The sequence below is a fragment of the Prolixibacter bellariivorans ATCC BAA-1284 genome (assembly GCF_000621705.1).
Classification (GTDB): domain Bacteria; phylum Bacteroidota; class Bacteroidia; order Bacteroidales; family Prolixibacteraceae; genus Prolixibacter; species Prolixibacter bellariivorans.
This window is the reverse complement of sequence record NZ_JHXO01000009.1, coordinates 1-57,671: the sequence shown is the minus strand read 5'-3', so window position 1 is coordinate 57,671 and position 57,671 is coordinate 1. Positions and strand designations below refer to the sequence as shown.

50 protein-coding genes (1 of these 50 running past the window's edge) are annotated in these 57,671 nt (G+C 42.7%); 10 read left to right on the top strand and 40 right to left on the bottom strand.

Annotated elements, in window-relative coordinates; translation table 11 throughout:
- Both T426_RS0112110 and T426_RS0112105 read left to right on the top strand, forming a co-directional pair.
- Positions 1-369: the 3' portion of an RNA polymerase sigma factor gene (locus T426_RS0112110; RefSeq protein ID WP_027585764.1), read on the top strand. The gene continues 144 nt to the left of window position 1, outside the view; only the last 369 of its 513 coding nucleotides appear in the window; its start codon lies beyond the left edge, outside the window; the stop codon is at positions 367-369.
- 62 nt (positions 370-431) lie between these two features.
- The gene (locus T426_RS0112105; protein WP_148303713.1) at positions 432-998 is read left to right on the top strand and encodes a hypothetical protein; all 567 of its coding nucleotides are present in this window, start codon (positions 432-434) and stop codon (positions 996-998) included.
- Between the two features lie 60 nt (positions 999-1,058).
- Here the strand turns inward: T426_RS0112105 and T426_RS0112100 are convergent, their stop codons facing one another.
- The 22 genes from T426_RS0112100 to T426_RS0111975 all read right to left on the bottom strand — a co-directional run bounded on the left by T426_RS0112100 (position 1,059) and on the right by T426_RS0111975 (position 18,605).
- Positions 1,059-1,262 (bottom strand): hypothetical protein, encoded by a 204-nt coding sequence (locus T426_RS0112100; RefSeq protein WP_025864042.1) that lies wholly within the window; start codon positions 1,260-1,262, stop codon positions 1,059-1,061.
- A gap of 101 nt (positions 1,263-1,363) precedes the next feature.
- A complete protein-coding gene (locus T426_RS0112095) occupies positions 1,364-2,521 on the bottom strand; it encodes a sensor histidine kinase (RefSeq protein WP_025864043.1) in 1,158 nt (385 codons plus the stop codon).
- Positions 2,521-2,850 carry a hypothetical protein gene (locus tag T426_RS0112090; protein ID WP_234406599.1) on the bottom strand — a complete coding sequence of 110 codons (330 nt, stop codon included), beginning with the start codon at positions 2,848-2,850 and terminating at the stop codon, positions 2,521-2,523. The genes T426_RS0112095 and T426_RS0112090 overlap by 1 nt, the downstream gene beginning before the upstream one ends.
- 461 nt (positions 2,851-3,311) lie before the next feature.
- On the bottom strand, positions 3,312-4,196 hold the full coding sequence (locus T426_RS0112085; protein WP_025864045.1) for a patatin-like phospholipase family protein: 885 nt from the start codon (positions 4,194-4,196) through the stop codon (positions 3,312-3,314).
- Between the two features lie 31 nt (positions 4,197-4,227).
- Positions 4,228-4,470: a hypothetical protein gene (locus T426_RS0112080; protein WP_025864046.1), complete on the bottom strand. Its 243-nt coding sequence runs from the start codon at positions 4,468-4,470 to the stop codon at positions 4,228-4,230.
- Positions 4,471-4,518: 48 nt separating this feature from the next.
- Positions 4,519-4,701, bottom strand: coding sequence for a hypothetical protein (locus tag T426_RS0112075; RefSeq protein WP_027585763.1), 183 nt, complete (start codon positions 4,699-4,701; stop codon positions 4,519-4,521).
- A gap of 140 nt (positions 4,702-4,841) precedes the next feature.
- Entirely contained in the window at positions 4,842-5,957 is a 1,116-nt protein-coding gene (locus T426_RS25155; protein ID WP_159103308.1) for a M23/M56 family metallopeptidase, read from the bottom strand.
- A gap of 204 nt (positions 5,958-6,161) precedes the next feature.
- Positions 6,162-6,545, bottom strand: a complete 384-nt coding sequence (locus tag T426_RS0112065) for a BlaI/MecI/CopY family transcriptional regulator (RefSeq protein WP_025864048.1) — start codon at positions 6,543-6,545, stop codon at positions 6,162-6,164.
- Between the two features lie 124 nt (positions 6,546-6,669).
- A complete protein-coding gene (locus tag T426_RS0112060; protein WP_027585762.1) occupies positions 6,670-7,212 on the bottom strand; it encodes a hypothetical protein in 543 nt (180 codons plus the stop codon).
- A gap of 137 nt (positions 7,213-7,349) precedes the next feature.
- The gene (locus T426_RS0112055) at positions 7,350-8,603 is read right to left on the bottom strand and encodes a metallophosphoesterase (protein ID WP_036985436.1); all 1,254 of its coding nucleotides are present in this window, start codon (positions 8,601-8,603) and stop codon (positions 7,350-7,352) included.
- A gap of 357 nt (positions 8,604-8,960) precedes the next feature.
- On the bottom strand, positions 8,961-9,965 hold the full coding sequence (gene yiaK / locus T426_RS0112040) for a 3-dehydro-L-gulonate 2-dehydrogenase (protein ID WP_027585760.1): 1,005 nt from the start codon (positions 9,963-9,965) through the stop codon (positions 8,961-8,963).
- 130 nt (positions 9,966-10,095) lie between these two features.
- A complete protein-coding gene (locus T426_RS0112035) occupies positions 10,096-11,421 on the bottom strand; it encodes a Fic family protein (protein WP_027585759.1) in 1,326 nt (441 codons plus the stop codon).
- A gap of 181 nt (positions 11,422-11,602) precedes the next feature.
- Complete coding sequence (locus T426_RS25775; RefSeq protein ID WP_153637598.1) at positions 11,603-11,752, bottom strand: hypothetical protein; 150 nt, start codon at positions 11,750-11,752, stop codon at positions 11,603-11,605.
- 559 nt (positions 11,753-12,311) lie between these two features.
- Complete coding sequence (locus tag T426_RS25150; protein ID WP_025864050.1) at positions 12,312-13,196, bottom strand: class I SAM-dependent methyltransferase; 885 nt, start codon at positions 13,194-13,196, stop codon at positions 12,312-12,314.
- Positions 13,197-13,290: 94 nt separating this feature from the next.
- A complete protein-coding gene (locus T426_RS0112010; RefSeq protein WP_153637599.1) occupies positions 13,291-14,082 on the bottom strand; it encodes an alpha/beta fold hydrolase in 792 nt (263 codons plus the stop codon).
- Between the two features lie 97 nt (positions 14,083-14,179).
- Positions 14,180-15,247 carry a PAS domain-containing sensor histidine kinase gene (locus T426_RS0112005; protein WP_025864051.1) on the bottom strand — a complete coding sequence of 356 codons (1,068 nt, stop codon included), beginning with the start codon at positions 15,245-15,247 and terminating at the stop codon, positions 14,180-14,182.
- Positions 15,248-15,404: 157 nt separating this feature from the next.
- A complete protein-coding gene (locus tag T426_RS25145) occupies positions 15,405-15,854 on the bottom strand; it encodes a YybH family protein (protein WP_025864052.1) in 450 nt (149 codons plus the stop codon).
- Positions 15,855-15,910: 56 nt separating this feature from the next.
- A complete protein-coding gene (locus T426_RS0111995) occupies positions 15,911-16,291 on the bottom strand; it encodes a PH domain-containing protein (RefSeq protein WP_025864053.1) in 381 nt (126 codons plus the stop codon).
- A 97-nt stretch (positions 16,292-16,388) separates the two neighbouring features.
- Complete coding sequence (locus tag T426_RS0111990; protein WP_025864054.1) at positions 16,389-16,904, bottom strand: GNAT family N-acetyltransferase; 516 nt, start codon at positions 16,902-16,904, stop codon at positions 16,389-16,391.
- 14 nt (positions 16,905-16,918) lie between these two features.
- Entirely contained in the window at positions 16,919-17,401 is a 483-nt protein-coding gene (locus tag T426_RS0111985; protein WP_036984387.1) for a hypothetical protein, read from the bottom strand.
- Between the two features lie 25 nt (positions 17,402-17,426).
- Positions 17,427-17,786, bottom strand: coding sequence for a nuclear transport factor 2 family protein (locus T426_RS0111980; protein WP_025864056.1), 360 nt, complete (start codon positions 17,784-17,786; stop codon positions 17,427-17,429).
- Positions 17,787-17,840: 54 nt separating this feature from the next.
- A complete protein-coding gene (locus tag T426_RS0111975) occupies positions 17,841-18,605 on the bottom strand; it encodes a cyclase family protein (RefSeq protein WP_027585756.1) in 765 nt (254 codons plus the stop codon).
- Positions 18,606-18,739: 134 nt separating this feature from the next.
- Here T426_RS0111975 and T426_RS0111970 point away from each other — a divergent pair, with 134 nt between their 5' ends.
- A complete protein-coding gene (locus T426_RS0111970; protein WP_025864057.1) occupies positions 18,740-19,564 on the top strand; it encodes a zinc metalloprotease in 825 nt (274 codons plus the stop codon).
- Between the two features lie 118 nt (positions 19,565-19,682).
- Positions 19,683-20,789 carry a Gfo/Idh/MocA family protein gene (locus tag T426_RS0111965; protein ID WP_036984388.1) on the top strand — a complete coding sequence of 369 codons (1,107 nt, stop codon included), beginning with the start codon at positions 19,683-19,685 and terminating at the stop codon, positions 20,787-20,789.
- Between the two features lie 25 nt (positions 20,790-20,814).
- Here T426_RS0111965 and T426_RS0111960 read toward each other — a convergent pair whose 3' ends face one another.
- Positions 20,815-21,141 (bottom strand): hypothetical protein, encoded by a 327-nt coding sequence (locus tag T426_RS0111960; RefSeq protein ID WP_025864059.1) that lies wholly within the window; start codon positions 21,139-21,141, stop codon positions 20,815-20,817.
- Positions 21,142-21,422: 281 nt separating this feature from the next.
- On the opposite strand from T426_RS0111960, the gene T426_RS0111955 reads away from it, so the two are divergent.
- Complete coding sequence (locus T426_RS0111955; protein WP_051538735.1) at positions 21,423-24,053, top strand: glycosyl hydrolase 2 galactose-binding domain-containing protein; 2,631 nt, start codon at positions 21,423-21,425, stop codon at positions 24,051-24,053.
- 122 nt (positions 24,054-24,175) lie between these two features.
- Here the strand turns inward: T426_RS0111955 and T426_RS23565 are convergent, their stop codons facing one another.
- From T426_RS23565 to T426_RS0111880, 15 genes are all read right to left on the bottom strand, one after another.
- Complete coding sequence (locus T426_RS23565) at positions 24,176-26,146, bottom strand: polysaccharide biosynthesis protein (protein WP_051568984.1); 1,971 nt, start codon at positions 26,144-26,146, stop codon at positions 24,176-24,178.
- A 126-nt stretch (positions 26,147-26,272) separates the two neighbouring features.
- Positions 26,273-27,466, bottom strand: coding sequence for an aminotransferase class I/II-fold pyridoxal phosphate-dependent enzyme (locus tag T426_RS23560; protein WP_025864062.1), 1,194 nt, complete (start codon positions 27,464-27,466; stop codon positions 26,273-26,275).
- A gap of 18 nt (positions 27,467-27,484) precedes the next feature.
- Positions 27,485-28,102, bottom strand: a complete 618-nt coding sequence (locus T426_RS0111940) for a hypothetical protein (RefSeq protein WP_025864063.1) — start codon at positions 28,100-28,102, stop codon at positions 27,485-27,487.
- Between the two features lie 13 nt (positions 28,103-28,115).
- Positions 28,116-29,231 (bottom strand): lipid II:glycine glycyltransferase FemX, encoded by a 1,116-nt coding sequence (locus tag T426_RS0111935; protein ID WP_025864064.1) that lies wholly within the window; start codon positions 29,229-29,231, stop codon positions 28,116-28,118.
- A complete protein-coding gene (locus tag T426_RS0111930; RefSeq protein ID WP_025864065.1) occupies positions 29,228-29,836 on the bottom strand; it encodes a sugar transferase in 609 nt (202 codons plus the stop codon). The genes T426_RS0111935 and T426_RS0111930 overlap by 4 nt, the downstream gene beginning before the upstream one ends.
- Positions 29,805-30,962 carry a glycosyltransferase family 4 protein gene (locus tag T426_RS23555; protein ID WP_025864066.1) on the bottom strand — a complete coding sequence of 386 codons (1,158 nt, stop codon included), beginning with the start codon at positions 30,960-30,962 and terminating at the stop codon, positions 29,805-29,807. The genes T426_RS0111930 and T426_RS23555 overlap by 32 nt, the downstream gene beginning before the upstream one ends.
- Before the next feature lie 158 nt (positions 30,963-31,120).
- Entirely contained in the window at positions 31,121-32,308 is a 1,188-nt protein-coding gene (locus tag T426_RS0111920) for a glycosyltransferase family 4 protein (protein ID WP_025864067.1), read from the bottom strand.
- 34 nt (positions 32,309-32,342) lie between these two features.
- Complete coding sequence (locus tag T426_RS0111915; RefSeq protein ID WP_025864068.1) at positions 32,343-33,743, bottom strand: hypothetical protein; 1,401 nt, start codon at positions 33,741-33,743, stop codon at positions 32,343-32,345.
- 103 nt (positions 33,744-33,846) lie between these two features.
- Positions 33,847-35,091 (bottom strand): lipopolysaccharide biosynthesis protein, encoded by a 1,245-nt coding sequence (locus T426_RS0111910; RefSeq protein ID WP_025864069.1) that lies wholly within the window; start codon positions 35,089-35,091, stop codon positions 33,847-33,849.
- A gap of 45 nt (positions 35,092-35,136) precedes the next feature.
- Positions 35,137-36,525 (bottom strand): phenylacetate--CoA ligase family protein, encoded by a 1,389-nt coding sequence (locus T426_RS0111905; RefSeq protein WP_025864070.1) that lies wholly within the window; start codon positions 36,523-36,525, stop codon positions 35,137-35,139.
- 97 nt (positions 36,526-36,622) lie between these two features.
- Positions 36,623-38,011, bottom strand: a complete 1,389-nt coding sequence (locus T426_RS0111900) for a phenylacetate--CoA ligase family protein (RefSeq protein WP_036984389.1) — start codon at positions 38,009-38,011, stop codon at positions 36,623-36,625.
- Between the two features lie 67 nt (positions 38,012-38,078).
- Complete coding sequence (locus T426_RS0111895; protein ID WP_174820393.1) at positions 38,079-39,356, bottom strand: nucleotide sugar dehydrogenase; 1,278 nt, start codon at positions 39,354-39,356, stop codon at positions 38,079-38,081.
- Complete coding sequence (locus T426_RS23550; protein ID WP_082229543.1) at positions 39,349-40,494, bottom strand: NAD-dependent epimerase; 1,146 nt, start codon at positions 40,492-40,494, stop codon at positions 39,349-39,351. Before T426_RS23550 ends, T426_RS0111895 begins: the two co-directional genes overlap by 8 nt.
- Before the next feature lie 60 nt (positions 40,495-40,554).
- Entirely contained in the window at positions 40,555-43,029 is a 2,475-nt protein-coding gene (locus T426_RS0111885; protein ID WP_025864072.1) for a GumC family protein, read from the bottom strand.
- Between the two features lie 343 nt (positions 43,030-43,372).
- Positions 43,373-44,143 (bottom strand): polysaccharide biosynthesis/export family protein, encoded by a 771-nt coding sequence (locus T426_RS0111880; protein ID WP_025866278.1) that lies wholly within the window; start codon positions 44,141-44,143, stop codon positions 43,373-43,375.
- 829 nt (positions 44,144-44,972) lie between these two features.
- Between T426_RS0111880 and T426_RS0111875 the strand changes: the two genes are divergently transcribed.
- Both T426_RS0111875 and T426_RS0111870 read left to right on the top strand, forming a co-directional pair.
- Positions 44,973-46,190 (top strand): DUF763 domain-containing protein, encoded by a 1,218-nt coding sequence (locus T426_RS0111875; protein WP_025866277.1) that lies wholly within the window; start codon positions 44,973-44,975, stop codon positions 46,188-46,190.
- Positions 46,191-46,493: 303 nt separating this feature from the next.
- Positions 46,494-48,899 (top strand): glycoside hydrolase family 31 protein, encoded by a 2,406-nt coding sequence (locus T426_RS0111870; RefSeq protein ID WP_159103395.1) that lies wholly within the window; start codon positions 46,494-46,496, stop codon positions 48,897-48,899.
- A gap of 108 nt (positions 48,900-49,007) precedes the next feature.
- Here the strand turns inward: T426_RS0111870 and T426_RS0111865 are convergent, their stop codons facing one another.
- Positions 49,008-49,550 carry a heme-binding beta-barrel domain-containing protein gene (locus T426_RS0111865; RefSeq protein ID WP_159103394.1) on the bottom strand — a complete coding sequence of 181 codons (543 nt, stop codon included), beginning with the start codon at positions 49,548-49,550 and terminating at the stop codon, positions 49,008-49,010.
- A gap of 195 nt (positions 49,551-49,745) precedes the next feature.
- Positions 49,746-50,588, bottom strand: a complete 843-nt coding sequence (pheA, locus tag T426_RS0111860; RefSeq protein WP_025866274.1) for a prephenate dehydratase — start codon at positions 50,586-50,588, stop codon at positions 49,746-49,748.
- Positions 50,589-51,595: 1,007 nt separating this feature from the next.
- Between pheA and T426_RS0111855 the strand changes: the two genes are divergently transcribed.
- From T426_RS0111855 to T426_RS23545, 3 genes are all read left to right on the top strand, one after another.
- Positions 51,596-52,306: a DNA-binding domain-containing protein gene (locus T426_RS0111855; protein WP_036985443.1), complete on the top strand. Its 711-nt coding sequence runs from the start codon at positions 51,596-51,598 to the stop codon at positions 52,304-52,306.
- A 165-nt stretch (positions 52,307-52,471) separates the two neighbouring features.
- Positions 52,472-55,744, top strand: coding sequence for an RHS repeat domain-containing protein (locus T426_RS0111850; RefSeq protein ID WP_027585750.1), 3,273 nt, complete (start codon positions 52,472-52,474; stop codon positions 55,742-55,744).
- A 26-nt stretch (positions 55,745-55,770) separates the two neighbouring features.
- Positions 55,771-57,671: hypothetical protein (locus T426_RS23545; protein WP_157604987.1), on the top strand; the 1,901-nt coding region annotated here is incomplete at its 3' end.

Genomic DNA, 57,671 nt, shown 5'->3' with positions numbered 1-57,671 from the left:
GACAAATTTCGGGGTGAATCATCGATCAATACGTGGATTTACCGTATTGCCGTTAATACCGCCATCAGTTTTAGCGGAAAATCGTACCGGCACTCCAAACTGATGATCAATACCGATAGCTCGGCTATGAATATCCTGTACGATCACAGTGAACTGGAAAGTAAGCTGAAGCAGGAAGCTTTGTTTGAACAGCTGCAGGTCGAACTCAACCAGTTGTCGATCATCGATAAAGCGCTGATTTCTCTTTTACTGGAAGGTTTGACGATGAAGGAGATTGCCAATGTAATTGGTATTACCGAGCCAAACGTCAAAGTGAAAATTCATCGTATCAAAAGTCAATTGAAAGAGAAGCTCGTTCGCGATGAATGATGTTGGAAGACCTGTCGGTGACGATGGGGAGAAAGTGTTACATGTTTAAAACGAAAACCATCATGAATATAAAAAATAAAGATAAAAATAAGCACTTGCTTGATATTAACGGATTGATTCCGGGCTTAGAAAAGGAAGATCGGCGTAATGTGCGTGTAATGCGAAATTTTCAGTGGCTGATGTGGATTATGATACCTGTCTATTTCGGTCTTCTGGTGGTGAATCCGGATAAAGACCTGACCTGGAGTTACCGGGTTGGAGGAGCGTGTTATGTGTTGGCATTTCTTGCTTTTGCCTTAATATTCAGAGTGTATATTAAAGAATACAAGACGGTTGATTATGGATTGCCCACTACCGTAATGCTGAAAAAGGCGATTGAACGTTATCGGCTGTTCCATCCCAAAAAGTTATTTGTACTTATTCCGGTTGCCTTAGTCGACGCAGGACTGATATTTTTTTCATTGAATCAGGATAACGCAGACGATTCTATTTCGATATTGACTTCTCAGATTCTTTATTGGGGCGGCATGCTATTGGGAGCCGGTGTTGGTGTGTGGATTTGGCGCAGAAAACAGAAACCACTGCGCGATGCCGCCCGTGACTTGCTCAGGGAAATTGAATCGGAATAAGGAAAAAGCTAAATAAATTTAGAGAGCCGGAAGCCGTCACAACATCGCATGACTTCCGGTTTATTTTTTCTGGTTCATACGTTGTTTGATTTCTTTCCTTTTAACGAAAGTGGCTGCAATAATGGCAACTGAAATTCCCAGCCAGCCATAGTGGCGCAACACATTTGGTTTCATGAAAATGGTGTAGAGGTTCCAGATGGCAAAAAGAGCCAGAACGATAATGAGAACAATTTGCCACCGGAGTTTATTTTGGTCATTTTTCATGGTTTGTATATTAAGGAAGTGTTGATTTTCATTATTCCGATTTCAGCAGTTTTATTAACGCCCTGACCTCGTTAAAGGCTCACAAAATTACAATAAAAATATCAAATAGACAGGTTAACCGGAAGAATGGCTGTGCTGTTATCCTTGTTAATTGTTGGTAACGAAACAACCAGGGGCGAGTCTGTTTCCGGAATGTAGGGAATTGAAACAGAAAATGTAGTTTGTGATTCATTTGTCTCAAAACTGATGTTGCCTTCCAGCAGTTCGATTAATTTTTTAACCAGCGATAATCCAACACCTAAGCCACTACTCATGTAATCGTTGTTTTTAATATCCTGCTTTTCGAATATTTCAAATAATCTGCTTTGCTCTTCCTCCGGGATAGGTAGTCCTTGGTTTGAAACTCGAATCAAAATATTTTTCGGAAACATGCGATAGTCAATTTCCACGATCTGAGTTTGAGAGTGTTTGATGGCATTATCGATTAAGTGGTATAGAATATGTTTTATTTTGTTGCCATCGGAGTAAGCAGTGGTTGGAGTTTCTTTGCGTTTAAATTGTATCTGAACTTCTCGGTTCAGTAGAATTGGAGTAGATTTTTCGAAGTATATTTTAAGTTCATCGAATATGTCCTCAATAGTGACCAGTTCATACTCCATTCGGATATTATCTCCGGAGTTGATGATAGATATATTAATCAGGTCGCTTATAATTAACAGGAATTTGTCCGCACTTTTCTGTACAATCTCAAAATGATTTTTTCCGTCTTTCTGTAATTCTTCTTCATTCATGTCCGAAATAATTTCCAGAAAACCAAGTATCCAGTTCAGCGGCGTTCGTATTTCATGGGAAAGACTTTGCAGAAAGGATGTTTTTACATTTTGCGAAATCACCGAGCGTTTATACAATTCGGTGATTTTGTTCCGAAGCGCATTGACCAGCTCATTTTTATAGACAATTCCAACAAAACGCCCCGCTTTAAATACTGGAAGAATAGAGCATTTGTGCTTCTGGAATTTCTCCAGTGCCTCTGTAATGGTTTCGTTTGCCTGAAGATTTTCCTTTTCTGTTAAACAGTCGATGACGATTTTATGCGGGCGTTTAATCAGATCGGAGGGAGTTAATATTCCCAAGTATTCCATTCTGTCATCCATCACTACCAGAAAGTTTTCATTGATAAGTCTGGTTTCAATAGCATTGATTCCTTCATAGGGATGAACCATTGGGAAGCGCTGATTGATAAATTTTTTGATCTCCATCAAAACTCTCCTTCAATTGCGTCGTAAAATATCTTCAATTTAAAATTGACTTTTAAGATTTCATTGTCGGAAATGAATGGGAATACCTTTTTTTGAAGCACTTTTATAATTCTGTCTCTATTCATCTTTTTCAATATCTTCTTGTTGATAAAGACTGCTTCCACATTCATATCTTCTACTTCGAAAACTTCAAATTCATTGGGTATTAAGAATTCAAACGATTTAAATACGCCTATTTTTCCCTGTGAACTTTTTTTCCCCAGTATCAGGATGTCTTCAAAAGGAGGTAGCCCTATTTCTTCAAAACTCAATTGAACCGAATATTTCATTAGTGACATTTCTTGCATAATAATCTTTGCGGAACTTAGTAATTACTTCATCTGTATATTATCATTGAATGCCATCTCTTTTATGCATTCATATAATAACGTATTTTACACTGGTCTATTGTATCTATTTTTCATTATGTATTAATAAAACGAAATAAAAGCTCCTAAGTGAATGAATATATGTTTATTTGTGCATGTGTGGTTCAATAATTTATATTGTTTTTAATTGGAACCTTATCTGAAAAGGAGTGTGTTGTATAACTTTTTCTTCGGACTTTTACGTATCAGCTTTATTTGACTCATTTCCTGTTCGTCAAAAGGGTATTCTATACTAGCTTTTCTAATTTGGATGTAAGTGCGATTTTAACTGTATCTGCGTGATCACGAAAATATTGTGTTCTATTGTTTTTTATTCCCGTTGAAATGATGAGAGGGGTAACTGGTTTTGTAGTAATGTCATATTATTGTGTGAGGTTATTGGCCTTCATAATACTTTTCACGGTCGCATGTCTTCCTATCTCCACCAGCTCTTTCGCCTTGTAGAAATCGTAGGTGGTACAGGCATCGTGCGATATTTCGATCAGGATATCAGGCGGATGATTTTTCAGGTTGGTTTGCCCGATGTGGTAAGTCATCATTCCGATGGTTTTGTTGATGAGATCGAAATAACCCAGTTTCTCTTCTTTGTTAGATGGCAGAATATCTTGCAGGTGTTGATAAAACTCTTTGATTTTTTGCTGATATACAGATTGATCCGCTTTTTCTTCCTTTTTCGAAACGGCCGGCTTTTCCAAAGGAATATCTGCATTGACATTTACGGCAATCAGCAAATCACCCGATTCCCGTTTGACATGATTCAATGGAATGTTATTGATGACCCCGCCATCGACCAGCAGTCCATTTTTCGTTTTCACGGGAGTAAAAACCGTCGGAATGGCCATGGAAGCGCGAATGGCTTTGAAGACACTCCCTTTGGTAAATACGACTTCCTTTTTATTGACGATATCGGCGGCAATAGCGGCATAGTGGATATTCAGTTCTTCAATTTTGGCATCAGGAATGAATTCCTTCATTTTATTCAGCACCTTGTCGCCTTTCACCAGCCCTTGCGAACTGAGCGTGAAATCAATCAGTGCAAACACTTTCATTCGATCGAGCGAGTAGAGCCACTTCTTGTATTCTTCCATTTTGCCAAGTGCAAAAACACCGCCGACTAATGCTCCCATCGAAGTTCCGGCAATAGATTTGATTTCAAACCCTTGTTTTTCCAATTCTTCAATTACACCAATATGTGCTATTCCACGAGCTCCACCGCCCGACAACACCAGGGATACTTGTTGGTTCATACGTTTTCTGAATAGTAAAATGAAAGGTCTTTTAATGCAGAAATGGTTTTCTCAACAGCTTTTTTTGCCATTTCAGAATCTGACTTAAGAAAATCATCACCACGCCAGCCATAACGAAAGGCAACCAGATGTGAACAAATTCATCGGCTCTCTGCAGATTAATCAACGTGTAAATCAGGGCCGTTATGGAAATAAATGCACCGGTATAAAGCAAGATTGTCGCTGCAATTGAGCCGGGCCTTTTGCGGTATTTCAAGAATCCTTTCCTTAACATGTCTGAAGATTTATGTTCAAATAAAGATAAGGAATTTTCGTTATCATCTCAGTTTTTGGGAACCTTACGACTTTTTTTCGGAGCGATCATTTTCTTGCAGATGGAGCCCGGCATAGCATTGCCGACAAATGTTTGGTTGAACGGAACGCGAATGTTGACGTGAAGCAAAATGACGGATAGAATGGCCAATCTTCTGAGCACATCAATGCCACTGTTCCGGTTGCTGGCCATGAGTTTCCCGTGTTCGTGGTTGTGTTTTCTGCCTGTATTATTCGCGCAGGAACTATTTCGCGGTTCCAGATTTGAACCGACAAGCGGGGTATTAAAATATCAGAAGAAAAGGTGGCCCGCAGGCTCACCTTTTTTGCTCTTTATTTCGGGAGATAATCCTCGGGATCGACCCTTTTACCATTTTTGTACACTTCGTAGTGGAGGTGTGATCCGGTCGAAATGCCGGTACTACCTACCTGACCGATGACCTGTCCTTTTTTCAGGACATCTCCCGGTTTCACGGAAATACTCTTGAGATGGGCATAATACGTCGAGTACATGTCATTGTGTTTAATCAGTATGTAATTTCCCATTCCTTTTTCGTTCAATCGGGCTTCAACTACCACTCCTGCAGCGGGCGCAACAATGTTCGTTCCTTCAGGTGCTGCGATGTCAATGGCATGATGGAATTGTTTCTTCTTTGTATAGGGATTCTTACGCTCGCCCCACCCGCTGAAGTGCGTTATTTTTTCCCGGGCCACCGGATAAATGGAAGGCCGGGAAGTTTTGCTATCAACCACCGTGTTTTTTCCGATGGTGAGTGAACCGTTTGAACCGTCGGGTGCAAATGCGAATAGTAATATGGAAATCATTGGGATTACGAGCAGGTAAAGCCCCAGATATTTTCGAGAAGTTTTATTTTTTGTCATCATAATAATGCGCTTTTTTATTGTTTTTTGATAAAAATGACTGACGAGTCCGCCGGTGCTAACCATTTCAACATGTCGCAGCATCGATTTCAGATAGCCTTCTGTTTTGTGGCTTTCCGTTAGAACAGATGCATCGGCCAGGTATTCATGCTGCAGTTTCAGCGAACTTCGGTACAGAAAAACAATTGGATTGAACCATAGAAGTACAGTTGCCAGTTCGGTCAGAATCAAATCGAGCCAGTGTAATTGCCTGATATGGGCAAGCTCATGCTCAATTATCATCGGATTCTGCTCATTCTTTGGTAAGAAAATCATGTGAAAAAATGAGAAAGGTACCGATGTATCTGTCCTGACAATTTTGACTTTGTCAAGCTTGTGAATGTCAGACTGATTCTTCATCCGGACAATCCTGATAATGGAAAAGAAAAGCTTAAAGAACAGGGTAATAATGCCGGCCAGATAGATAGCCTGCAAAATCACAGTGTAATTAAGTGTTGTTAAGCCATGCGCGAGATTTTGATTGGTGAATAAGATGTTATCCGGTTCAATCGGATGTAACTTTATCATATTGGTCACTATAGTTGGTGATTGAACCTGAAAAAATGGAATTTTCAGAATTGGTATAATAAACGAAAGCAGTAAGCCGATCAGCAGATAAATCCTGTTAAGGTTGAAAAATGTATGGTTTCTCATTACCGCTGCATAGAGCAGATAGAATGCCGAAAGGCTGAGACTGACCTCGAGAAGGTACCACAAAAATGCAATCATAAGTTATCTGTCTGACTTGATCTGATTTATTTTTTCATCAATCAGTTTCCTGATTTCTTCCAACTCTGAAAGTTTCAACTGTTCGTTCGCAAAAGATGATGCAAACGCAGGAGCAGAACCACCGAAAAAGTTGTCGATGATGGACTTGACATGGTTCTGAAAATAGTCTTTCTTGGATATCAATGGATGGTATTCGTTGCTTTTTCCGTAGGTCTTGTACCCGATAAATCCCTTTTTTACCAAAACCCGGATAACCGTCGATACGGTGGTATAAGCGGGTTTGGGATCGGGAAACTGGTCTACAACATCCTTCAGAAATCCTTTCCTGATACTCCAAAGATATTGCATGACCTGTTCTTCAGCTTTTGTCAATTCTTTCTTTTCCATGTCGTAAATCTATGACTATTTTTGTAGTCGTACAACTATTTTTATAATTATTGAAAAAGAAAGAATAAAATCAGTTGATTATCAAGTATTTGATGTTTTTTAAAGCGGTGGTATGTTTGAACCTTTATTGTTTCTCTGTCAGTTTTTGGTTCATCGAAAGAAGCCATTCATACAGTTCCTTTGCCTGTGCTGACTGGTTGTCAATCCGAAAATCGCCTGTCTGCTGAAGCATGACACGTTCATACCGATTATTTACTGGGTTGAGGATATATCCTGCATAAATGACAATGCCGGCATCATACATTTCATTAACTGGATCGCTGGTGGGACCTTTGGCGGCCAACGGCAACAAAGAAAATTTGGCTTTCAGTTCTTCCGCGTCAATCTGGTAGCAAAGACTGTCTGTATTCTGCAGGTTTCGTTCCATGTCCTCCGCGGAAATGGTTCCGGAGGAATCCGGAAAGGTCCAGTTGTTGGGTAAGTTGTAGCAATGAAGTTCACCCGATGAATCGATTAGCCAGCCATTATGTTGGCGTCCCCAGGCATGATTCACGTATTCGAATTGAAACAGCGCTTTTTGCCGTATGGCATATCTTGGATTTTCATTTGGGACATGGGCGCAACTGGTTAGCAACAGTATGGCGAATATAAAAAATGCTCTTCTCATGGTAGTTAGTTTTGCTCCAACTAGTAGATGAGTCTAAGGATAGGAAGGTTGCACCCCTCTTAATTTTCTTAACAGAAACCCCGTTAAAATCAATCAAGGGTTTGGAGGCTGTGAAAAATATCGCCGGGAAAATCACATCATACCAGCTCAATCGAAGTAATTTCAGGCAACACGCCCAATCGTCCCTGATACCCGATAAAACCGTAACCGCGGTTGACATATAAGTACTGGTGCTCTTTTTGGTACAAACCAGCCCATTCTTTATAGAAATACTCAACGGGGCTCCATTTGAAGCCGGGAATGTCTATTCCAAATTGCATCCCGTGCGTGTGCCCGCTCAGAGTCAGGTCAATATCCCTGTAGTCTTTCCGGACCTGCGCATCCCACTGCGAAGGATCATGGCTCATGAGTATTTTCACCGGGATGTCCAGTTTTTCCAACCCTGCCACGGCTTTTTTCATATCACCATATTGGGTAAAACCTCTGGCTCCCCAATTCTCAATCCCAATCAACGCAATTTGCTGACCGTTTCGTTCCAGCAGCACGTGTTCATTAGTCAGTAGTCGCCAACCCATGTCAGCCTGATGTTGCTTCAATTGCTCCAGGTTTTTCTTTTTGGCTTCTTCTGAAGGCCAGGAAACGTAATCGCCATAATCATGATTCCCCAAAACAGAGTAAACGCCCATCGGCGCTTTCAATGCTTTGAACACTTCCATGTAGGGTACTATTTCGGTAGCCCGGTCATTCACTAAATCACCGGTAAACAAAATCAGATCCGGTTTTTCCTCCATAACGGCGGCGACACCTTGTGACACCGCCTCCGGATCATCGAAACTTCCGGAATGGATATCCGAAATCTGAACAATCCGAAGCCCTTTGAAATCATCTGGCAAACCTTTTATTGGTATCCGTACTCTTCTCAATTTGTAGTTGTACCTGTTGGACATGCCGTACACCAGTCCCGACGTGAGCGCTCCTCCAATCAATAACGCTGTTTGGGAAATAAACGTAAAACGCCCGATTAAACGAGAGCTGTCAGACGGACTTCCAACAGGATGATTTCTGAACGAAAGGAAAAAGCTAATTATGTTCGGAATAATCATCACAACATCGGTCAGCAACATAATGGCTGCAATAAGTACCTGGCCGATAAAGACTCCGATAAGAATATTGACCGTATATTTTAGGGTGAGCGAAGGCCAGGCCGTTCTTCCCCAGTGAGCAAAAGCGTACAAACTCCATAAAGTCGCCAGCGATAATATTACATACAGGATAAACAGCCACAAATGGACACTGTTGTTCGTATTTCGAAGAGCCGTTCTTACGGCCACGAATGTGTAATATTCAACGGCAATTACGAAAAGGATAAAAAACAATAGCTGTTTACTCATCATATTCCTGTTTTCATGTTGTTTCTATACATGCTCCGCTATTTTCATTCAACCTGAAAGTAAGTGAAAAGCAAACGACGAAACATCCTTCATTAACAAGAATTTCAGAAAGATGGTTGACTTCATTCAGTACAATTCTCAAATGAAACGGATCGACGAAATGAGTATTGAACCTGATAAAACAATGAAAAGTAAATTTTTAGGTGTTTATTTTTAGTGGTATTCTTTGGTGTATGATTGGTAAATCAAGAAAATGAGGGTTCCTACAATAAGGAAGGATATCATGTAAGCGATTTTTGTTTTCATGGCAGATAAATTGGCTATTTATTCTTCCAACAGAATATTCTTCTCCTTTTTTTATCCCAATAATTCCAATACCTCTTGCCAAACTTCTTCACTTACCGGAATTCCATTCTTCAGGTTTCCTGCTCTGGTTTCTAACGTTCGTTCTCCGGGATAATAGGTTTTGTCTCCGGGGTGCATGGGGTCCACGTCATGGGTGTAATCGATAATCTCGTTAAGGAGTCTTTCCTGTATATTTTTATCATTAAATAGGTCGGGGTAAATACATAGGAACACCTGCGAAACCCCTGTTTCCTGCTCCTTCAAACCAATTTTATATGTTGAGTCTCCAGCTGCCAATAACGTAGCCAGCATATCCAAAATCATCGAAAGAGCGGAACCTTTCCAATATCCGATGGGTAATCCGCGTTCTTTTAACAAGATTTTTTCGGGGTCGTTGGAAAGTTCGTTGTTATCATCCCAGCCTCCGGGGTAAGGGAGTTTTTCTCCTCTCAGTTTATAGTCGTTGATCTTTCCAAATGAAAACTGCGAAATGGCCATATCCAAAACAACATGACCTTGCTCTCTTGGAATTGACACAATAAACGGATTATTCCCTATTCGGCTGTCTTTACCGCCCCAGGGCGGCATGTTGGGTTTTGTATTGGTAAAAAGAATGGAAATGCAACCGGCATCTGCCGCCTGCCATCCATAAGTGCCACCTCGCATCCAGTGATTGGTGTTGCGCAAGGCCACCATTCCCATTCCATGACGTTTGGCCAGTTCGATGGCTCGATTCGTGCACTTCGCGGCGTTAATAATACCCGGACCAAAGTTCCCGTCCCATCTTTCGATGCTACCAAACTTTTCTGCTTTTTCTGCCTCAGCATCCACTTTTACCAAACCATTTTCCACATATTTTATAAAAGGCGGTACACGGTTGATGCCGTGAGAATTGACACCGTCTAATGTTGTTTCTGAAAATACCCTGGCCATGTACCGGGCTTTCTCTTCCGTAAAATTATATTTGATGAACAGCCTGTAAAGTACATCCTGCATTTGTTCGAACGGAATTTGCATGGTCTTTTCGTTTTTTAATTAACGGAAGATTGTAAGTTACGTTGCGGAGTTCAGAGCTGATTTCCTATCTAGATACACTTTATTACTTGTGAGTATAACTGCTGGTGAACCAAGGAAACCGCAATGGAATTTACAAAATGTTGTGGTTCGTTTTTTCTTTTAATATTTTCTCAAAATTATTACTACGTACAAATGCCTTTTTCTTTTTGTTAATTTCAATCTGCTCGATAAAATCAAACTCAACTAACTGTTGTAAATCTGTCCTTGAAGTTTGGTTTGAAACAAGTAAGCGATTTTCTACTTCTTTAACTGTGATAAGTAGGTTTGGCTCATCATAAAACCATTTTATTATCTCAGCTTGTCTGTCGTTAATATTCTGTATCCTCTGGAAATTAGTTATATATTTTTTCTCATCAATTTTTCTTTGGATGTAAACTCGTAATGCATCATAAGCTAAATCCATTGTTTTTAAATTATAGTTGATGAAATATGTCAAATCGTTTTCATCGTTCTCAGTGTAAAGATAGGCTGATTCATATTGATTTTTGCTTTTTATTATCAGTCTTGAGATTGATAAATACTCTGTTAGCCAATAGCCTTTTGATAAAAGATACCAGTAGAATAGTGCTCTGGCAGTACGGCCATTACCATCAACGAATGGATGTACATACCCAATCATAAAATGTAATATTATTCCTTTAATTACCGGATGAATAAAATAGTCGTGTTTATCGTTATTAAAAAAAAGACAAATTTGTTCCATTAACTCAGGAATTTCTTTGAAGTCAGGAGGTGTGTGAACTATCTCACTTTCTATATGATTGACAACATAAATGTCATTTGAGTCTCTGAATTTGCCTTCGTCACTTTTGTCTGCAAGTGTGTTGTATGATATTTGTTTATGTATCTCTAATAGTAAATTTATAGTAAGCGGTTCTTTCTTTAAATTAACAATAGTTTGAATTGTTCTATAATTGTTTAGAATCATTTGCTCAGATTTGCTTCTCGGCTTATCATTCTTTCTGAGCATCTCTTTTGCTTTTTTTCTTGTTGTAACTGCACCTTCAATTTGTGATGAAGCGATTGCTTCTTCCATGATTGAGCTTATTAAATATTTGTCTTTCTCTTGTTCTGGAATTAACTTTTGTGCTCCTAGATTACCACCAACATTTAAGTCGAATTTGTGCAATATTTCTTGAATGTAGTCTGTCTGAGAAAAGGCAAATTTGTATTTGCCAAATTGCAGATATTTATAATCAAGATTTCTCGTAAGTTTGATTGCTGCCCATAAGTCAATCGGGGAGAAATCGTCAGATGTTGTTTGGTATTTTACTTTATCCCAATAAAGATATTTATTGTTGCTTCTCCTAATTACATCTAGACTGTTCTTATCTTTAAGAATTATCAACGCTTTGGAAAAGTGTTTTTTATCTATTTTAGGTGGTCTTTCTATCATCTTTAAAATCTCCTAATCTTTCATTGTTTTGGAATTTTTATAAATGTATTTGTTTTTTCTAAAATTTCCAAATTTTACAAGAATTAGGAGATTTTATTTGGATTAACCACAACTAGTTTATATGTCTACTAAAACTACCATATATTTCCCATGCGGGAGTGTTATGTGTACCTATGGTATCTTACATTGCAAGATCATCAAAGGGATTTTTAATACGTTGCCATCCTTGATGGCTGACATCGGTATAAATTTCGGTCGTTCCACCTGATTCATCTTCAGATTCGGGGTGACGATGGCTACTTCTTCGTTCGATTTGGGGGTCGGTTTTCATTTTGTTGGTTCATTTCCTCCTTCCAAGATATAAAAATCTCTCAAGAACTCATTTTCAGATGTATCAAAGTAACTCATTTCAGACTATCAAAATTTCCGTTCGCATACCAGATCCGTACGTTCATCAAAAAATTCCACACGTTCATCAAAAAAATCGGGATAATTATCATTTTTGATTTATATTAAGTATACAAAAAGATACAGACAGTTTTTTTTAGTTGACGGAGAGAAATGAAAAAGAAGGGCATTGAAACATAATCGAGTTCATTGTTCGAAACAGATCATACCGGTTTCGGAACAGTTAAAAATACGGGAGGAGGAGAATAACATAGCGGCTATTTTTATTTGGTTAATTACTATTGTGTTAAGGTCGCCGAAAGCCGCCGGGCTCATGTTCCGGCGGCTTTTTTACATTCTCTGGCGCTCATTAGCCTGATAATTTCGTCTAAGCAAGACTTCGCATTTTTTACCTTGCTCAGCGATTTTCGGATAAATATCCGGACTTGTTCGTCAGGTAATCCTGCTAACATCGATGGAGTCCGAGTCGAAATCTTGTTGAATTATATGAGCCGCTTTATTACGGTTACCCGAAACCCGGAATTACCCGCCTGACGGGTGGTCACCTGGTATTCGTCGGCCGAAAGGTATTGCTCCACGAAAGGTAAATCGGGCGCATAATGAAATGAGCCTCCGGGTTTCAGCGAACGGAGAATCTCCATATACTTCTGTGCATATGCTACGAATTCTCCGTCTTCCCGCAGGTGGTGATGCTGAAAGTGATTGGAAAAACCCAGGTGGCTGATAATTGTTCCCCATTGCTTTTCTCCGTAAGAAAAAGTAAACCAGTCTGACATTAGTACATTCTCATTTTTTGATGGAAACCGGTCAAAACCCGTTGCGTCGATTCCTTTCTCACGCAGATAAGTTACCAGTGGGGCATCTTTACCGCAACCAATGTCCAGGACCGGCTCTTTGAGTTGCGACACCTTGAGTTGCAGAATTTCGATTTGCATTTCGGCCCGGTAAGCGAAACAGGGAACATCTTCTACTTTCATCGTATGGTTGTTATAAATCTTTTCCGCGAAAGCGTTGGTTTCCCTTAACCATTGCATTATATTTTCATAATGGTTCTGAGCGATGGTTTTAACCGGCGTTGTTTTTTCCCTGAAGCTGGAGAGTAAATGGCTGTAAATGGCTTTTAATTTTTCCCGGGCGGCCGCGTCGAAATAGTAATACTGGTTGATCCGGTAAAATGTTTGCAATACTTTGTCAACGGTATATTCAATAAGAACTTGCTCTTCGTTTTTGCTAAGCTCTTCAATCCGCCCAATCGCGTTGATGGTTTCTTCGATGAAGTGGAACGAAGGCGGATTTCCGCTGGAGAACAGGTTCCGGTCCTGGTTCGATGCAATTTGCTTGTCAATGCTTTCCCGAAATTTGTTCATGGATGAGAGTTTAGCTAATTCGGTGACGAATGCGATGCAGGGCAATCCTAAAAATAAGACTTTCTGGCGTGAATTACCTGTTTGTCAAATGGTTTTATTTCCGGAAAAACCGCTCCACCGTTTCGTTGAACTGCTTTGGATGCTGGATGCAAACGCCATGGTTCGAATGGGGGAAGATGCACAATTCCGCTTTTGGAATGGCTTTGAATATGCCAATGGTGTGGCACGGTTTGATGATGTCGTGATCGCCGGCCATAACGAGCGTCGAACATTGGATGGTATGGAGACTTTCGTCAGAAATATGAGGCTGATACAGCATCATCTTGTTCAGGGCAATAGCTGTCGGAGTTGCTGTCTTATCGTGCTCCACAAAATTCCTCATGGCAACAATATCCCGGTAGGGAACTGCGGTAGAATCAGGAACGGTATTGGCACCTGAAATGGCCAGCTTTTTCACCTTGTCGGGATGTTCAATAGCGAGCAACAGGCCATCGATACCACCGTCGCTCCAACCCAGCACATAGGCCGAATCGACGTGCAACTGATTCAGCAAGGCATTGAAGTCGGAAACCATCAGCCGGTAGGAGATAGTGTCGGGAGAACCGCCCGATTTCCCTTGCAAACGACTATCAATGGCAATCACCTGGTAATGTTTTTCGAAGAAAGGAATCTGGTTCCGGAACGCATTGATGGAGCCTCCGTTGCCATGGAGCATGACTAATGGCTCACCACTTCCGTATGTTTCGTAATAGAGCCGGATACCGTTCACGTTAGCATAGTGGCCGGCTTTGGGATTGTTGCCGTAATCCATCTTTTCCGGCTGTGCTTTTGCTCCGGTGATGAAGAAAAGGAATACCAGAATCAAGCTCGTTGCTTTGTTCATCATCTTATCTCTTTGTGTTTATACTGCCCTGACGCAAGCCGGCGGGCACAACCGATAAAATTAAACTAATTTCAGGTATTTGATGAGCCTGGATATATGATTAGGCCTTGAACGACATGGTGAAAGTAGTTCCTCTGTTGGGCTCACTTACCACCTCGATTTTTCCGCCCAAACTGGTAATGTGATTGTGTACCAGGTAAAGTCCGATGCCTTTGCTGTCTTTGTGATGGTGAAATTTCTGGTGCAAACCGAAAATTTTGTCATTTACTTTTTCCATGTCGAATCCCATGCCATTATCACTGAATATCAGTAGATCTCTTCCATCTGCTTTTTCTGAACGTATCTGAATGATTGGATGCTCATCGGACCTGGCGTATTTAATCGAATTCGTTATCAAATTCAGGAATATACTTTCCATATATGCCCGGTTAAACCGGATGGTATCCAAGGTTGAAAAGTCTGCATGAATAAATGTTCCGGAGGTCTCGACTAATGATTGGATCGATTTACGCACTTTGTTCAGTGTTTCGCTCAAATTCACTTCTTCCAAACGGGAATGTGCCTGATGTTTTTCGCTTAAAGCATCGACATAATTATCCAACGATTCTTTCAGGTATTCACCCGATAATTTTAAGATCTTAACTAACTCGATTGCCTCTTCGTCGGTAAACTTCGAGATATCAAGCATATCGAGTACCGCCAGTACATTGTTGACGGGCGCTCGCAAATCGTGTGAGGTGGTGTAAGTTAGCTGTTTTAAATCCTTATTGGAGGTGGATAATTGGGAGAGCAAAGCGCTTCGATCGGCTTCCAGTTGTTTTTTGTGCGTGATGTTTTTAGCTATAGCGAAAATTAATTGCTCATCCTCTATTGGATAGGAAGTCCATGATAACCATACAATTTCACCGCTTTTGGTTTTATACCTGTTTTCAAAATGAAGAAGTGGTTTTGCCCTGGTAAGCTCCTCCCGTGCCTTATTGGTAGCACGCTTATCAGCACAATATACAAAGTCATTAATTGGGCGGGAATATAACTCTTCCATGCTGTATCCCAGTAGTTTTGAAACGGCTGGATTTATTTTCTTGAAATATCCGTCATATCCTGCAATGCACAACAAGTCGGGTGACAAATCGAAATAAAGTTCATAATTAAAATTCGTACCGTTCATCTCTGTTGAATGAGTTGTAAATCGATTTGCTGTTATTCTATTTCATCTACAGTAATAGTCGTTTGTGGCTTTTTCCTGTGTCTATTTTGAACGGAGAAAACGAACAAAAGTTGTTGTAGAGAAGTAATTATCAATCAAAGGAGGATAAACTCTTTATCTAGTCCCAAACAAATCGCCACGAACCATCTGCCTGGCGTTTCCAAACGGTGTGGAAAATTCCTTCTGATGTTTTCGTTCCGCCGAGGGAGTCGGTGACCGTATATTGGTAAGTGCCGTAGGTATAACCCAAATCGCCTGATTTGGAAACATCCACAAAGTCAGGTTTCCAGGTGAGGCTTACTTTTTCTGAAGGAGTCGTCTGTTGGGAATAAAAAGCTCTTAATGCTTGTTTGCCTTTGATTAATTGGTTATTGCGTAATAGAACCGCATCCTCGGCAGCGTAGGTGAGAAATGCCTTCGGAATTCCTTCCTTTTGTGCCATTTCAGCGAATGCTTGTTCGGTTTGTCTTATTTCGGTTTTCCACTGTTCTATTTGCCTTTCTGTTCCTGTTTTGCACGAGGTCAGGACGAGAAGGGATATAAGAAAGGCAGGAATGAGTTTCTGCATATCGTTTGGATTTGAAGTGACGGATGAACTTGAGAATAAACAGGTTAAAAAATAAATTATTTCAGCACGTATGACGCCAGCACATGATGTACATCGTACACATTCACCGTTTTATTGAATTGCTTTTTGATGCTGGGAGTTTGCTCGCCGGAAACCCAAATCTTTAATTCGGCATCCAGGTCAAAAGTATCTGTCGCTTCGATGCTGAATTTAGAGATGCTCTTATAAGCAATTGATTTGTATTCGATTTTGTTACCCGTCAGACCTTGCTTGTCGATCAGAATCAGTCTCTTTGTGGTGAAGATGAACACGTCTTTGTATAAATTGAATCCAAGCTCGACTCCTTCGCCTTCAATGAGAAGTTTCCCGTACTTTTTGAATAGTTCTTCGGGATTTACAGTTCCTGCATTACCCAAGAGCGATGAAAATAGTCCCATATCATTTTATTTATTGGTTCAGCATTGCCTGTTTAAGGTACTCAAATATCTGAATGCAATCAACCAAACCTTTTGCTTTGAGACTTGATAGCGAAGTTTATTTGAACCTCAGGCGAAAGCCAAATACCGGAAGCTCTTCCTGCATGAAATCCAAATCTTCCGAGCGTTTAAAACCAAGTTCTTCGTACATTTTCCAGGCAACCTGCATGGCTTTGGTCGAATGAATAATTACTTGCGCCTGCTTTAACTCTTTGGCTTTTCGAATGCATTCGTTGGTCAGAAGTTTACCAATGCCTTGTTTTCTGAAGGCGGGCGCAACAGCCAGTAGTCTGAAGCCGGATGCATTTTTCTCCTGCGTTGCAGTGCCACCCGAACCATAGTATTGCATGTCGCTGAAATACACTACGCCACCGGCTATTTTGCCTTCCGGCGAAACGGCCACGATAAGTTCTGTATTCGGCTTTTTTGTTAGTTCCCCGATACCGGCCAGTAGCTTGTAATATTCGGGTTGTTCCGATTGTTTCGGAAATCCTTCCAGCTGCGAGTAAACTTCTACCATGAGTTGGCCTAGCTCTTCAAACTCTTCCGGTTTGGCATTGCGGATGGTATACATACACTGACTGTGTTTTAAATAATGCTTTGAATCTTTTTCAAAAATATTGAACGGTGTTTCATTATTTGGTTATACTCTACAGTTGCCTGGATAAGTGCGAAGATGATGAACAGTCCACCAAGGTAATAAGCATATACGAGCATGAGTATTCCCAACACAAGCAATATTGTGGCATTAAATACTTTCACCCATAAATTGCTAATGTAAAACTGTAGATTTAAGTCGTTGTTCTTATCTACTTGCCCGACGAATTTCAATATAATTCTCTTACCTAAAAAAGATTTTCCTGCGTCGTAGATTACAAAATTTCCAGATTCTATCTCGCCAATGTAGTCGGAATCCGTAAACGTTTTATTAAACCGATAATCATCCGGATTAATAGAGAAATCTGCAATTTCCTGAATTTTGGAAAGAAATTCTACAGGGTTTGTTATATGTAATTTTTTAAGTTTCATTTGAGCCGGTAAATTTATCATTTGACGTAATGCAAAACTCATCTGCTGAGATGAGAATGGTTATCTACTACTCGGTTGGAATGGGCAAATGATGCTGTCGAAGGAATGACAATTTGTCCCAGTAGCCACGTTGGAACTTGATTTTTCCATCGATAACCTGAAAGAACCCGCAACCTCTTAGTCCCAGTGGATCTTTCCATTCGAGAATGGCCCATTCGCCGTCTTCAAACAGGTTTTCGATAATACAAACCATCTCTGCAGCAGCAAACTCATTTGCAAACATGTCCCGGATAGCATTCTTCCCGATTACCGGCTCATTGGCTACCTGGTGATTGATGGCATCATCGTGATAGAGTTCGGCGATCTTGCCGGCATCTCCCGCGTTGAAAATCGTTACCCACAGTTGTATCAGTTCCTTTGGTCGCATTTTTCCGTTTATTGGTTGATTGTTACTTGGACTACGAAGATAGAGTAATTCTATTTATTGCTCCAGCATAGCCACAACGCGGGCGGGTGCTGCGGATGCTCCAACAATTTTCAATGGAAAAACGGCAACTTTAAATCCGGAATAGGGTAGTGCTCCTAAATTGACCAGCTGTTCCATGTGGTAGTATTCCTTGTCTTTCCCGACCAGGTGGGCTTCCCAGAATAATTCTGAATTTCCCGATGCTTTGGCTTTTTTAATCATATGAGGCAGAGGTAGATCCCATCCCCACGAGTCGATTCCCATTACTTTGATGCCTTGCTCGATAAGCCATTCAGTGGCTTCGGCGCTCATGCCCGTTCCTATTTTGTGAAAATTCTTAGTCCCGTTGAACTTGTCCCGTCCGGTTTTTATCAGGACGATCATGCCTTCTTTGATTTCCAGATGGTGTTCGGCTAAAAAGCCGGTGATATCTTCTACGGTAATGGGATCAAAATCGGCTTTGTGCTCCATATCGATGACCAATCCATCGCCATAGCACAACTCCAACGGCATCTCATCGATGGTTTTGGCTGGTTTGCCTGCAACTGTTGGCGCATAGTGCCAGGGCGCATCAATATGAGTGGTCGCATGAACGCCCATTTTTGTTATGGTATCATCCGCCCATCCGGTAAAACCTTTCGGGAACAGTTTAAAAGGCAGCCCCAGTAACCGGATCAGCCATCTCGCTTTCCCGTGTGGTTTATGTTTGACCTTTACCTTCATAAACCAGGGATCGTTCGGATTATACTGAATGGGTTTGGAGAGATCGATTATCTGCATATCATGTCTGCTTTTGGTTATTTCCGGTCTTTGATGTTCGAAAATAAACATTTTCTTGTTATCTAAATTCCTCACCGAAACAATTTTAATGCATACCCGTTTACTAATCCAGACAGATAAAATTAAAATACAACATGCGTAAATTTGCTCTTAACCCACACCGCCGGAAATTTGTGCCCGGTCTGTTTTTGCTGGTAGTTCTTTTGGTCTTGAATGCGTGTTCTTCTGACAATTCGAATGCGCCTTCAACTTCCGTCAATCCGTTTGCTCCAACCGATGGTTCCTTTAATCATAATTTGGGGCCAGGAGCTTCAGCACACGACTTTTTGGCTTCGGATACATATACCCAGCTGGTTGTCGAAATTCAATATATGGATGGTTACAAACCGACACCTGATGCTGTTTCGCAACTGAAAACATTTCTGGGAAACCGCTTGAATAAGCCTTCCGGAATTTCATTTATCTACACACAAATTGCACCCGGAGGAAAAAGTACGTACACGCTGGATGACATAGCGAAGATGGAGGAGAACAATCGTACGGAATTTACAGACGGACGGAAACTGGCTGCTTATTTTTTGTTTCTCGATGGCGGTTATACCGACGATACGGACAAATCGAAGGTGTTGGGTGTCACGTATCGCAATACATCAGTCGCTATATTTGAAAAGACGATTCAGTCGTTAACTGATCAGCCAACGGAACCGCAACGATATGTTCTGGAAGCAACTGTTTATGAGCACGAGTTCGGGCATGTGCTGGGATTGGTGAATAATGGTTCGCCGATGCAAACCGATCACGAGGATGCGTCTCACCCACATCATTGCGACAATTCGAATTGTCTGATGAACTGGCAGGTCGAAAGCGGTGGTGTTGTGGGGAATTTGTTCGGAACCAATCCAATTCCGACGCTCGATCAAAATTGTTTAGACGATTTGAAGGCAAACGGCGGTAAATAACCGGATTGTAGTTTTTAATTGAAAATAATGCCTGGTTATGCCTGGCATTTTTTATTGAGATAACCGTCTCTTTTCGTACATTTCGGTTACTGTTATTTGACCACCTAACCACTAAGCTATGAACCGAAAACTGATATCTGTTATTCTGATCATTCTTACACTAATGGTAAATCAAAGTTCTGCACAGGAGCAAAATAAATCGCATGTAAAATTAGGCATTGCCGGCCTTACTCACGGACACGTGGGATGGATTCTGGATGCCATGAAAAAAGGCGATGTAGAAGTGGTGGGGATTGCCGAAAGCAACCGGGAAGTAGCGGAACGGTATGCGAAGCAGTACGGTTTCCCGATGAGCTTGGTCTACCCGACGCTGGAGGAAATGGTTGCAAAAACAAAGCCGGAGGGCGTAACTGCTTTCGGACCGATATTCGACCATTTGCACGTCGTGGAAGTATGTGCGCCGCTGCACATTGATGTCATGGTTGAGAAGCCCTTGGCCGTGAATGGTGAACATGCGCAAAAGATGGCTCGTTTGGCTCGTGAAAACGGAATCAAGTTGGTTACCGATTATGAGACGACCTGGTATCCGACCAATCATCTGGCTTATCAGATGGCGGTGGATGAAAAGAAATTGGGCGAAATTCGCAAAGTAATTGTTTGTGATGGTCATCAGGGACCGAAGGAAATTAACGTGCAGCCGGAGTTTCTGGCCTGGCTGACCGATCCGAAACAGAATGGCGGCGGAGCCGTGGTTGATTTTGGATGCTATGGGGCCAATCTCATTACCTGGTTAATGCAGAATCAAAAACCGCTTACGGTATCGGCCACGCTGCAAACCATGAAGCCGGATGTTTATCGCAAAGTGGACGATGAAGCAACCATCATCTTAACTTATCCGGGTACGCAGGGAATTATTCAGGCTTCGTGGAACTGGCCTTTCAGCCGGAAGGATATGCAGATTTTTGGCCGTACAGGTGAGCTTTTTGCTGCCAGCCGACATGAAATAGATTATCGGTTAGCCGGAGAAGATAAAGAAACGAAGAAGGAATTGCCTGAACGTTTGGCACCTTACAATGATCCGTTTGCCTGGTTCGAAGCCGTGATAAGAGGTGATATCATCGTCAGTCCCACCGATCTTTCATCGTTGGAAAATAACCTGATTGTGGTTGAGATTCTGGATGCAGCTCGCGAAAGCGCCAGTACCGGAAAAGTTGTCCATTTGTAGGGCACCGACTAATATGTAGTTTATTTCAATCTCCTTCAGGAGTTTCACCAAGTGTCTTGCGAAGATTGATAAGAGTCGTATTATCAAAAGGTTGGTATGTCTGTTCAAAAGGCTCTTCGCAAACGGCCCGGTAGATTGATAGGGTACGGTCATCCTGCGTATCGAAATGGGTGATTCCGCATATCAACTGGAGCATCTCTTCCCGGCTGGCTCCTGTTTCCGATGCCAAAATGATTTCGCGCAGCAGGCTTCCGGCAGACGAAACATTCAATGATTCTCCTCCAATTGTCAACATCCTGTTTATAACCAAATTGACTTGTTCCTCCTGAAGATGAAGTTGCTGTTTTTTCATAGGTTACCTTTGTTATTCCAGTTTACTCTTCTTTTTGCACATGCGCCTCAAATATACACCCCTTTCGGGGGAAGACAAATATGTTGTATTACATATTGAAATTCTGTTATTTGTATTGCTTAAAAAATCGGAATAACATGACGGCAGTTATGCCCTTGGTTTGTATTGCATTCCTGTTGATTCGAGAAGCAATTACTTTTTAAATTTTATTCGGTTTTACGGTTGATTCCATATTTTGTGACGGTGAATTTTATCCATTTGTACGCTTAAACTAACCAATTATGAGGAGAACGTATTTCCTGCTTATTTTCTTGTGTTTCAATTTGATTAATTTGGTTTCTGCGAAAGCTCAGTCTCATGAAATCGAATTGGATAAGGATTGGACGGCTAAACGAAAAGCGGATGTCCAGGTCGACGGTACAATGATTACTTCGGCGGGATACCAGCACACTGGCTGGATAAAGGCGGTGGTTCCGGGAACGGTACTCACAACTCTTTTGCATAACAAACTGATACCTGACCCGTTTTTCGGATTGAATAACAATGAAATTCCGGATATCCATGACGTTGGACGTGGGTATTACACCTACTGGTTTTATACCGAAATTCCTGAATTGGCCGTGAAGAAAGGAGAGCAGGTCTGGCTCAAATTCAGGGGAATCAATTATGCTGCCAATGTTTTCCTGAACGGGAAACGAGTAAATCAGGATACACATGAAGGAATGTTTCTGCGGGAGAAATACAACATCACCGGTCTTTATCATCCGGGTGAAGTCAATCGACTTGCTGTACTGGTAGAGCCTCCTTTGCCGGAAGGCGATGCATCGCGTGGACAGGGAGGTGACGGAACCATTGCCCGTAATGTGACGATGCAATGTACCGCTGGTTGGGATTGGATTTGCCCTATGCGTGATCGCAATACCGGCATTTGGGATAAGGTGAGTGTGGAAGTTACGGGCCCGGTTGATGTACGAAGTCCTCATGTCGTTACTCGCGTTCCCGGAAGGCGGATGCCGGGGTCAAAGCAGGAACCTGCTTTTGTGAAGGTTTCTTCGGAATTGGAAAATGCTACAGGTGATAAGCAAACCGGTGTATTGCAGGTTGCTTTTAACGGGAAGACCTATTCCCGCAAGGTAACGCTTCAGCCATACCAGAAAACGGAAGTTGGTCTGGATGAAATAAAGGTAACCGACCCGAACTTGTGGTGGCCGAATGGAATGGGAAAGCATCCGCTTTATACCTTGAGAGTTTCATTTGTGGAAGATGGTCAGGTTTCAGATGAACAGGCAGTAAATTTTGGTATCCGGGAAACCGGCAGCTATTTTAACGAGAAGATTGGAGCGAGAGTATTTCTGGTGAACGGTCAAAAAGTGTTTATCAAAGGAGGAAATTGGATCGCTTCGGATGCGATGCTGCGTTTGTCGAAGGAGCGGTACAATGCGGAAGTTCGCATGCATGCGGAGATGAACATGAACATGATTCGGGTTTGGGGCGGTTCCATTACCGAACGGCCCGAATTCTATGATGCCTGTGATAAGTATGGTTTGTTGGTGTGGCAGGAGTTTTGGGTTACCGGCGATTGTAACGGACGCTGGCCCGATCCGCTGAAGAAGGAATCACAGGCTCGCCGGCATGCTTATCCGGATGATCATTCGCTCTTCCTGAAATCAGCTGAAGACCAGATTAAGATGTTGAGAAATCATCCGAGCCTTTATCTATGGTGCGGTGGAAATGAGTATACGCCGGCTGCTGATATTAATACCGCATTGCGGGATGATGTAATTCCCAAAACGGATGGTACCCGGCTTTACCTGGAAGAGTCAACCGGAATGCAGCTGATGCAAAATAAGATTGGTGGAAATGGCGACGGTCCCTATGGTATTTTGGAACCAGATTGGATATTTAAAACAAAATCTTACCCGTTCAATCCGGAAATTGGTTCAATAGGGATGGCGAATATCGAATCGTTGAGGAAATTTATTCCGGCCAATGATTTGGTTTCGCCGAAAGGCAACTGGATTCCTGAGTCATGGCGTTACCACAAATACATTCCGTTGCACGATTTTCCGGCCCGATATGGTGAAGTGAAGGACATCAACGATTTCTGCCGAAAGGCACAATTGGTGAGTTACGAGCAATATCGTGCCCTACAGGAAGGATTTAACTTCCGGATGTGGAGAGATTACACCGGCATGCTGGTTTGGAAAAATCAAAATCCCTGGACGGCGTTGCGGGGTTTTTTCTACGACTATTATCTCGATTATACAGGCGGATATTTTGGTTACAAAGAAGCGGCTGAACCAGTCCATATTCAGCTGAATCTGAATGATTCAGCGGTGTGTGTTGTGAATCAGACGCCTTTTGCAAGGTCTGGCTTGACAGCAATCACTACACTTTATTCTATTCATGGAAAGAAGTTGAGTGAGCAAATTGTAAAAACGGATGCAGATGCTAATTCGGTCTCGATGTTGGGAAAAGTAACATTGCCCGATGACAATCCGGATGAGGTTTACTTTTTGCGGTTGACATTGAAAGATATAGATGGTCAGCAAGTTGATGAAAACCTTTATTGGCTGTCGAAAGAGCCCAAATCATACGCACAATTGAACCAATTGAAACCGGTATCTATAACAATGGAACCGAGAAAAACAGATGACGGAAGATACAGCGTTCGCATTGCTAATCCAGGTAAGGAGACAGCCTTTTTTATTCGCTTGAAAGTGATGGATGAGAAAACAAGTGAGTTGGTATTGCCTGTCTTCTTCAATGAAAATTATTTCACTTTATTACCAGGAGAGGAGAGAGAAGTCGTTCTGGACTTGAGCCAGCATTTTGGTCACGTAAATATGGAACAGGTGAGACTGGCAGCGGAAGGCTGGAATGTTCCGGAAGAGAAAATTAGTTTGCCCTAATTAATCATGATATAAAAATATCCGGAATGCAGATTGGGAGACTGCATTCCGGATGCCAGACAACGAAATTGGTTTTAGGATGTATTTGGGAAGAAAAGTGGTGTCGGGGTTGAGAGCTATTTTTAGGAAATGGATATTCTTTTTTTAGTTCTTTTTTTACTTCCGTTCAAACGTGGAGCTGCTGGTTGTTGCTCGTCAAATTTGGTGAATCGTGAATTCTGGGAAATGAATTCAGGAACCAAAGCTTTCATCCGGCTTACCAGTTTTTCTTCATCTTCCAACTGGACGGAGGCAAGTAGTTGCCTGATGCTTTGGTTCACTTCATCGTACTGGTATTTTCGTACCTCTGCTATCATGATTTTGGGATGATGAGTAGGTAGTGTGGTTTCTTTGTTGGCAAGGAGCTCTTCGTACAGTTTTTCTCCTGGTCGTAATCCCGTGAATTTTATGGCAATATCTTCTTCGGGAATGAAACCGGATAGCGAAATCATTTTTTTCGCCAGATCGTAAATCTTCACCGGTTCGCCCATGTCGAATACATAGATTTCGCCGCCACGACCCATAAATCCGGCTTCGAGAACCAATTGGCAAGCTTCGGGGATGGTCATGAAAAACCGCGTGATGTCGGGATGTGTGACAGTTACCGGACCGCCATCTTCGATTTGTTTCTGGAAGAGTGGAACAACGGAACCATTGGAACCAAGAACATTCCCAAAACGGGTTGTGATAAACTGAGTAGTGACGCCTTCTTTCTGCGATAAAGCTTGTACATATATCTCGCAAATGCGCTTCGAGGCTCCCATCACATTGGTTGGGTTGACGGCTTTGTCGGTCGACAGCATCACAAACTTTTTCACCTTGAATTGAACAGACAAATCGGCCAGCAACAAAGCTCCTCCAATATTGACCCGGATGGCTTCATAAGGATGCGCTTCCATCAGTGGAACATGCTTGTATGCTGCGGCATTAAAGACAATGTCGGGCTGGTATTTTTCGAAAACCTTGTATAGCCGGAAAGGATCACGCACATCTCCGATGATGAGTTCGAACGAAATCTTCGGGAATTTGGTTTTCAATTCATTTTGCAGATTATATAACGGTGTTTCGGCTTGATCATACAGAATGGCATGGCGGATGTCGAAAGTCATCAACTGGCGAACAATTTCTGAGCCGATCGATCCAGCTGCACCGGTTATCAGAATAATCGAGTCTTTAAGTCCTTCCTTGATTTTTTCTGTCTCCAGATGAATAGTTTCCCGGCTAAGCAAATCGGCAATCATCACGTTCCGAATCTGTTTGGAGTTCAGCTGGCCATTCATCCACTCCTTTACGGCTGGTATTTGCTTTAGCTGAACATTGTTTTCCAGGCACATTTCCAGTAATTCTTTTTTTCGGGTTGGTGAAATGTTGGGCTGATTGATGGAAATGATAACTTCCTGGACACGTTCTGCTTTAATTACCCGCTGAAAAGCTTGTCTCGTTGAGTATATCGGAATATCGTTCAGTCTCTTTCCGTTAAGACTCCGTTTATCGTCGATAAATCCGACTACTTTGTAACCGGAAATCCGGTCTCCTTCCAGTACTTTTAGCGTGATTAACCCTAATTCTCCTGCACCAAAAAGCATGACACTTTTAAGTGGGCGGGTCGGAATAAAACAGTATTGATAGGTTTCCTTGATGAGCAGCCTGCTGCCGACCAGAAGAACTGTGGTGGCGAAGAAGTGGATGAGTATAACAGAGTAGGGAATAACAAGAAACTCAGTACGAGGTGAGGTCCGTGCTGTCAATGACAAGAGGAGAAGGCTCATGGCGCCTGTTGACATAGCCATCACGAGTTTAACAGTATCCTGGATGGTTGTGTGCCTGATGATACCGCTAAAGGAACCATAAAAGAGGAAGACGCTGATGTAGACCGGTAAGGCGATTAAAAAATGACTCGTTGCCCGATGCAGATCAATTTGGGCAGGTTCAAGGTTGAACCTGAGCAGATAGGCCAGAATGAAGCTGATTCCGGTAACAAACAGGTCCATAGCCAGTACCATTCCTCGTGGAACGATATGGCGGATTAGGAATTTTTGGAGCAGGTGAAGCATGGCAAATTTATGTGGCAGGTTTAGGCTATTGGGGGTGTATTCCTATATCCTTGAGGGGAAGTGTGGGTGTTTTTATATAGCGACTGTTCGTCGTCGGTTCAAGTGAGTGCTTTCATGGTAAAGGGGTTATGTTTCTTTTATTGATTCGGAATCCGTTTGATGTTTCAGCGTGTGACGTGTTTCTCTCTGGTTGAATATACGCATGATTGCTTCGGCAATGCGTAAACGGTCGGCACTGCTTAGGTTTGAACCACTTGGAAGGCATTGTCCCTTGCGGAATAGTTGCTCGGATGTTCCGTTTCCATAAAATGGATATCTTCGGAAAATCGGTTGCAGATGCATAGGCTTCCAGAGAGGCCGAGATTCGATGTTTTCAATCGCAAGGCCGCGTCGAAGCATTTCGCAGGTAATACCTCCGGTTTGTCTGTCATCGACAGTAATGGCTGTTAGCCAGTAGTTGGAGAAAAAGCGGTCATCCGGTTCTTCTTGGAAAGATATTCCCGGTATGCCGGAAAATAGTTCCCGATAAAATAGTTGGTTCTTTCGTCGCTGAACAACCCGTTGGTCGATGACTTCCATTTGTCCGAGGCCAAGGCCGGCGGTAATGTTGCTCATGCGGTAATTATACCCTATAACACTGTGCTGATAGTGAGGAGCCGGATCGCGTGCTTGCGTAGAAAGATAGCGTGCTTTAGCCGTCAATTTCTGATCGTTGGCCAGCAGTGCACCACCTCCTGAAGTGGTGATGATTTTATTTCCATTGAACGAAAGAACGCCCATTTGTCCAATTGAACCGAGTGCCCGGCCATTGTAACGGCTTCCCAGCGCTTCGGCGGCATCTTCTATCACGGGAATCTGGTAGTAATTGGCAATTTCCATTATCTCCTGCATTTTACTGGGCATGCCATAAACATGAACCGGAATAATGGCCTTGGGTTTTTTCCCTCTTTTGATGCGTGCTTTAATGGCTGTCTCCAGCCATTCGGGACTCATGTTCCAGGTTTTGGGTTCACTGTCAACCAAAATGGGATGGGCTCCTTGGTAAATAATCGGATTGATGGTAGCGGCAAATGTCAGAGAGGAGGCGATAACTTCGTCTTCCTTGTGAACTCCCAGAATGACGAGAGCCAGGTGTAACGCTGCAGTGCCGGAACTTAGTACTGCAGCGTCCTGTACCTGATTGTAGCGGGCCAGTACCTGTTCAAATGCATCGACATTTGGGCCCAGTGGAGCCACCCAGTTGGTTTCAATTGCCTCTAAAATATAAGTCAATTCGTTGCCTCCCAGGTGTGGCGATGATAGCCAGATTTTTTTCTTCATGGCGTTTAGGTGGTGAGGTTATATGTGTGATGAGATTGGTTCTTTTTGCTGGTCCGGTTCCGTTACTTGCTTCTCGTCGGTTACCGGGGCTTCAATCTTGTCTACCCAGGCTTCTTTCCAAAAGAAAAAGCAGTTGCGGTCACAAGGACTTTTATAGCCAGGCATCTTGCCGGAACAGTGCAACCCTTCCAGCAAAATGGTCGACCTCATTTTCCGCATTTTGTAGTTAGTCTCATCGAGGAAATACTCTACCCGTTTAACTACTTTGGTCTCTACGTCGCAATACTGCCACATTTCGGGCATGACGACGCATCCTTCCAGTTTGTTGTTTGCGTCAACGGTTTTTAGGATTTCTTCTTTCGATTTAATTCGAACCCAATCGCCCTGTTTTAGTGGGCCGGTAGGTTTTTTGATAATTTGAGGAGCTGGTTCAGCAATTAATTTGGGGCTTGCCGCTGCTCCGGAATAATGGGTTCGGAGTCCCAGAAAATATTTGACTTTGCGGAAGTACAAATAGAATTTGATTTTCCGTAAGAATGCTACGATGGCTAAGTTGATTCGCAACCCGATGGGGTCTTTGGCAAACATCTCCTCGGCATGTGCAAACTGACAATTTTTATCTCTTTCTGTTTCCATACGACGATCGGTTTTATAGTGCAGATGAATAGGTAGGTGAGTGGAATCGAATATTCCGGTATTCCGGAAAATATTCGGTATGTTGTATATCCAGTTTGTTTTGCTGAATATGGATTTTTTTCAGATGGGATAATTCCTTGTATACATCGGGCAAATGGATCTTCTTTCCCGTATAAAAGGATACGGTTTCTTTCGCAAATTTTGTTTTCATTTTCAGCAAACTGTCTTCCGGTGAGGCCGAACGGCCTCCGCCCAAAATGAAATACCGGTAACCCTGCTTGCCAGCCCATACCGATGCTTCATGGAAAAGGGCCATCATAGGTGATAAATGAAGATAGGCTGTGTCTGTCCCGGCAAGGTGCGCATTTGCGAAGGCACCACCGGTAATTACCATAATTGAGGCAATGATTTTTTTGTCGAGATGGGCATGAAAGAAGGTGATGTTTCCGTCGAGTAATCTCATCATGCTATCGAAGTATTCTCTGGAAAAGTAGTAGTATCCCGATGCCTCGTTTCGCGACATGGTTTCGGTGTAGAGCGGGTAAAATGCATCGATGGCTTTTGGTGAGGTATCCCTCTCGATGATAACGCCTTCTTTGGCACTTTTCCGGATACGATTACGGCACTTCCGGTCAAAATCGCTCCACATTTCTTCTTCTGGTTTGGCAATATCAATCGCAACGACCTGGTTGTATAAACTGACATTCATTCCGGTGTCGCAACCTTCCTGTGTTTTTAGCCAGGGATGGAAGCGGACAAACTCCGATACAATGTGTTGGTCCTGACAGTACTGATGAAAGACTTTGAGGAAATCGTCCATGGGAATCGTGCAGGCATCGCTTTTTAGATAGCCTCCGTAACCATACGGAGATACAATATCGTAATACGTTTCTCTGAGGTGGGAGAACAGACTTAAGTTGTTGATTCTTCTTTTCAGAAAGGGGAAGAGAACGTAATCATTGTCATCTTTTTGATAAACAAAGCATGTTGCTTCGCCTTCGTCGTTTGCTTCGCTGACTAATGCGTATTGAGGATAGAAGCAGATGTCGCAGTCGGTTATGTTTGCGCATAATTGTTGCCATTCCCAAAATTCTGCTTCGATTCCGGCTTTTAATGTTTTACAAATCATGTGGTGGTTCCTTTAAAATATTCCATTCTTTCACGGTGAGGGGCGTATATATCTTCTCTTTTGAATACTTTACAAATGGTGATGTATAAGATCTTCATATCGAGGAGGAAGGAAAGGTTGTCGACATAGTATACGTCGTACTCAAATTTCTCTTCCCAGCTGATGCCGTTGCGTCCGTTTACTTGTGCCCAACCGGTAATGCCGGGCTTAACTTCATGGCGTCTTGCTTGTTTGGCATTGTATAAGGGCAGGTATTGTTTTAGCAAAGGTCTGGGCCCAATCAGACTGAGCTCGCCTTTTAGAACATTAACCAACTGAGGAATTTCGTCAAGAGACGTGTTTCGCAGGAAATTTCCTGTTCGGGTTACCCTTAAATGGTCAGCCAGTAATTCACCGTTGTTATTCCGTTTGTTGTTCATGGTTCTGAACTTGTACAAGCGGAAGAGTTTCCCATCCTTGCCAGGGCGTTCCTGTGTAAAAAGAGGATTTCCCCGGGTGCTTATTGTCAACCAGATAACAAGGATGAGAAAGACCGGGCTTAGCAGGATTATTCCGGCGAAAGCCAATACAAAATCAAGCAAAGGTTTGAACAGATACCGGTACATGCAATTCTAAATCCATGTATTCAAGGAGCACTTTGTTTACCTCGGTTACTTCAAAAACATCCACTGCCATCTGACGGCTTTTTTCACCCATGGTTTTAACTTCATCCGGATGTTCTATCAGGTATATCATGGCATCAGCCAGGCTTTGTACATCGCGTGGCTTGACTAACAGCCCGTTTTGTCCGTGTTTGACCGTGTTGCGGCAGCCAATCGCATCGGTGGTAATAATGGGGCGACCGGTGGCCATCGCTTCCATGATGGATCGCGGAATTCCTTCACGGTAGTAGGATGGAAGCACAAAAGCCGTCGATTCCTTCAGGTAGGGCCTGACATCGCTGGTTGTTCCACGGTAGTGAAAAAGACCTTCCTTTTCCCAATTCTGAATTTCGTCGGGAGTAATGGCGTCATCGCAACTGAGATCGTACCCACCAAGCAGATCGAATTCTACGGAAGGAAATTTCGTTTTGACAATGCGGGCGGCATCAGCATAAATGGCGATGCCTTTCGATCGGAGAAGTCGGGAAACAAGCAGGAAACGGAATGTTCCCCAAGGAAATGGCTCTTTTGTAAAATGTCGGGTATTGACGCCAGAACCCATGGTCACCTGAGCAATGGCCGGTGAATTAATGTATTCCTTTTTCAGGAAGAACGCTACATCTTCGTAATTCTGGAAGAATAACCCGTTGATATTTTTCAAACTCATCCGATAGAGAATGTCGATAATGCGCAGTGTCAGTTTTTTGGGATGAAGCTCGTCTTCGTTGGCAATGTATCCTAGTCCCGATATGATAGAGTACCGTTTCAGATTTTTGAAAAACCGCCCCGCCAGATTGCCGTAAATGACCGGCTTAATGGTATAGGAAAGCAAGTAATCCGGTTTTTCTTTGATCAGAATTCGGAGTAGCGAAAAAAAGAACAGGATATCTTTGATGGGATTCCGGCCGTTTTTGCTGAAGGCTAGCGGATAATATTTAATACCTAACCGGGAGAGTTCTCTTCGAACGATTGGTAGTTCAGGCGGGGCTGCAGCAACGATATTGAATCCCCGGTTGCGGAATTCTAAAATTAACTCCTTCCTGAAATTAATGAGAGAAAAATCGTTGCTGGCAATAATCACAATCTTCATTTTAGTTTGTTTTATCGGGTCAGTTGTTTCACCGGTAATGATAATCATTGCCGAGGGGTGGCTTTTACCGAATGACTACTGACCTGCAGGAGGTGAAAAACGTGTTTGAGAGAAAGGCAGTGCCTGTTTTTAGTCAATTGGGAAATGCGTATTACTATTTAGTTTTCGATTCGTACAGATGATTTTACTTTGTGATAAAACTCTTCGCGCCTGTGACTTAGCTGCTCGTGGCTATATGAATGAGCTACTTCGAGGTTTCGCGCGGACTGATTATTCAGGAATGCTGAATTATTCATCACTTTTTTGAGTAGTTGAGCAAGGGCTTCTGCATCTCCTGCGGGAACAATTACTTCATTATCCAGCAATTCCGGAATTCCACCAACGTGGCTACCTACGCAAGGTAATCCTCTGGCCATTGCTTCTATCATTGCTCTCGGGAGTCCTTCTGTTTTGGAAACGAGAATGAAAATGTCGGCTTTGTCAAGATAGACCCGGACATTTTCGCCGGAGTTAATTCTTCCTTCAAAAGAGACGTATTTACCGATTCCCAGTTCTTTTGAGAGCTGTATCATGTCGTCCATGTATTTTCCATCTCCCAACCAGGTTAGCCGGCATTTTATTTCATTGTTATGTAGTTGATTTATAGCCTGAAGTACTATGTCCGGTGATTTGTACATCTGTGCAAGTGCACCTACCGATATTAGATTGAACTCTTTTGTGTCTCCGTTAAAATGTTTTGGTTGGTCGACGTAGGCATCATCGACAAGTGAAACATTGGAGGCGTGAGTCTGAAATTTTCCGGATGATGCCGGGTAACGTTCCTGTAAATAATTCCGGGTAACATATAATGCCGCTTCGGCGTTGGCTACAGCTCTTTTTAAATCGGCTCTAAGTTTCCGTCGGAGAACCGGCCTGAGCGGATGTTGAATTCCGTTTGGGCCAAATGCATCATATGGATCTCCCACCACTTCTACACCGTATGGTATTTTTTGTTGGTAAAGTAATCGCCCCATGATGGTGCCAATAATGCTGGGCACCCTGAGAATATAAGCGCAATTTGGGCGAATATGTGATTTTAATTCTTTTCGGATAGCAAGGTATTTTCCTGTAAACTGCAACATTCCTGAATAATGCGGAAGTGGCCACACTGTAATGTGTTCATTTTCCACCCGGTTATCTTCAGGGAAAGTTCCTTCGGCGTTGCGGACCCGGGTAATTACATATACGTGATCGAATACTTCCAAATAGCGCTGAAACATGCGTGAGGAAAAGTTCCCTCCAACACTGTAGATATTCCCATCGGTTGCCCGGACAAAAGGCGCTTCGTATACATATATTAAATCCATATAAATGCGATCGTCTGTTGTTGTTTGAGAGGTTTTATTCAGCGGGCCTGACTTCATGTCGTTCGGAAACCAGCCACAGAAGAACAACCGGGATGGTTAATCGTTTGAACAGGAAGAAGCCCATATTATCTAGATCGGATAAAAAAGCGATGATGATAAAATTGAAAATAAGCGGCACAATAATGAGTCGAATATCATTGCTATGCAGCATTTTGACGAATCGGTCAGCCAGAATCACCATGCCGGCAAAAATTAAGTAGGACAGGTAAGCAGTCGATAAACCGAAATTGAAGATGTACTCGCCAAAAACGCCAAAAATTCTGGTTTTACTACCATAGAGATAGTTGGCACCTACTTCGATTTTGGACGGAACATCGGTGAAATGGTCCGAAATAATAGAGGGAAACATTTTAATTAAATCACCGAAGTATTCCACTCCCCAATATTGAGGAAAACCATCGACATAATTCCGGTAAATGAGAAAACTCTGGACATCACACCGGCCAAAATCGCCGATGAGTGTAGGAATGGTTCCGTTTCCGTATCGGGCGTTATACTCAAATAGGGTTTTGAAATCCAAATCCTTTAGTAATAAAATAGCATCAAAACCAATGAGTTTGTATACTTTTCCAATGAGCATGAAAACCATTCCAAACGTGAGTGCCAATAAAATTTCCTGGAGTTTGAACCGGTACAGGTAGAGATGAACGAGAAAGAATCCATGAAACATGGTAAATATCGTGTTGCTTCTTCGGCCTTTAAGCCCACCGAAATAGATACAAGCAGCAAAAAGTAGTATGAAGAAAATATAGATTTTGATCGCGGGAATGTTTTTCTTCCCAATATTGTTCAGGAAGAACCAGATGATAAACAGAATCGGAAAGATCTCTGAAATTGTAAACAGATAGCCCATTCCCCTGAATGCGTCAGCCCGGGCTTCTTCATATTCCCTGATGTAACCCGAAATACCACCAAACTTGGCGTACACCATAGCTTGCGCTGCAAAACTGACGATCATAAACAGAATGATGATGTAATTCCTCCGGTGATTGAAAAACCAAATGGTTTGTGTTAGTCTGGGCTTGCTTTGGGTAAATTCGCGTATGGTCAGGAAAAGAGTCAGGCCGATAAGATTTAACAATCCCCAGATTAATACCCAATTCTCCCAGCGGGGCGGATGATTGGGCACCCACGGGAGCCAAAAGTTTTTCAGAAAGTGGAAGTTTGGTGCCAGAAAAAGAGAATTCAGGAAGATGATGTAGGCATAAAAGTCAACTTGTGATAGATAATCTTTGGTTGAAGCGATGTCGATGAGCTTATAAATTATCATAATTCCCATCAAATCAACCGGCGCTAAAAACCAGTGCAGCGGAACTTTTCCTGAATAAAGAAACAGAGCCTGAATCACTGCCGTTATGAAGATTGCCAAGATCATACGAAAACGGTGTACATACCGCTCATGATAGCTTGCCGGCCAGACAACTGGAGTTATTAGTATGTTCGAATAAGAATTTGACATGAATTGGTTTGGATCTCAGTTACGAAATTGTACCTCGTAGATATAGGTGACGATATAGCAGCCACTCCGATAAAATAATTCTCACAACGTATGCTGTAATGGTAGCATATACAATGCCTGTGAGGCCGAAAGGCTTGACCAGGAATAGCAGACATATCATGTTGACGGTAAATACTACGCCGTGAATCCAGGGTTGAGGCTTGAATATTTTTAAGGCCGTCAGGGTTTGGCCGGCTGAAGATGAATAATATACCAGTATGCCGGTAATCATCAGGAGAGAGAAGAGGTGCTGATATTTTGCTATTTCAGCTGAAAACAGGATTTTTAGAATGAGCTCACCAGCTGTTATACTTGCCAGGTAAAGAGAAAAGCCGGTAACAATACAAATGATGGAGAAATAGAATTTCAGCCGTTTCACCGATTTCCAGTCTTGCTCTTTAGCATATTTGCTGATTCGGGGGATGAACGTTTGACCGATGGCCTGAATAAGAACGTCTCCCATCACAATCAGGTAGGCGAGTGTAGAATAGATTGCCTGCTTTTCGGTTCCCAGACTGATTTCAGCGATGTACTTGGCCACATTTCCATTTAAAGCAATGATAAGCCTGACAATTGCCAACGGAAAACCTACAATCAATATGGTTCTGGTGATGGACTTCGACAATAACTTTATTTTTCCGGTTACCCGGACAAGAAAATGGTAATCGATAAAATAGATGAACCCGATACATAGCAAAAAATATAGTAATAATCCGGATATCAGGCTTTTGAAAACTACAATCCCAATGATGACTGAAAGGACGAATCCGGAACCTTTTATCATTAATGAGCGGGCAATCATCGACATGGATTCCTGCTGCTGCAATTTACCATGAATGATGTCAGTGAAAGCCTCGATTGCTTTTATCGCACTAAGTAATAACAAGATTGTGAAGAAGGTGCCGGACCCGAAAAATGCACCGATCATTAATACAATCAAGAATCCCAGTGTTGTGGTGGCTATTCGGATCGTGAAGAATTCCGAAAATTCCCATCGATTTTCAGCATCGGTTATCAGCACGGAACGTAGCTGGAAGTTCATAAACATATATACCGGAGTGGCAATTGCGAGTGAGAGTGTGAAATAGCCCAGTTCCTGAATGGTCGTTAACTTAGAGAGAATGGATAATACCAGCCATTGGCAAAAGGCATAGAACCCGTTTCCGACAAACATCCAGGCGACATTTCGGCGCAGACTTTTTACATGTGTTGTGGCAATAACCATCTTTATTATTGAGTGTCCTTATTTTGTGGTAAAAGGGGCCTGCGGTTAGATTGTCTCTTTGCAATAATTCTTTACCAACCTGAATTTTCCGCTCCGTTCCTTCGGGATTTCCGGGACATATTTGAATTGAATGTTGATCTGTTTTCCCAGCCGGATGCGCAATTCCTTTGCCAGTTTGCATTCATCGACTTCTTTTCGGTATTCGTCGGTTTTAACAATTTGAACATGGATGGCATCCAAGTCATTCTGAATGATTTGAAAACGTTGCACTCCATTTACATGCTTAACCGAGTTGGCAATGTTTCCCTGGCAAACCTTCCCGGTCTCCCGCGAATAGAGGCAGTCGGTAAACCGGCCATGGATTTTTTTCACAACCGGATAATGCAGGTAGCAGTCAGTCTTTTTTGTTTCCAACTCGACCAAGTCGCCTATCCGGTAACGAACCAGTGGAGTTCCTTCGGTTGTAAAGGATGTAACGACTAACTCGCCGAAATCGGATGGTTGGTCTTTTGAATCTAGAACTTCGAAAATTCCCGAGGTCATTTCAAAATGCATATGCCCGTTCTTGCACTGAGTGATGAAAGGAGCACCTTCCGATGAAGCATATTGGTCGTATACGCCGCAACCGTAAAACATTTCCATGGCCACCCGATCACTTTTCAACAGCATCTCGGCTGTTGGAAATATCGCTTTTGGCTGATAGTTCAGTTTCAAACCGGCTTTTAGTCCGCCTTTGGCGATTTCGGCCAACGACGACGTGATGCCACTGAAAAAGGGAGGTTGGTACTTGTTGAGGTTTTCGATATAATAGGGAATGTTTTTTTGTTGAATGTAGAAGGTGGAGTAAAACTGAATCTTGTTTTGGTAATCCGTTTTCCAATAACGATGCTTGGATACATCGCGTTGATTTAACAGGTCTTTGCCGGTAAACCATGCCGTTCTTTCGCCAAATTTAAATCCGAAACGGCTACGGAAATGTTCAACCATGGCAAAACGTTCCTGGATATTTCGGGGGGTATAATATACCTGTAGCGAAACACCTGTGGTTCCACCTGTTTGGAACTTAACCGCAGAATGAGGATTAATGGTGCAAATGTCCTTGATATTTTTCTGTAGCTCTTCTTTGGTCATTAAAGGGAGCTTTCTGAACATATTCCAGTCCAGCCGATCGAAGTCAAGATTTAAACCGCCCCATTTTTTGCGGTAATAAGGAGAATGTTCATAGGTGTGTTTCAGGAAATAACGTAATCTTTTCAGTTGTTCGTTTTCAATTTCTTTGGGTGACCAGTTTTCGGTTTGTTCAAAGTATTTCCTGAAATTGGGGTACTCTCCACCATGCCTGATGCGGAATTGCCGGATGTTATAGAGAGTGACCAATAAATTCGCAACAGCGTTGGGAGAGGATTTGTAAATGTGTTCGTAGAGGGTGTTCATCGTAGTTTTGGTTTAGCAGAATTAACAAAGTGTTGTCTTAAAATAGCCGAATGACAATCTTTATTGTGTAGAATATTCTGATGATTTAGGAGTGAAACTAAATTTCTTCTTTGCAGTTGTTTTTTATAATACGGTATTTTCCACTGCGTTCACGTGGTATTTCATTCACATAGTTGAATTGGATATCCATCTTTTTCCCCAGTCGGATTCTAAGTTCTTTTAGTAGTTTCTTTTCTTCGACTTCCCTAATGTATTGCTTCGATTTAACTATCTTCACTAAGATACCATCCATATTATTTTGTATAATCTGAAACCGAATAATTCCATGAATATTCTTTACTGAATTGACAATGTTTCCCTGACAAATTTTTCCGGTCTCCCTCGAATAAATGCAATCACTCAGACGTCCGTGAATTTTCTTCACGATAGGATATTTCAAATAGCAATCCACTGATTTGGTATTCATTTCCACCATATCGCCGATGCGGTAGCGAACGAGCGGCGTTCCTTCGGTAGTAAACGACGTGACAACCAGTTCACCGAAATCCGCTGGCTGCCCGCTGGTATCGAGAACTTCAAAAACACCGGTCATCAATTCCATGTGCATATGGGCCTTCTTACACTGTGTGATGAAGGGAGCTCCTTCGGATGAGGCATATTGGTCATAAACACCACAACCATAAAATGTCTCCATTGCCTTCCTGTCTTGTTTCATTAGCATTTCCGCTGTCGGGAAAACAGCTTCGGGACGGTAGTTCAACTTGATGCCTGCTTTTAATCCTCCCCTCGCAATTTCCGACAGAGAAGAGGTTGCTCCGCTGAAATATTTTGGTTGGTATTTGTTGAAATTATCAATGTAGTAGATAAAGTTTTTTTGTTGAAGATGATAAGTTGAGTAAAACCGGATATTATTTCGAAAATCTGTGCGCCAATACCGATGTTTGGCTACATCTCCTTTATTTAGTAAGTCCTTTCCGGTAAACCAGGCTGTTTTTTCACCGAAATCAAATCCAAAACGACTTCTGAAATGATCGACCATGGCGAAACGTTCCTGTATGTTGCGGGGTGTGTAATATGCCTGTAACGAAACTCCGGTAGTTCCTCCCGTTTGAAATTTTATTGCTGTCCGCGGGTTAATGGTGCAAATATCTCTGAGATTCCTTTGAAGTTCTTCTTTCGTTATAAAGGGAAGGAGATTAAATTCTTCCCATCCTAAATGATCGAAACTCAAATGGAGTTCACGCCATTTCTCATGATAATATTTCGAATGTTCATACGTGTATCGCAAAAAACTCCGTAATCTTTTCAATTGTTCTTGTTCTGCTTCCTCCCGGGAAAGCTTTTCTGTTTCTTCAAAGTATTTTCGGAATGCCTGATAAGCACCTCCGTGACGAATCCGGTATTGCCTGACATTGTAGAAACTGATGAGCAGGTTGGCAAGTGAACGAGGCGAAGATTTATAAAGCTGTTGGTAAATGTTTTTCATTAGATTAATGCCCGGTTTATTGGTTGTTTCGTGAATGAAAATGAGAAATAGCGGAAATATTTTATACTTACAATCTCCCGTCGACTTTGTCAGAAGGCCAGAAGCCTTTTACATCATAAACTACCGTATGACTATTGCACAGTTTGAAATCGAATTCTTTAAACTTATTATGTGCCACAGCCAAAACCACTGCATCGTAGTCCGGAATTCGATAGAAGGGTACCATCGTGATATGATAAGCTTTTTCGACTTCTTCCGGGTGAGCCCAGGGGTCGTAGACATCCACTTTGCAGCCAAACTCGTTAAGTTCATCTATCATATCAATAACTTTGGTGTTCCTGGTGTCCGGACAGTTTTCCTTGAAGGTTATTCCCATGATTAACACCCTGCTTTGTTTGATAGAAATGCCATGTTGAATCATAAGTTTGACCACTTCGGCAGCGACATAATGGCCCATGCTATCATTCATGCGCCTTCCGGCAAGAATAATTTCCGGATGATAACCAACTTCCTGCGCCTTTTGTGCCAGGTAATACGGATCAACACCAATGCAATGTCCGCCAACCAAGCCTGGCCTAAACGGCAAAAAGTTCCATTTGGTACCGGCAGCTTCCAATACATCCTGAGTGTCAATGCTTAGCCGGTTAAAGATTTTAGCCAGTTCGTTTACGAATGCGATATTGATATCCCGCTGACTGTTTTCAATTACCTTGGCTGCTTCGGCAACTTTTATGGAAGGAGCTTTATGGGTCCCCGCTTTAATAACGGTTTGGTACAGCTTATCTACCTTGTCGGCAGTTTCCGGAGTCGAACCTGAAGTCACTTTTTTTATCCGAGTTACGGTATGCTCCTTATCTCCCGGATTGATGCGCTCCGGCGAATAACCGACAAAGAAATCCTGGTTGAATCTCAATCCGGAGAACCGCTCCAGTATGGGTACGCATTCTTCTTCCGTTACGCCCGGATATACGGTTGATTCATAAATAACGATATCATCCCTTTTTAATACGGAAGCAACGGTTTGGGAGGCCTTGCAAAGCGGGGTCAGGTTGGGTCTGTTATTTTTGTCTACGGGGGTTGGGACTGTGATAATAAAGAAATTGTTGTTGCTGATTTCTTTCTTTACATCAGTAAATCGCAGACTATTTGCTTTGCCTGGGCTCTCCAAAACCGTTTTTAGTTCCTTGTCCGGAATTTCAAGTGTTTGGTCGTGTCCTTTTTTTAATTCATTTACCCGATTGGAATTGATATCAAAACCGATGGTGTGATATTTTTTGCCAAATTCCACGGCTAAGGGTAAACCGACATACCCAAGTCCTACGACTGTAATACGAATCTCAGTCATTGATAGAGGTTTTGCTGGTTTTTACAGTGGCGTGACGCGGGAATTTCTGTGGATTTCGACGCGAATTAAACTGCCTATGGTTTCGGGGTTTTACCTGGTAATAGGTGAGGTACCATTCCAGAAATTTTCCAATGCCTTCTTCTACCGTTGTGGTAGCCCGGTATCCAAAATCTTTTTGCAATTCTGATGTATCAGCCCAGGTCATCGGAACGTCGCCCGGTTGCATTGGAAGTAGATTTTTCTGTGCTGTTATCCCGAGTTTGCGTTCGATGGATTCAATAAAGTCGGTGAGCAGGATAGGGGACGAGTGACCGATGTTATACACTTTAAAAGGAGCAGTGGCACTTCCGGTAATTAATTCCTCTGATGTTTTGCCTGGTTGGGGCAACTGATCAAGTATTCGTGTTACGGCACCAATAATATCACTAACATAAGTGAAATCACGTTGAATTTTTCCCTTATTGAAAACATTGATGGAATGGCCTTCCAGAATGGCTTTGGTAAAGATAAACAATGCCATGTCGGGGCGCCCCCAGGGACCATAAACAGTGAAAAACCGCAGACCGGTAACTGGTATTCCAAAAAGGTGACTGTAAGCGTGAGCCAGCAATTCGTTACTCTTTTTGGTCGCTGCATACAGGCTAATCGGATGATCGGTACGATCGCTGGTGCTAAGCGGCATCTTCGTGTTATTGCCGTACACACTGGACGAGCTGGCAAATAAGAGGTGTTTGATATGATAGTGACGACAGGCTTCCAGTATATTCAGGAAGCCGATGATGTTGCTATCAATGTATGCATCCGGGTTTTTCAGAGAATACTGCACTCCGGCCTGAGCGGCCAGATTACAAACTTTATCAAATTTTTCAGTGGCAAACAGGTTAAAGAGGCTCTGGCGTTCTTCCAGTTTCATTCGCACAAAGCGGTAATTTGGGTATTTCAGGCTTTGAACAAATGAACTGCCTCCATTTAACAATGGAGGAGCAATTCCAGTCTCAGCCAAACGATCATATTTCAGATTTACATCGTAGTAATCGTTAATGCAGTCAAGACCAACTACTTCGTGTCCTGAGTTTAGTAAAGCTTTGACCAGGTGGAAGCCGATGAAACCTGCGCTTCCGGTTACGAGAATTTTCATAGGGAGTGAATTGAGATTTAGGTTGAGTGAGAGGAGATTGTGTTCTTATATGATAATATATCAGGTTATTTGAGTTTGCTTTTTGGAGTTTATTTTTCGCCCGTTTGCTGCCGGACGATTGCGGTTATTCTTCGGTTTGTAGCTATAGCCGTACATATAACTGTAGTTGTAACGGTGCCCCAGTGGCTGGCGATTAATTCGTATGTCATTTAACAACAAGCCGACGCTTCTGATGTGTTGATTCGAAATCTCCTCCAATGCACTTTTTAATGCAGGTTGCAGGGTAACTCCCTGACGGGTCACATACAAATAGGCATTACATAAGTGGCTATACTGGAAAAGATCGGCAACCAGTAACGGACTTGAATCGATGATGATTACATCGTATTTTTCCTTTAACAACTCAATTAACTCAGCAAGCTTTTTATCTGCCAGTAGCTCTCCCGGATTAGGAGGGAAAGTGCCCGATGGGATGATTCTCATATACGGATGAGAGGATTTAAATATGATATTATCGGGTCTCATTTCTCCCAGTAAATAATTGCTTATTCCGTGATTTTTATCGCAGTTAAGCATTTCGGCCATCTTCGAATTCCGTAAATCCAAATCCAGGAGGATAGTCTTCTGCCCTAAAAGTGCAAACGAAGCGGCAAGATTCATGGCGGTAAACGTTTTGCCTTCATCTGCACCCGTCGAAGTCACTGCAATGACGGGATGGTCATTTCCGTTAAGCATGAACTTAAGTTTCATGCGTAAGGCACGGTATGTTTCTCCTATGGGTGAATTGGGATGATCGAGCAGGGCCGTATGATTGGGGGTCGCTTGGTCGTCATGTATGATGTGCCCCAGAACCGGATATTTGGTAAGGTTTCCTAAATCTTCTGGTGTTCGGACTTTATTATCAAATTCGTTTGTTAAAATGATTCCTCCTGCCGGCAGAAAAATTCCGAGGAGTAAGGCCACAAGGTAAACGGTCATCTGGTTTGGACTAATTGGCTTATCACCTTCCATTCTGGCCGGGTCGACGATTTCGTTGTCAGGCATGTTCGAGGCCTTGGCAATTTGTGCTTCGGAAAGTTTTTGCAAAAGGAATGTATATGTATCGTTGTTGAGTTGATAACGCCGCTCAATATTTACATAGTTGCGTTCTACCGAAGGTAAGCGGCTGGTTCTCCGTTTTAGTTCATCAATGCGTTTAGTCAAGTCATTTAATGTAATTTCTGATTGCCGCATAATATTTCTACTGTTTTCGAGGAGGGTTCGCTTCGTTGTTTCCATCTGAATACTCAGTTGCCGCATACGTGGATGTTCCGGGTCTTTAACGGTGGCTGAGAGTGTAGTCAGTTCGATATTTAGCTGACTTAATTCCTGCAGGAGATTAACTAAGAGAGGATCATTAATGCCAACGGTCGTAGGTGCAACCAGTGATTCCAAATCCTCGTTTTTCGAAAGATATTCTTCAAGGTATTGATAGTATTGGTGTTGCGTTTCCAGCAGACTTTTCTGATCTTCCAGTTTTACTAGTTGATCCAGGAGCTGCTGTGATTGATAGGACACATCCAGCAGGTTATTATGACTCTGGAAACGTTCCCGTACCTTTTGCGATGCAGATAACGAGTCACTTACGCTGGCTAGTTGTGAGGTGATGAAAAATATGGTTTTCGTAGCAATTACGTTCTTTTTATCCAGATTGCGTGTTTGATAAACCTGCATCATTTTATTTAAAAAGTCAATCCCTTTTTCCGGGTTTTCACAAGTTGTACTTAGCTTGATCATTGTTCCTTCTTTGGATACCGGAGCTACCGTTAGTTTTTCCATGTATTCGTTTGTCAGCTGATCCAAAGAATGAAATGCTATCCTGTAGCTTCCTTCCAGTTGGGTATCGGCTGCAGGAATAATCCGGAAGGCATAGTCGTCGGAAGCAACATAGCTGTTGACCGGGAATGTCCGGGTCTGCTCAATTTCTCTGGCTGGTTTCAACTCTTTTTCGTTTTGAAAATCATACCGGATTGCTTCTTTCCCGCGAACAGTCATTTCTATGCGATTATCCGGAAGAATGTGAAGGTCAAAATTGGCATCTAACAGCTGTGGGTGATTTCGGTCCCATTCTACGTGAAAAGGTAGGTTTCTGTATAATTCGGAGGTTCTGAACCTACCTAGTTGTAAGTAGGATACTTCGAAATTAAAATGTTCAAGTGTTTTTCGGATCTGAGTCCAGGACTTTAAAATCTGGATTTGATTTTCGGTATTCTGAGTGCCCTGAAAAAGCCCGAATCCCTGGAACACATTGGCTTCCGAGTCGGTGGGAGTTGTGAGTGGACTCTGGTTTTGTTGTTCATGGATCAACATCGTTGCCGAAACAGCATAGGTAGGATGTGCATAACGGTAGTACAACCATGTGCCGATTGATGTGAGAACGATGGCAATGGCAAACCAGTACCAGTGAGACAGCAGAAGGAAAAGATATTTGCGATAGTTTCGCTGCCTGACAATCGTTGTCATTTGGTTCGCAGAGTTTGAGTTCAATGCATCCATGAGGTTCTGTTTAGTGAAATCTGGTTATGAATAGGAAGAACAGGAAAGGAATAAGGAAATTGATTCATCATCGGGAAAGAATAATATAGTTTGTGGATCGATATGTTCGATTGGTACTTTTCGCTGATTTACTGAACTGAATTTTCTTTGAGGGGAGAGTTAATTTAGGTGGGGGTGTTTTACAAGTGGGGCTGTGTTGGGGGACAATATGAGATGAAATTGTCTTAAATATCTACGCTTTACATATTGATATATATTCGTAAGTTATAGAAAGCTTTGGGCAAATTTGTTAATAAGGATAGGATACAATTCCTTCTATTCCTGAGAAAAAAAGTTATTTATCCTAGGGTCTGAAGGAAGTATATATCAAAACAGCCGTTGATACCGCTGTGAAGAGCGTTGCAAAAGGAAGTGTTTTAGCACCGTAAACACGACGCTCTGGTTCTACGTAAATGATGTCGTTTGGAAGTATATAGAAATAATCTGATTGTGTGATATTGCTGTTTGTCAGGTCTAATGTAGCGGTGTGTCTTTTATCTTCATTTCCCCTGATTACTTTTATTTTACGTCGATTCCCAAAATCACTCAAGTCTCCTGCGGTTCCAAGTGCTTCAAAGATGGTCAGAGCATTCTTGTTAATCCGGTATTGCCCTGGACGTTGAACTTCACCAAGTACGGTAATCGTGCGGTTAACTAATTTGACAAACACAGAAGCATTCTGCATGATATCGTCAACCTGCATTTGCAATTTATCACGTATCTGGTTGGTTGTCATTTCTCCGACATGGTGTTTGCCCAAATACGGAAGCACAATATCGCCCTCCTCATCCACAATGTATGTGATAAGTTCCAGTGAAGATTCAGAGGTATAGTTCCGATCGGGTTGGGAAAGATTTAAAAAGGAAGCTGCATCAGGATTATCACTGATGATGCTGATATATAGATTGTCGTTGGGATGGATGGTGTAGGTATCAGGTGAAATTGTTGTAAGAGTCGAATCCGTGTCCCTGATATCATACAGGTAAGTAATTTGCTTGAGAGGTGTGCTGCAGGAGAACAGAAAGATCACGGCAAGAAATGGGAATCCTGCCCGGAAGAGAGAGCAAATTTTCATAAGGATATTAGGTTATGAGTGAATGAATGGTTCAAACCGCATTGAATGGAGCAGAATTACTTGGGATGTATTTTCTGCTAAACGACGAATGCTGAGCTTTTTCGTCAACCCTTTATACAATCCATCAATACTGACTTAAAGAACAGTGGTTTCAGACAATTATGTGTGCTGAAAGATGCTCAAGAAATTGAATTTTAAAAACTATAAATATTATTATAGTTTATAGCTTCGCCTTCTCAGTCCCATGTGGATTGATTAGGTTGGATAGGCTTTGGAGGATGATTTGGTTTATTATAATGACAATATAAAAGTTAAGGATTAATTGAGGCAGAAGTAAATACCTGGTTTCTAAAATTCATGAAAATAGAGTTGAATTTGTTTTATTGTTTATCAAATGGTGTGTATGGTTGATCGAAGGCGTATTTTTTAGTCAGCGAAACGTTATGATATTTAAGTTAATTAGATAATTTTATTCAATAAAATAAGGGGGTTGAACGTACTGAATAATAGTATGATAATTATGTGTATGAGAAGTATTATCCTTAATAGAGAAGGAAAAACGTCAATATTTGATGTGATTACCATATTTGATTTAATTTTTCAAATACAATTCAGGAGTACTATTCAACTTTATTGAAAATTATGATAGCTGATTGGCAGATAATTTTTTACATAAAAATTATTTGTTCTTGATATAGTGCATTATCAGAGGTATATATGCATAATTTGTCCTTATTTTAAGAGTATAGAAACAGAAACATTAATTTTAAGTTGTTCGAAGAATCAAGTTATCTTTACAAATGTACTTTAAGTTGTAAGAGCAGATTCGATGAGACGATCGGGACAGGCTGATTTGCCATTACATTATGGACGGGTTCCCGCATGGTTGTATGAGCGTATGAGAACCATGGGACTGGCAATTACCGAGGCCATTGTGGAAGAGTACGGCCCGGATGAGTTTCTCCGTCGTATCAGCGATCCGTTTTGGTTTCAGTCATTTGGTGCTGTTTTGGGAATGGACTGGCACTCTTCAGGCATAACGACTTCGGTGATGGGAGCTTTGAAACATGCTCTGAATCCGGTTTCGAAGGAGTTGGGAATTTACGTCTGCGGTGGCCGGGGGAAGCATTCCCGGAAAACGCCGGATGAGCTCTTGCAAATTGCTGACCGCACCGGATTGAACGGAACCGAGTTGGTTCGTACGAGTAAGCTGACGGCTAAAGTCGACAACACAGCACTGCAGGATGGGTTTCAGTTGTATCTGCATTCTTTCATTCTGACGGAAAATGGAAATTGGGCAGTCGTTCAGCAGGGAATGAATGAAGGCAATAACATGGCCCGACGCTACCATTGGCTTTCAGAGAAAGTAAATTCGTTTGTTGACGAACCACACACAGCGGTAATTGGGCAGAATGAGGGACTGATTCTGAATCTGACGGCACATCTGGCTGAGCCTTCCCGTGAAGGAATCTTAAATATCGGCCGTGAGAACCCAGGCAGGATGCTTCCGGAGATAAGAAAAGTGCTGATGCCCCGTCATCATGAAGTACGAGTGACTGATGTGGACATGAAACGCCTGGGAACAGTTCTCGCTATGGCTTATGACAATCAGTTCGAAAAATTTGATGATTTGCTTTTGCTGCAGGGATTGGGACCGAAGACCTTACGTTCGCTGAGCCTGGTTAGCGAAGTGATTCACGGAACACCTTCGCGTTTTCACGATCCGGCCCGTTTCTCATTCGCGCATGGTGGCAAGGATGGACATCCATTTCCGGTGCAAACCACCGTTTACGACGAATCTATTCGTTTTCTTCAGGATGCGGTTCAAAAGGCAAAAATTGGTGAGACTGAAAAAAAGCACTCTATCAAGAAGCTATCTGAGTTGCTGTTTCGATTGGAGAAGGATTTTATTCCTAATCCCGAACGGTTCGAAAAATATGTACAGCATGAGAGAAGGGAATCAAAAGCTTTTGGCGGACGAACAGTGTTTGATGACAAAAAGAAAACGAGGAAGAACCTGGATGACGGGCAATTGGAACTGTTTTGATATTTGAAGAGAATCGACGCTTTTTTTGACGCATCTGAGAAATAACCGCGTATTTGTGCGGCTCACATGAAAAGGTTTCTTGAAAATTATGAAAGATAATTCGGCCAAAGCTTTAATTTTGATCCTTGGAACTGGCACACTCAACTACCTACCAAACCATACAACGTAGTGGAATATTACCGGTGTTTATCTCTGAAAAAGCGAATACTGGTATAAGGAGACATTGAATTCTGGCATATATCAATGCGATGTGTATCAGAAATCGATGTGTCTTGTTTGCCAAATGTCAATAAACTAAAACACATGAAGACAATCCGGAAAATGATTTTTGCTGTTATGTTTGCATCCGTTATGAGTATGTCATCATTTGCAGCAGGAAGATTAAGTGTACAGATTGGGAATTTTAATTCCTGGAAAGAGACTCCGCATGGCGTCTTAATTTCGGCCGACAACGCCAGGCTTTCGTTAACGGTTTATGGCCCTGAAGTTGTTCGGGTTCGTGCCACGCAGGGCGAGTTTAGTAACATGCCTTCGTATGCCGTGATTACTGAGCCTTCGGGAAAATTTACTTCCGTGAAGGACGAAAAAGACAAACTGGTGCTATCGACCGGTGAGTTGACCGTGGAGGTGAATAAGAATCCGGTGTTGGTCCGTTTTTACAATAAAGAAGGTAAGTTGCTGAATGAGGACGATCCAGGCCTGGGTATCAGTTGGCTGGGGACCGGAACCACTTGTTACAAAAAACTACAGCCCGATGAAAGGTTCATCGGACTTGGTGAGAAAACCGGTAACCTCGATCGTCGTGGTTCGGCTTATGTGGATTGGAATACTGATAATCCGGCTTATGCCTTAAACGGAGATCCGCTTTATACATCGTTGCCCTTTTATATTGGTTTGCATAACCAATTGGCCTACGGAATATTCTTCGACAACACGTACAAAGCAACATTCAATTTTGGTGCATCGAACAACCGGTTTTCCAGTTTTGGTGCGGTCGATGGCGAGATGAATTATTACTTCTTTGGAGGTCAATCGGTCGCTGATTTGCTGAAGGAGTATACCAACCTGACCGGGCGAATCAAGATGCCTCCCATTTGGGGACTGGGTTTCCAGCAAAGCCGATGGAGCTATTTCCCGGACACGGAAGTATTGAACCTGGCCCGCACGTTCCGCGAGAAGAAAATCCCGGCCGATGTGATTTACCTCGACATTCACTACATGGATGCCTATAAGGTGTTTACCTGGAACAAAGAGCGTTTTCCGAATCCGTCGGCCATGATTGATTCGTTGAAAGACATGGGATTCCATATCGTGACCATTGTCGACCCGGGCGTGAAGAAAGAAAAAGGTTATTGGGCTTACGACAGCGGTTTGAAGAACGATTGCTTCGTGAAATATCCCGACGGAACCAATTGGTCGGCCGATGTTTGGCCAGGTACCTGCAACTTTCCCGATTTCACCAATCCGAAAGTACGGACCTGGTGGGGAAATCTCTATAAAGGACTGATTTCCGACGGAGTAACCGGGTTCTGGAACGACATGAATGAGCCGGCTTCGTGGGGAAATATGGTGCCTAATCTGGTGGAATTCGATATGGAAGGCCACAAGGGAACTATGGAGGAAGCGCACAATGTTTATGGCATGCAAATGGCCCGTAGTACCTATCAGGGCGCTACCAAACTGATGGATGGTAAACGTCCGTTGGTGCTTACCCGCGCAGCTTACGCAGGAATACAGCGCTACTCAGCTATCTGGACCGGAGACAATGTAGCCTCTGACGAGCATATGCTGTTGGCATCGCGGCTGATTAACTCCATGGGATTGGCAGGAGTACCGTATGTTGGAGCCGATATCGGTGGCTTCATGGGAGGAACGACGACCCGTAAATTGTTTGCTCGCTGGATTTCCATCGCAGCTTACACTCCTTTCTTCCGCAGTCATTCGGAGTATAACTCCCGGGCTCATGAACCGTGGACCTTTGGCGAAGATGTGGAAGCCATTTCACGGAAGTACATTGATGAGCGTTATCAATTACTGCCATACATTTACTCAGCTTTCTATCAGGCACATGAAACAGGAATGCCGATTGCCCGGTCATTGGCCATCAACTATACGTTCGATAAGAATATCTATAATCCGGATTTCCAGGATGAATACCTTTTCGGTCCCTCCATTCTCGTAGCCCCGGTTTCCAGCAAACAGAACTTCGGACGGGTTTATCTGCCGAAAGGCGTTTGGTACCGCAAAAGCACGGGTAAAAAGTACGATGGAGGTCAATCGGTCATTGTGGATGCGCCATTGTCAGACTTGCCTGTATTTGTGAAGGCTGGTGCCATTATTCCCATGCAGTCCACAGTTCAGAATACGGCACAAAAAGGTGACGGTATCCTGAAACTGAATATTTACAACGGTTCTCAACCAAACCAGTATTTGTATTACGAAGATGACGGAACGACTTACCAATATCAGGATGGTCATTTTTTGAAGCGGGAATTCGCTTTCAATCCGACGGAGAAGAAGATTACCATTGGCAAAGCAGAAGGAGATTATACTTCAAAATTCAATAAAATTGAGATTGTACTGCATGGTTTCAATGCCATGAATTCAGTAAAAGTGGGACGGAAAACGATGAACCTGCAAAAAGGTGAAGGCAACACGCAGACAGTTACACTGGAAGCAGCTAAAGGAGAGACTGTTCTTTCCTGGTAAGAATAAATATTGAGTGATATGATGAAAGCCTGCCGGAGGAAGCGATTCCTTCTGACAGGCTTTTTTTATTTTATGATTTTAGCCTGGTCAGAAAATACTCGGTCTCTTTTATCGATTCTTCGTCAATTGTTGCGAGCCAAAATTGACAAACTCCTGCTTTGGGAAAGCTACATTGAATGAAATACTAAGCTGATGCTCACCTTCTTTTTGGATAATCCACCTGGCTTTTCCTTTGGGAACGAAATTCTCGGTGTTTTCTGTGTCGAAAACGAGGGTGCGGGCTGTAGAGATGGTGTCGTTTAGGTAGTATTGGTTAACATAGCCATCGTTGCTAAACTGACGATAAATAATCAGTTTTCGATCCTCGTCATAACTGAAAAAACCTTTTTCCTGGTGAAACTGGCCTTTCTCGTTCTTCCCGGCAGGAGCAAATCTCGATTCCGCATCCATCCCGATGAATTTTCCCTGCATGATGTAGTAAAAGGAAATCTCCACTTTCGATGTTGCATCATTGTATCCTTTCCCGGTACCACTCCAGTCTCCGATTAGAAAATTGAGTCGTTCAAGCGGATTCGTCTGACCATAAGCCATTCCGGAGAATGTTAGAAGACAGAATAACAGGACTATATTTCGTTTATTCAGAATGCTCATCTGGAATTCGTTCTCTACAAATTTGATTTGCCGGTGAACCTGCATTTTCTCGCTGAGAAATGTTTAGTGTGCTTGTTCCCCTTTATTCCCTTAGCATATAAAAGTAATGGATTCGAATCATAATGTGAAAACGAATTTTATGTTTTCAAGATTGTTTCATAAGGGAATTCAAACAGATTTAGACATGTAACACGATTACCTTTTCATAATGTCCGATTTCGAATAGGAGCCAAGCACTTTTACTTTGTTCATCGTTTTTATCTCATCCAATGCGGCGGTGACTTGCTCTTCCTGGGTGTGTCCTTCAAAATCGATGAAGAAATGGTACTTACCAAATGCCTGACCGGTTGGGCGCGAGACAATGGAGGTGAGGTTGATGTTCCGTTTAGCGAAGGAGGAGAGGATGCCTTCCAGTAATCCGGCCCGGTCGTTATCGTCAATTACGATTAGCGAAGTTTTGTGATTTTCCCCGGGGGAATATGCATCGGGTGAGGCATTGTTTGAGAAAGCCAGAAAGCGGGTGGCATTGTTGGGATAATCGTTTACGTTTTCAATTACCAGGGGAAACTCGGTTTCGGTATAGGAATCGGAAGGCACGATGGCTCCATCGGCATTGGTGCTCTCCTTTACTTTTTCGAGTGATTCCATGTTGCTTTGTGTTGTAATGATTTCCACGTTTTCCAGCGAATCAATGAAATCGGCACATTGTCCTTTGGCAACAAACTGAACGTACAAACGCTTCAGGTTTTTCATACTTGTAGCTTTTCCAACAAACGAAAAGCGTATGGGCAGCATTACTTCTGCAGCTATTTTTAATTCGGACGCTACCAGGTAGTCGAGTACAATGGATACAAAGCCTTCCGTTAGGTTTTCAATGGGCAACACTCCGTAATCGCATGTTTTACCAATGGCATTCAGTACTTTTTTGATGGAAGGATAATAGTCGATCTCATATCCATCATTCAACTGCGTTCTGAATATTTGGGTGGCTTTGTCCGAATAGGTTCCTTTCGGGCCTAGGGTTGCAATCTTTTTCATTTGGCTATCCTCCCAATGGTTAGAATAAGTCAACGGTTTTTAGGGGGAATGGTTCAGTTGGGAAAGTATCTTTTATTAAGACAGTGCGGTCTTTTAATTGAAGAAGATTTTCAGTTAATGATACTCTGTTGGGATAAAATGCAGTGAAATAGTTGAGTAGAATTCAGGAGTAACTATTGTCTTGGTGTTTAACAGAAATTAATCGAAAAAAGGGGGTAACCAATAGGTTATTTTAGGTATTAATAAGTGTAATATGTTAATGGCCATGCCCACCTTGCTGCTTTTACCCGCCATAAACGTATTCAAACAACCAATTTGTTTAACCTGTTTCAGTTTTAACTCTGAAGAAATGAAAAGATTGTTCTTACAGCTACTGTTTTTATAAGCGGCCACGAATCACATATAATTGATGTCCCTTTGCTTTTAGGCTAAGGTTTATATCTGTTACTCTTCAATGAAGAAAGTGATGGGGGTATGTAGTTTGCCAGATAGTTGGACTTATGCTTAGGGATAACGAAACAACGGATAAAAAGGCCCTCCGGAAAACCGGAGGGCCAACCTTTAATTTATTCACCGGGAATAGCAGTTCCCGCTAAACCTCAAAGATATGAAAAAGTAAGTTAAAAGTCTCCATCCGACCATGAACTGCCTATCAGCGGTTCACCCAATTTCATTGTAATGCTACCTAACCGGTTATTGGGATACCGGAGAAACGTGTATATCTCCAACGTTCCAATAATCGCGTCCTCTCAAAACTTTCGCGGATAGAAGGAAATCTGTTTTCCTTCGGCGAAGGATATACCAAACTGTTTTAACCAAACTGTTGTCTGAAACGAATCGGAATCAGAAAAAATCCCGTTTCCTGCTTTGCCTGCAGAAATTCGGAGTTTAAAGGGAAATTTGATTTTTCAGGATTTACCCTTCAGGGCAGGGGTAAAAAGACTGAAAAATCTTTCCGGGAGATCGTTTCTGGCAACTGGCATAAACAAATGACCAAACAACCTATCATGGAGAATGATGTATTGAACTACGCTTTATTTGAGAACCATCTGACAAGCGATCCCAACGACTACATGGCAGTAACCACCAATGCCATCAGCCTCGACCAGGAGGCGATTATCCAATTAATGCTGAAACGGGGCTCTACGCTCACCGCCACCGATATTATGGCGGTACTGAAAATGGAGAGGGAAGTGATTTGCGAACAGGCTGCCCTGGGCAATAACATTACCACTCCCGTATTTAACCTGAACATGAGCATCAAAGGAGTATTCAACGGGCTCGACGACTCGTTCGATCCCTCACGTCACAGCATCCGGTTCAACCTGAGCCCGGGTGTGGAACTGCGTAAAGTGATGGATTCAGTGAAGACCCAGAAGGTGCGCGGAGAAAAGGCCGGCCCGGTTATCGATCAGTTGGTCGATGCGGCTACGGGTAGTGTGAACGACCAGCTCACCTCAGCCGGATTGGCTACGTTGCGGGGCAGTTACCTCAAGTACGATGCTTCGGACCCGGCACAGGGCATCTTCTTCATTGCCAACGATGCCACCGAAACCCGTGTGGAGGTGATTTCGCTGAACAAACCCGGCGAACTACATTTCCTGGCTCCGGCCCTGGCAGCAGGCGATTATCATGTGGAAGTACGGGCGATAATGAAAGGTCATAAGGATCTGTCATCCGGCCGGCTGGATGCTGATATTGCCGTGGTAGGAGGTTAACAGCCTCCTGCCGGCGTTGCATGCCCTTATTCGGTATCCGGAACGGGAAGTTACAACTACCCGTCGCCGATCCTTATAAGGATCAGGAATTAAGACTCTTTTATGTTACATAACAGAATTGTAATAACCAAACTCAGTCGATTTGATGTTTAAAATGAAAAATTTATGCTAATAAAAATTATCAAAACTAACGTATTGATGATATTGTTTGTATGCAGTGTCATTACACTGGACGGACAGGATATTCAAACCCTGTCTCCGTCAATACCAACTTCGCCCCAGGCAACAGCCATTCGACGATATGGGGACATTGACATCAATTATTCAACAGGGATACCCGATATCTCCCTTCCGCTTTATATGATAAATGACAGGGGATATAAGTTGCCTGTTACTTTACAGTATTACCCGTCTCCCCTCAAGCCCGGATACAACTATGACGTTTTTGGGTATGGCTGGGGGCTTTCTGTTAACAGTTGCATATCGAGAACGATTGAGTATGTTCCGGATGAATGGAGAAATTTTAATATCGAAACGCAGCATTTTTCCGACTACTATTCCGATTGTCCTACATGCCTGACCAACTACAATTATGCCCATGATAAGTTTAATGCCAAGCTGCCTGATGGCCGGTCATTCGACTTTGTTATCGACAGGAGAGATGGTCAGTTGGCATATACTATATCGGGCAAACAGCATGTAAAAATATCGTGTAGCTATACAACCGGCAATATTGAATCATTTACAGTTATAGATGAAAACGGGGTGAAATACACTTTTGCGGGCAGCGATACACCTTATCAAACCGGGGGAGCGTATAACGGAAGTTATGTCTCATGGCAGCTCACCCGGATTGATTTACCTTATTCTCCGGAACCTATAATCTTCACCTACAGTTACAATATAAGAAACTATGCATCCACCTTTAAAGAACCGGGAATCGCCGTTGTCGATCAAGTCGCTCCTTCGGGTAACTACTCTCTTGTTCATGGCTCTTCGCTTCATGACCTTCCCGATTACCAGCCATACACTTACCAAATGAAACTTCTTTCATCGATCAATTACGGGAATACCAGCATTGTTTTAGTCTATCAGAACAGTAGTTCGACAACCACCTATAACTATGTCCGTAGAATTCGAATCCGGGAGAATTCGGCTTTGATACGGGAAATCGACCTGGCGATGAGCAAGGAAAATGTAACCGGATATTATGGCACAGTTACAGTCCCGTTAGCTAAACTGGATAGTGTGACAATAAAAGGAACTGATTCGCCAGGCTCTAAACAGGTATATAAATGCGCTTACAACAATACAAGTTACATATTCAGAGGTACCGATCATTGGGGCTATTTAAATGACTATCCTGACAACGGCCAGGTGGGGAACCTTAATTTGTTTGTGGAGTTTGATGTTGATGATATACCTTATTTCTTTTCTTCGGGCAAGGCAATGCAGATTACAAAATTATCTCAGGATGTTTGCCCCTATGATAAGATTAAATTATCGACAACGAGCTTTAATACCCGTCAGCCTGCTACTCCTGAGAGCCATGGTGTGCTTTCCCGTTTGACTTATCCCACAGGAGGGTATACCGATTTTGAATTTGAGAACCATAAGTTTTTGACCTCAACAGATGCCGACGGTAGCTACATATACGATAGAGATAAACGAGTTGTGGCCAATGCCGCCGGTTTCAGAATAAAGAAAATAACCAATTATACTTTGGACGGGCACCAGGCAGGCGAGAAGGATTTTCGGTATGGAAAAGCCTACGGTGAAGGTTACGATCCGGCTAACGGCTATGATTCCAATGCTGAGAATTATCCCAACATTCACACGGGGCTCGGTGAAGCGGTTGTCGATCCGAATATACTCACCTACATGAATTACACGTACTTTTTTCCAAGTGCTTATTCTCCGTTTACCTTTCCTTTGCGGAATATGATCCTTGGCCTGTCACCGTCCGGAGAACACACCGCATTTAGCAATCCGTTTAACGACATGTATTTTGCCAGTGAAGAGTGGAAATGGATATGCAGTTTCAGTGCCCTGAATTTCCGCAGGGTGTTAAATGGAAGGCCTCCGGTAGTATATCCGGAGGTAACAGTATTCTACGGCAGTATTGGAGAAGGGAATAATTATACGCCGGAAAAGACCGTTGGAAAGACGGTTTACCGGTATGATATCTGGGGGCATGATATGGCCGGTAACATTGCTTTTTTCGAATCGCCACGGTATTATGGTAATGTGTTGTCTTACGAATCTGAGCGATATCATTATGATAATTTAGTAGAAAAGGACGACTACCGGTTCGACGGGCAGGACTATGCATTGGTTCGAAAAGAAATGGACGGATGGAGCTATCAAACTTTCAGTTCAGTGGATTATGTGAATACCAATCCTTATCCAACCGACATGTATCCCCGATACGCCAACATTGGTACCTTTTTTACCGGAAAAACCAACATCATCGGTACATCTCTTTTATCATCGAAATATGTAACTACTTATTCAGACGATGGAGACAGCATCAGCCGTGACGAAGGATATATTTATAATGACAGGAACCAGTTAATCTCATATCAAATAGAAGGAAGCGACGGCAAGATTGTACAAACAGGATTCGGGTATCCGGAGATCAGCAGCAGCGGAACAACCCCGGCTGTCGTACAGGAAATGGTTGACCAGAACATGATATCATCGCTTCTTGAAAAGACCACTACGGTAACCGACGTTCTGACCGGTCCGGTGGTAACTTCAGGTTATAAAACTGAATTCAAAGAATATCAGTCAGGAAGTTCCACGCTGATTATGCCATCCAAATCCTATGAACTGGAGCGCTTTCCATCGGGACCTGAATATGTAATGAAGGATCAGGTAATGAGCTATTCACCAAACGGAAATCCGCTGGAAGTGCTCACAAAGGATGGAATTCTACACAGTTACCTGTGGGGATATAACGACCGTTATATGACTGCAGAAGTAATCAATGCTTCGCCAGCATATGTTTATTATACCAGTTTTGAAGACGACGGGACAACGTTTACCAACGGAGATTTGAATATGGCCAAAACAGGCACCAAAGTACTGAATAGTGGTACCTTCTCATTTTCGGGCAAGTTTTCACCGCCATCGACGGTTGGCCTGAAGATGAGCTACTGGTATTGGGCCGGTTCAGAATGGATTTACAGCGGTATTGTCAACTACAATTCCACGATAACAACCAGTGGGCAAAAGCTTGATGAAATCAGGGTATTTCCCGAAGATGCCAGGATGACGACCTATTCGTACCAGCCCCTGGTGGGCATTACCTCCATGACCGATCCCAATGGTCAGACTACCTATTACAACTATGATTCTTTCGGTCGTTTGGAAAGTACCCGGGATTCGAAAGGGAACATTGTTCAGCATTACAAGTATCACTATGCACACCCATAATTATGGCTATATTAAAATTTGATCCAATGAAATTAATAAAAGTAATATTGTTGTTTCTTGTCTTGCTTTCCTTGAATGCAGAATTATACGGGCAAATACCACAACCCGGAATTGATGAGTGTGTTATGGGGGTGTCTCCGCAAATAGTAAGTTTCCCCATTAGCGGAGGCTCAAAATACATCTCGGTATTGAAGTCAGATAGAACCTGTACTTACAGTGCAGTTAAATCGGCATCATGGCTGTCAATCCAGGATGTAGGTTCAACCGGCTTTACTGTTGTATGTCCGACAAACACGACAACTGATGGACCACGTAGCGCTACAATTTTGGTTAGTGGGATGAGAGTGGCTATTTCTCAAGATGGTATTAAGATTGCAGGTTTTGGTGTAACCGGTGGCGGGAGTTATTGTTCTGGCGGCTCAGGCGTTAATATAGGGATAAGCGGGTCTGAGACCGGCGTTAGCTATACGTTAAGTAAAGGAGAAACAACGCTCAGAACTTTATCCGGTACCGGCGCGGCTTTGGATTTTGGAAAGCAGAAAGAAGCGGGTACCTATATTGTTGTTGGCACAAAAAGCGGATTAAGTAAGATTATGGGTTCGGCAACCGTTACGGTAAATCAGGTCCCCGGTTCTTTCAGTTTTGGAGGCGGAGGTATACTGACCCCCTGTATCACCAGTGCGAGTATTGATTTGATAAGCAGTGAGACAAATGTGACTTATACATTGTACCGGGACGGGACAGCGGTAAGCAGTAAGACGGGCACCGGTGATTTGATGACCTGGGACGGACTTACAGCCAAAGGTAATTATACGATTATTGGCATTTCGGACAAGGGCTGTCAGTCCGGTATGTCCGGGAGTGCGAGTATCACGCAGCAGGCAGCTTCCCTGTCGCCTGGCGGCATAAGTGGAACCCGTTGGATTTGTTACAACAGCCTGGCCGGAGAAATAAAAAGCGGCTCTCTGCCCACTGGTGGCGCAGGTTCAAGTAAGTACCAGTATAAATGGCAGGTATCTACAGATGACAGCAACTGGAGCTATATCACAACCGGGGGCACGGGAACAAGCTATAGCCCACCCGAACAGCTGACATCGACCCATTACTACCGCAGGGAGGTTTATGATGGTTGCGAACGGAAATATACTCCCAGCGTTGCGATCATGGTTCACGGGCAATTGAAGGCCGGCAGTATCAGCGGGACACAGAATATATCCTACAACAGCAAACCCAATCCGTTAAGTGGGCAAAGTGCTTCCGGAGGTTCCGGAGATTTAAAATATACATGGTGGAAGTCTAACAATAATAGTACTTGGACACCTGTTGATAATATCAATACGGTGAGTTATTCGCCCGGTAACCTGACACAATCTACCTGGTATCGTCGGCAGGTGACAGATAACGGCGGTTGCGGGAGTGTCTATACTTCCAGTGTAAAAGTGTCGGTGTATAAAGATCCGGTAACGCCAGCAGCTCCAATCGTGAGTTACAGCGACGGGCAGACGGTATTAACCAAGCCGTCAGCGCCTGCTTACGAGGTATACTACTGGCAGACCAACAGTACGGGAATGTCTACCTCGAACAGCTCAGGTACGAAAACGTTTACGGCGAACGGTACATATTACCTTCGTTCGTACAATGCCTATATAAACAAATGGAGTGGTGTGCGCAGCGAGAGTGTGCGGGTGTATCACACGCCATCGACGCCTGTAGCCGCGACATTTAGTTACAGTGACGGTCAGACGGTGGCCACCAAACCATCGGCTCCGTCCGGAGAGGTATACTACTGGCAGACCAACAGTACGGGAATGTCAACCTCGAACAGCTCAGGTACGAAAACGTTTACGGCGAACGATACATATTACCTTCGTTCGTATAATGCCTATATAAATAAATGGAGTGGTGTGCGCAGCGAGAGTGTGCGGGT

Bases quoted from the DNA above. Each gene is read 5' to 3' on its own strand.
- T426_RS0111995 (WP_025864053.1), bottom strand. From the start codon at position 16,291: ATGGGACTATTTTCATCGCTCTTGGGTAATGCAGGAACTGTAAATCCC.
- T426_RS25775 (WP_153637598.1), bottom strand. From the start codon at position 11,752: ATGAAAACCGACCCCCAAATCGAACGAAGAAGTAGCCATCGTCACCCC.
- T426_RS0111940 (WP_025864063.1), bottom strand. From the start codon at position 28,102: ATGGAAACAGAAAGAGATAAAAATTGTCAGTTTGCACATGCCGAGGAG.
- T426_RS0111910 (WP_025864069.1), bottom strand. From the start codon at position 35,091: ATGGTTATTGCCACAACACATGTAAAAAGTCTGCGCCGAAATGTCGCC.
- T426_RS0111920 (WP_025864067.1), bottom strand. From the start codon at position 32,308: ATGGATTTAATATATGTATACGAAGCGCCTTTTGTCCGGGCAACCGAT.
- T426_RS0112100 (WP_025864042.1), bottom strand. From the start codon at position 1,262: ATGAAAAATGACCAAAATAAACTCCGGTGGCAAATTGTTCTCATTATC.
- T426_RS25145 (WP_025864052.1), bottom strand. From the start codon at position 15,854: ATGCAGAAACTCATTCCTGCCTTTCTTATATCCCTTCTCGTCCTGACC.
- T426_RS0111895 (WP_174820393.1), bottom strand. From the start codon at position 39,356: ATGACTGAGATTCGTATTACAGTCGTAGGACTTGGGTATGTCGGTTTA.
- T426_RS25155 (WP_159103308.1), bottom strand. From the start codon at position 5,957: ATGATAAAGTTACATCCGATTGAACCGGATAACATCTTATTCACCAAT.
- T426_RS0112080 (WP_025864046.1), bottom strand. From the start codon at position 4,470: ATGTTAAGGAAAGGATTCTTGAAATACCGCAAAAGGCCCGGCTCAATT.
- pheA (WP_025866274.1), bottom strand. From the start codon at position 50,588: ATGAAAAAGATTGCAACCCTAGGCCCGAAAGGAACCTATTCGGACAAA.
- T426_RS0111885 (WP_025864072.1), bottom strand. From the start codon at position 43,029: ATGGATGCATTGAACTCAAACTCTGCGAACCAAATGACAACGATTGTC.
- T426_RS0111955 (WP_051538735.1), top strand. From the start codon at position 21,423: ATGAGGAGAACGTATTTCCTGCTTATTTTCTTGTGTTTCAATTTGATT.
- T426_RS0111975 (WP_027585756.1), bottom strand. From the start codon at position 18,605: ATGCAGATAATCGATCTCTCCAAACCCATTCAGTATAATCCGAACGAT.
- T426_RS0112055 (WP_036985436.1), bottom strand. From the start codon at position 8,603: ATGAGTAAACAGCTATTGTTTTTTATCCTTTTCGTAATTGCCGTTGAA.
- T426_RS0111935 (WP_025864064.1), bottom strand. From the start codon at position 29,231: ATGATTTGTAAAACATTAAAAGCCGGAATCGAAGCAGAATTTTGGGAA.
- T426_RS23560 (WP_025864062.1), bottom strand. From the start codon at position 27,466: ATGAAGAAAAAAATCTGGCTATCATCGCCACACCTGGGAGGCAACGAA.
- T426_RS0112075 (WP_027585763.1), bottom strand. From the start codon at position 4,701: ATGGCCAGCAACCGGAACAGTGGCATTGATGTGCTCAGAAGATTGGCC.
- T426_RS0112095 (WP_025864043.1), bottom strand. From the start codon at position 2,521: ATGGAGATCAAAAAATTTATCAATCAGCGCTTCCCAATGGTTCATCCC.
- T426_RS0112010 (WP_153637599.1), bottom strand. From the start codon at position 14,082: ATGATGAACAAAGCAACGAGCTTGATTCTGGTATTCCTTTTCTTCATC.
- T426_RS0111875 (WP_025866277.1), top strand. From the start codon at position 44,973: ATGAGACGATCGGGACAGGCTGATTTGCCATTACATTATGGACGGGTT.
- T426_RS0111990 (WP_025864054.1), bottom strand. From the start codon at position 16,904: ATGTATACCATCCGCAATGCCAAACCGGAAGAGTTTGAAGAGCTAGGC.
- T426_RS23550 (WP_082229543.1), bottom strand. From the start codon at position 40,494: ATGAAAATTCTCGTAACCGGAAGCGCAGGTTTCATCGGCTTCCACCTG.
- T426_RS0112065 (WP_025864048.1), bottom strand. From the start codon at position 6,545: ATGGAAAAGAAAGAATTGACAAAAGCTGAAGAACAGGTCATGCAATAT.
- yiaK (WP_027585760.1), bottom strand. From the start codon at position 9,965: ATGCAAATTCCGTTCGAACAAATGCAGGATGTACTTTACAGGCTGTTC.
- T426_RS0111880 (WP_025866278.1), bottom strand. From the start codon at position 44,143: ATGAAAATTTGCTCTCTCTTCCGGGCAGGATTCCCATTTCTTGCCGTG.
- T426_RS25150 (WP_025864050.1), bottom strand. From the start codon at position 13,196: ATGAACAAATTTCGGGAAAGCATTGACAAGCAAATTGCATCGAACCAG.
- T426_RS0112090 (WP_234406599.1), bottom strand. From the start codon at position 2,850: ATGAAATATTCGGTTCAATTGAGTTTTGAAGAAATAGGGCTACCTCCT.
- T426_RS0111905 (WP_025864070.1), bottom strand. From the start codon at position 36,525: ATGAACACCCTCTACGAACACATTTACAAATCCTCTCCCAACGCTGTT.
- T426_RS0111870 (WP_159103395.1), top strand. From the start codon at position 46,494: ATGAAGACAATCCGGAAAATGATTTTTGCTGTTATGTTTGCATCCGTT.
- T426_RS0111850 (WP_027585750.1), top strand. From the start codon at position 52,472: ATGCTAATAAAAATTATCAAAACTAACGTATTGATGATATTGTTTGTA.
- T426_RS0111915 (WP_025864068.1), bottom strand. From the start codon at position 33,743: ATGATCTTGGCAATCTTCATAACGGCAGTGATTCAGGCTCTGTTTCTT.
- T426_RS0111865 (WP_159103394.1), bottom strand. From the start codon at position 49,550: ATGAGCATTCTGAATAAACGAAATATAGTCCTGTTATTCTGTCTTCTA.
- T426_RS0112035 (WP_027585759.1), bottom strand. From the start codon at position 11,421: ATGATAGAAAGACCACCTAAAATAGATAAAAAACACTTTTCCAAAGCG.
- T426_RS0111965 (WP_036984388.1), top strand. From the start codon at position 19,683: ATGAACCGAAAACTGATATCTGTTATTCTGATCATTCTTACACTAATG.
- T426_RS0111970 (WP_025864057.1), top strand. From the start codon at position 18,740: ATGCGTAAATTTGCTCTTAACCCACACCGCCGGAAATTTGTGCCCGGT.
- T426_RS0112105 (WP_148303713.1), top strand. From the start codon at position 432: ATGAATATAAAAAATAAAGATAAAAATAAGCACTTGCTTGATATTAAC.
- T426_RS23555 (WP_025864066.1), bottom strand. From the start codon at position 30,962: ATGAAGATTGTGATTATTGCCAGCAACGATTTTTCTCTCATTAATTTC.
- T426_RS23565 (WP_051568984.1), bottom strand. From the start codon at position 26,146: ATGCTTCACCTGCTCCAAAAATTCCTAATCCGCCATATCGTTCCACGA.
- T426_RS0112005 (WP_025864051.1), bottom strand. From the start codon at position 15,247: ATGAACGGTACGAATTTTAATTATGAACTTTATTTCGATTTGTCACCC.
- T426_RS0111930 (WP_025864065.1), bottom strand. From the start codon at position 29,836: ATGTACCGGTATCTGTTCAAACCTTTGCTTGATTTTGTATTGGCTTTC.
- T426_RS0112085 (WP_025864045.1), bottom strand. From the start codon at position 4,196: ATGAACCAACAAGTATCCCTGGTGTTGTCGGGCGGTGGAGCTCGTGGA.
- T426_RS0111985 (WP_036984387.1), bottom strand. From the start codon at position 17,401: ATGAGTTTTGCATTACGTCAAATGATAAATTTACCGGCTCAAATGAAA.
- T426_RS0111960 (WP_025864059.1), bottom strand. From the start codon at position 21,141: ATGAAAAAACAGCAACTTCATCTTCAGGAGGAACAAGTCAATTTGGTT.
- T426_RS0111855 (WP_036985443.1), top strand. From the start codon at position 51,596: ATGGAGAATGATGTATTGAACTACGCTTTATTTGAGAACCATCTGACA.
- T426_RS0112060 (WP_027585762.1), bottom strand. From the start codon at position 7,212: ATGAGAAGAGCATTTTTTATATTCGCCATACTGTTGCTAACCAGTTGC.
- T426_RS0111980 (WP_025864056.1), bottom strand. From the start codon at position 17,786: ATGCGACCAAAGGAACTGATACAACTGTGGGTAACGATTTTCAACGCG.
- T426_RS0111900 (WP_036984389.1), bottom strand. From the start codon at position 38,011: ATGAAAAACATTTACCAACAGCTTTATAAATCTTCGCCTCGTTCACTT.